The sequence below is a fragment of the Xenorhabdus sp. SGI246 genome, assembly GCF_040838225.1.
Taxonomy (GTDB): domain Bacteria; phylum Pseudomonadota; class Gammaproteobacteria; order Enterobacterales; family Enterobacteriaceae; genus Xenorhabdus; species Xenorhabdus indica.
Genome location: NZ_JBFPEZ010000002.1, coordinates 1 through 57,671 on the forward strand (window position 1 = coordinate 1; position 57,671 = coordinate 57,671).

40 protein-coding genes and 1 tRNA gene (1 of these 41 running past the window's edge) are annotated in these 57,671 nt (G+C 46.2%); 11 read left to right on the forward strand and 30 right to left on the reverse strand.

Going from position 1 to position 57,671, the window contains the following annotated elements; genetic code table 11:
• From ABLA85_RS00155 to tssB, 18 genes are all read right to left on the reverse strand, one after another.
• A partial coding sequence (locus ABLA85_RS00155) for a PAAR domain-containing protein (RefSeq protein ID WP_367960307.1) occupies positions 1–3,820 on the reverse strand: 3,820 nt, incomplete at its 3' end.
• 12 nt (positions 3,821–3,832) lie between these two features.
• Positions 3,833–4,252, reverse strand: coding sequence for a DUF1795 domain-containing protein (locus tag ABLA85_RS00160; RefSeq protein ID WP_367960309.1), 420 nt, complete (start codon positions 4,250–4,252; stop codon positions 3,833–3,835).
• A 117-nt stretch (positions 4,253–4,369) separates the two neighbouring features.
• Positions 4,370–6,283 (reverse strand): type VI secretion system tip protein VgrG, encoded by a 1,914-nt coding sequence (locus ABLA85_RS00165; RefSeq protein WP_367960311.1) that lies wholly within the window; start codon positions 6,281–6,283, stop codon positions 4,370–4,372.
• 31 nt (positions 6,284–6,314) lie between these two features.
• Entirely contained in the window at positions 6,315–7,658 is a 1,344-nt protein-coding gene (locus tag ABLA85_RS00170) for a VasL domain-containing protein (RefSeq protein WP_367960312.1), read from the reverse strand.
• Positions 7,659–7,737: 79 nt separating this feature from the next.
• A complete protein-coding gene (gene tssM / locus ABLA85_RS00175; protein ID WP_367960587.1) occupies positions 7,738–11,283 on the reverse strand; it encodes a type VI secretion system membrane subunit TssM in 3,546 nt (1,181 codons plus the stop codon).
• Positions 11,284–11,351: 68 nt separating this feature from the next.
• Positions 11,352–12,812 carry a type VI secretion system protein TssA gene (tssA, locus tag ABLA85_RS00180; protein WP_367960314.1) on the reverse strand — a complete coding sequence of 487 codons (1,461 nt, stop codon included), beginning with the start codon at positions 12,810–12,812 and terminating at the stop codon, positions 11,352–11,354.
• Positions 12,813–12,817: 5 nt separating this feature from the next.
• Positions 12,818–13,522, reverse strand: a complete 705-nt coding sequence (gene vasI / locus ABLA85_RS00185; protein WP_367960315.1) for a type VI secretion system-associated protein VasI — start codon at positions 13,520–13,522, stop codon at positions 12,818–12,820.
• On the reverse strand, positions 13,519–14,343 hold the full coding sequence (locus ABLA85_RS00190; RefSeq protein ID WP_367960317.1) for a Fis family transcriptional regulator: 825 nt from the start codon (positions 14,341–14,343) through the stop codon (positions 13,519–13,521). The genes vasI and ABLA85_RS00190 overlap by 4 nt, the downstream gene beginning before the upstream one ends.
• Positions 14,343–16,991, reverse strand: a complete 2,649-nt coding sequence (gene tssH, locus ABLA85_RS00195; RefSeq protein ID WP_367960318.1) for a type VI secretion system ATPase TssH — start codon at positions 16,989–16,991, stop codon at positions 14,343–14,345. Before tssH ends, ABLA85_RS00190 begins: the two co-directional genes overlap by 1 nt.
• 9 nt (positions 16,992–17,000) lie before the next feature.
• Positions 17,001–17,780 carry a type IVB secretion system protein IcmH/DotU gene (gene icmH / locus ABLA85_RS00200; protein ID WP_367960320.1) on the reverse strand — a complete coding sequence of 260 codons (780 nt, stop codon included), beginning with the start codon at positions 17,778–17,780 and terminating at the stop codon, positions 17,001–17,003.
• 15 nt (positions 17,781–17,795) lie between these two features.
• Positions 17,796–19,148, reverse strand: coding sequence for a type VI secretion system baseplate subunit TssK (tssK, locus tag ABLA85_RS00205; protein WP_367960322.1), 1,353 nt, complete (start codon positions 19,146–19,148; stop codon positions 17,796–17,798).
• Between the two features lie 2 nt (positions 19,149–19,150).
• The gene (gene tssJ, locus ABLA85_RS00210; protein WP_367960324.1) at positions 19,151–19,708 is read right to left on the reverse strand and encodes a type VI secretion system lipoprotein TssJ; all 558 of its coding nucleotides are present in this window, start codon (positions 19,706–19,708) and stop codon (positions 19,151–19,153) included.
• Positions 19,692–20,987, reverse strand: a complete 1,296-nt coding sequence (gene tagH, locus ABLA85_RS00215) for a type VI secretion system-associated FHA domain protein TagH (RefSeq protein ID WP_367960326.1) — start codon at positions 20,985–20,987, stop codon at positions 19,692–19,694. The genes tssJ and tagH overlap by 17 nt, the downstream gene beginning before the upstream one ends.
• 5 nt (positions 20,988–20,992) lie before the next feature.
• Complete coding sequence (gene tssG, locus ABLA85_RS00220) at positions 20,993–22,045, reverse strand: type VI secretion system baseplate subunit TssG (RefSeq protein WP_038269541.1); 1,053 nt, start codon at positions 22,043–22,045, stop codon at positions 20,993–20,995.
• A complete protein-coding gene (gene tssF, locus ABLA85_RS00225) occupies positions 22,009–23,856 on the reverse strand; it encodes a type VI secretion system baseplate subunit TssF (protein ID WP_367960328.1) in 1,848 nt (615 codons plus the stop codon). Before tssF ends, tssG begins: the two co-directional genes overlap by 37 nt.
• Positions 23,857–24,297 carry a type VI secretion system baseplate subunit TssE gene (gene tssE / locus ABLA85_RS00230; protein WP_047680699.1) on the reverse strand — a complete coding sequence of 147 codons (441 nt, stop codon included), beginning with the start codon at positions 24,295–24,297 and terminating at the stop codon, positions 23,857–23,859.
• Positions 24,298–24,299: 2 nt separating this feature from the next.
• Positions 24,300–25,778: a type VI secretion system contractile sheath large subunit gene (gene tssC / locus ABLA85_RS00235; protein WP_367960330.1), complete on the reverse strand. Its 1,479-nt coding sequence runs from the start codon at positions 25,776–25,778 to the stop codon at positions 24,300–24,302.
• Positions 25,779–25,797: 19 nt separating this feature from the next.
• Complete coding sequence (gene tssB / locus ABLA85_RS00240; RefSeq protein WP_340620146.1) at positions 25,798–26,295, reverse strand: type VI secretion system contractile sheath small subunit; 498 nt, start codon at positions 26,293–26,295, stop codon at positions 25,798–25,800.
• A 920-nt stretch (positions 26,296–27,215) separates the two neighbouring features.
• Here tssB and ABLA85_RS00245 point away from each other — a divergent pair.
• From ABLA85_RS00245 to ABLA85_RS00275, 7 genes are all read left to right on the forward strand, one after another.
• Positions 27,216–27,734 (forward strand): Hcp family type VI secretion system effector, encoded by a 519-nt coding sequence (locus tag ABLA85_RS00245; RefSeq protein ID WP_038269551.1) that lies wholly within the window; start codon positions 27,216–27,218, stop codon positions 27,732–27,734.
• 560 nt (positions 27,735–28,294) lie between these two features.
• Positions 28,295–29,995 carry a ShlB/FhaC/HecB family hemolysin secretion/activation protein gene (locus tag ABLA85_RS00250; RefSeq protein WP_367960333.1) on the forward strand — a complete coding sequence of 567 codons (1,701 nt, stop codon included), beginning with the start codon at positions 28,295–28,297 and terminating at the stop codon, positions 29,993–29,995.
• A gap of 99 nt (positions 29,996–30,094) precedes the next feature.
• Complete coding sequence (locus tag ABLA85_RS00255; protein WP_367960334.1) at positions 30,095–34,522, forward strand: hemagglutinin repeat-containing protein; 4,428 nt, start codon at positions 30,095–30,097, stop codon at positions 34,520–34,522.
• 238 nt (positions 34,523–34,760) lie between these two features.
• Complete coding sequence (yhjD, locus tag ABLA85_RS00260; RefSeq protein WP_367960335.1) at positions 34,761–35,732, forward strand: inner membrane protein YhjD; 972 nt, start codon at positions 34,761–34,763, stop codon at positions 35,730–35,732.
• Positions 35,733–35,784: 52 nt separating this feature from the next.
• A complete protein-coding gene (locus tag ABLA85_RS00265; protein WP_086954680.1) occupies positions 35,785–35,991 on the forward strand; it encodes a 2-hydroxymuconate tautomerase family protein in 207 nt (68 codons plus the stop codon).
• 310 nt (positions 35,992–36,301) lie between these two features.
• Positions 36,302–39,844: an RHS repeat-associated core domain-containing protein gene (locus ABLA85_RS00270; protein ID WP_367960589.1), complete on the forward strand. Its 3,543-nt coding sequence runs from the start codon at positions 36,302–36,304 to the stop codon at positions 39,842–39,844.
• Positions 39,845–39,846: 2 nt separating this feature from the next.
• Positions 39,847–40,236: an Imm50 family immunity protein gene (locus tag ABLA85_RS00275; RefSeq protein WP_367960336.1), complete on the forward strand. Its 390-nt coding sequence runs from the start codon at positions 39,847–39,849 to the stop codon at positions 40,234–40,236.
• Between the two features lie 94 nt (positions 40,237–40,330).
• Here ABLA85_RS00275 and ABLA85_RS00280 read toward each other — a convergent pair whose 3' ends face one another.
• The 11 genes from ABLA85_RS00280 to glyQ all read right to left on the reverse strand — a co-directional run bounded on the left by ABLA85_RS00280 (position 40,331) and on the right by glyQ (position 52,942).
• Entirely contained in the window at positions 40,331–40,537 is a 207-nt protein-coding gene (locus ABLA85_RS00280) for a SymE family type I addiction module toxin (RefSeq protein WP_367960591.1), read from the reverse strand.
• 100 nt (positions 40,538–40,637) lie between these two features.
• Positions 40,638–42,107 carry an insulinase family protein gene (locus ABLA85_RS00285; protein WP_367960338.1) on the reverse strand — a complete coding sequence of 490 codons (1,470 nt, stop codon included), beginning with the start codon at positions 42,105–42,107 and terminating at the stop codon, positions 40,638–40,640.
• 102 nt (positions 42,108–42,209) lie between these two features.
• Positions 42,210–42,917, reverse strand: a complete 708-nt coding sequence (locus ABLA85_RS00290; protein ID WP_367960339.1) for a HAMP domain-containing protein — start codon at positions 42,915–42,917, stop codon at positions 42,210–42,212.
• A 332-nt stretch (positions 42,918–43,249) separates the two neighbouring features.
• Complete coding sequence (dppF, locus tag ABLA85_RS00295; protein ID WP_367960341.1) at positions 43,250–44,308, reverse strand: dipeptide ABC transporter ATP-binding subunit DppF; 1,059 nt, start codon at positions 44,306–44,308, stop codon at positions 43,250–43,252.
• Complete coding sequence (gene dppD, locus ABLA85_RS00300) at positions 44,305–45,285, reverse strand: dipeptide ABC transporter ATP-binding protein (RefSeq protein WP_367960343.1); 981 nt, start codon at positions 45,283–45,285, stop codon at positions 44,305–44,307. Before dppD ends, dppF begins: the two co-directional genes overlap by 4 nt.
• A 9-nt stretch (positions 45,286–45,294) precedes the next feature.
• Positions 45,295–46,212, reverse strand: a complete 918-nt coding sequence (gene dppC, locus ABLA85_RS00305) for a dipeptide ABC transporter permease DppC (protein ID WP_367960345.1) — start codon at positions 46,210–46,212, stop codon at positions 45,295–45,297.
• A 10-nt stretch (positions 46,213–46,222) separates the two neighbouring features.
• A complete protein-coding gene (dppB, locus tag ABLA85_RS00310; RefSeq protein ID WP_367960347.1) occupies positions 46,223–47,242 on the reverse strand; it encodes a dipeptide ABC transporter permease DppB in 1,020 nt (339 codons plus the stop codon).
• A 143-nt stretch (positions 47,243–47,385) separates the two neighbouring features.
• Positions 47,386–48,996, reverse strand: a complete 1,611-nt coding sequence (gene dppA / locus ABLA85_RS00315; RefSeq protein ID WP_367960349.1) for a dipeptide ABC transporter periplasmic-binding protein DppA — start codon at positions 48,994–48,996, stop codon at positions 47,386–47,388.
• Positions 48,997–49,675: 679 nt separating this feature from the next.
• A tRNA-Pro gene (locus tag ABLA85_RS00320) sits at positions 49,676–49,752 on the reverse strand.
• Between the two features lie 202 nt (positions 49,753–49,954).
• Entirely contained in the window at positions 49,955–52,024 is a 2,070-nt protein-coding gene (gene glyS, locus ABLA85_RS00325; RefSeq protein ID WP_367960352.1) for a glycine--tRNA ligase subunit beta, read from the reverse strand.
• A gap of 9 nt (positions 52,025–52,033) precedes the next feature.
• Positions 52,034–52,942, reverse strand: coding sequence for a glycine--tRNA ligase subunit alpha (gene glyQ, locus ABLA85_RS00330; protein WP_038259344.1), 909 nt, complete (start codon positions 52,940–52,942; stop codon positions 52,034–52,036).
• A 206-nt stretch (positions 52,943–53,148) separates the two neighbouring features.
• Here glyQ and ABLA85_RS00335 point away from each other — a divergent pair, with 206 nt between their 5' ends.
• The 3 genes from ABLA85_RS00335 to ABLA85_RS00345 all read left to right on the forward strand — a co-directional run bounded on the left by ABLA85_RS00335 (position 53,149) and on the right by ABLA85_RS00345 (position 56,113).
• Positions 53,149–53,757, forward strand: coding sequence for a DNA-3-methyladenine glycosylase I (locus tag ABLA85_RS00335; RefSeq protein WP_367960593.1), 609 nt, complete (start codon positions 53,149–53,151; stop codon positions 53,755–53,757).
• A gap of 62 nt (positions 53,758–53,819) precedes the next feature.
• Positions 53,820–55,076 (forward strand): valine--pyruvate transaminase, encoded by a 1,257-nt coding sequence (locus ABLA85_RS00340; protein WP_367960355.1) that lies wholly within the window; start codon positions 53,820–53,822, stop codon positions 55,074–55,076.
• A 692-nt stretch (positions 55,077–55,768) separates the two neighbouring features.
• Positions 55,769–56,113 carry a YceK/YidQ family lipoprotein gene (locus ABLA85_RS00345; RefSeq protein WP_367960595.1) on the forward strand — a complete coding sequence of 115 codons (345 nt, stop codon included), beginning with the start codon at positions 55,769–55,771 and terminating at the stop codon, positions 56,111–56,113.
• A 105-nt stretch (positions 56,114–56,218) separates the two neighbouring features.
• Here the strand turns inward: ABLA85_RS00345 and ABLA85_RS00350 are convergent, their stop codons facing one another.
• Complete coding sequence (locus ABLA85_RS00350) at positions 56,219–57,535, reverse strand: DUF3748 domain-containing protein (RefSeq protein WP_367960357.1); 1,317 nt, start codon at positions 57,533–57,535, stop codon at positions 56,219–56,221.
• Between the two features lie 134 nt (positions 57,536–57,669).
• On the opposite strand from ABLA85_RS00350, the gene ABLA85_RS00355 reads away from it, so the two are divergent.
• A protein-coding gene (locus ABLA85_RS00355; RefSeq protein ID WP_340620126.1) for a trimeric intracellular cation channel family protein crosses the window boundary here: on the forward strand, positions 57,670–57,671 show a 2-nt sliver of it. 616 nt of this gene lie beyond the right edge of the window; only 2 of the gene's 618 nt are visible here; the start codon is cut by the window's right edge — 2 of its three bases fall inside, at positions 57,670–57,671; its stop codon lies off the right edge, out of view.

Consider the following 57,671-nt stretch of genomic DNA (forward strand, 5'->3'; position numbering starts at 1 on the left):
GCCACTGGCCGGCGAATTGTAAGCCCGGATTCAGTTCGGCATTTTCACCCGACACGCCCAAACGCAGCCCATACAAACTCTGGGGTGGCTGGCGCCAGACCCGGTGCCCGCTTTCATCAAACAACGCCAGCGGTTCCCCGGTCGGTGCACACACGGCATACTGTGTCTGGATATTTCCGGGGAGCAATTCGCGGCGGTTTTCCGGATTTGGGGTAAAAAACTGCACCTGCTGCGCCAGCAACTGCCAGCCATCAAACACCAGATGGCGGATACTGTACAGTCGGTTGTGCCGGTACTCGCGGATTTCGGCCGGGACATCGCCGTCCCACAGGTAGGTGGTGCGCTCACCCGACTGTTCACACACTTTTTCGGTACGCCGACCGAAGGCGTCATAGCGATAGGCCCACTGCTGGCCGCCCGGTGTCTGTACCCCGATAAGCTGGTTCTGGCTGTTCCAGCGGAACTTGGTGAGCTGCGGGCGGTGCCCTTCCTGCCAGAGCTGCATAGCGGTCATGCGACCCGCATCGTCATACTCAAACAGATGCTGGCCGAGCTGGCGTAACCGGTGGCCTTTCTGGTACAGCCGCTCCCCGTCTATCTCATTGAGGCCATCGAAACGGCGGGATGGGTAACCGGACGCATCATATTGGTAGTGTTCCCGCAAGCGTTCTCCATCACTGACAGAAGTGACCTGTCCATTACCGTTCACTACATAGCGCAGCCACTGTCGCTCATCATTCGCCGCCACTAAATTAAGTACCGCATCGTAATGATATTCTCTGTCCAATCCTGCCAGCGTCGGTTGTGGAATATCTGCAACTTCATGCGATGCAAAAAACTCGGTGTTACGCCCCGCACGCTGTGCAGTCAACTGTCCCATCAGGGAGTGCTCTTGACGCAGGATAAAACCCTTATCAGACTGACGGTGCCATTCATGGCCGTCTTCGTCCCTTTCAAAGTTAAGCGTATGCTCGCCATTGATGCTTAATAACCGAAGTTCGCCAGCCTTGTTAGCTTCTGTTTTCACCTGCCAGAGCTGCCCATCCAAAGTATAAAGTGATCTTTCTACTGTAGAGCTATCTGGATAATCACGTTGGATTTTCCCGTGAATCTGAGTTTCTTTGACAACGCGGTCTTTATCATCGTATTCGAACGTCAGAGGTATGCCTTCTGGTGCAATGACTTCCAGCAAACGACCAAGTATATCGTAGCGATAGGTAGTGATACCTTCCGGTGTATGCATTGCAGTCATGCGCTGGGCAGCATCGTATTCGTAGCGAGTGATATTGCCCAAAGCATCCCGTTTTTCAATACAGTTGCCGTTGCCATCATACGCATAGTGCCATTGCGTTCCCGCATAGTCGGTTTCGGTGATAACCCGTCCGTCCGCATCCAGTGTATAACTGTAGCTTTCTCCTTGCGGGTTAATGACTTCAAGTAGTTGCAGGCTATCGAGATCATAACGGTATTGCCAACGATGACCTTCACCATCTACACGGGCTACAGGCAGGTCAAACGGCCCGTATTCGATATGCCATTTCACCCCACGCGCATCTGTCCAATCGGTCAGGTTACCGTGACGGTCATGGCGAAAACGTTCGAGGCTATTGTTAGGACGATCACTTAAGGACACACGATGATGGCGATCGTATTCCCATAACCATAGTGCACCGCCTCCTGAAGTAAGCCGTTGCAATCGGTCATGGCTGTCATAGCCCAACCGCAAACTGCGATTCTCTTCATCAAACAATTTGGTCAGACGCTGATGTTCATCATATTCCCACGTCCGTTTATTCCCCGTATCGTCTTCAGCAGCAACAACCAACCCAAATTCATTGCGGGTCAGTGTCGTTTTGCTACCATCCGGGGCAATAAAGCATTCAGCGTTACCCTTGTCATCATACTGCTGCCACCAAACTCGACCTAGCGGATCGGTCATGCTGATCAGACGATCTGAATCATCATAGTGATATTGCCACGTAGCGCCTGTTGCATCGGTAAATGCTGTTACCAACCCCGTATCGGCCAGATAATCCAGAGTCAATATTTGCCCTTCCGGCAGAATCTGCCGCCGCAAGTTGCCCCACTCGTCATATTCATAATGGGTAACATGACCACAAGGTGTTTCTACTTGAGTAACTTGCTGTTGGTCATTGTAATACCAACTAGTGGTATGACCTTGCGGTGTAGTAGAGCGGGTGACGCCAGGCTCATAGGTCAGATGTACTGGATAAAAACCACGACTACCCACACTGTTGGTACAACGCCCTTGTGCATCATAGATATAATCCACTGCCGTCTGGTCACCATCAGACCAACGACTGATCAGCCCCTGTTCGTTATATTCATAGAACAAATGAAATTGTTGAGTACTGTCCGAATCCGATAACCAACCATTATCGTGATAGCCATAACGTGCCATCACTTCATTCAGTCCATTGTCACTGCGACGAATTTCTTCTAACAGGCCATTTTTACGGTATAGCAGTACTAGTTCAGGTCCATCACTGTGTGTAATTTTCTCCAATTGATGTGTGTCGTTATAGTGAAAACACACCACATTCCCATTGCGGTCACGATGTTCAGTGAGTAACCATCGTTGTGTACTTTCCGGGGCTTTCTTCTCTGTGAGGGCCAGCAAAGTAAAATATTTACTCACTGGGTTATTACGCTCTTTCAGTACAAATCCAGATTTTCCACGGCTTAGGGTAAAGTCGGGATGTTCCGGGTTGGTGCTATGATTAACACTCTTCGGCAAAGCAAAATGTAGTGATGCCCCTTCGGTAGTCAGGATTTCTATCCTATCCCCGGTAACAATGACACATTCTGAAAAGTTATCGAACCAATTCTCTCCTAGCAATCCTCGCTGTCCCGGTGACCAGCTACGAGTAAATTGCAGCGGCACAGTCTGCCCCAATTCAACATCAGTGCGTTGATCAAACAGAGCTCCTGTTGTCACATCAATTGGGTCACCGGTAAAGAATTTTTTCGTACTGGCCCAATAACGTTTTAATCCCTGGGTTTCCTTAAAAGCAATTTTGGCACAACTCCGCGTCTCACCCCGAATAATCTTCCCGGCTGTCTTCGCTCCTTTGATAGCGCCTTTCAGAACGGCCTGTCTGCCCGTTTTGGTTAGCAGTTTGCCAATCCCCTTTGCTATTCCTCTCGACGGTGGCACCAAAAATTCTACCGCTATCAACAAAGCACGTTGCCAGCCAGAAAACTCCTCTTGTACTTCCAGATAAGTCCCCTGACCAGAGCCAATAAAGACTGTACTTGCACCACTCTTGATAGTGGAACCACACACCAGTTTGTCATTTACGCGAGCCGCCGGCTCTCCATTGATAAAGACTGATTCACTGCCTTGTGCTATCAGCGGCGGTGGGTGTTTGCTGCATTTTGCTAAATCAACCGTAGCCCGTGCTGCCTCTTTGCCCTCAATCAGTACATTCGATGAACCGCCATCTATTACGCCATCCGGCGGCCCAAAACTGTCCACCATATTGGCCACCGCCGAGCTGACATCACTGATAAGACCTCCTAATGCCAGTGTACCCGCTGTACCTAATGCCAGTACCGCAACAGTCGCCAACCCACCTGTTCCTACCACCAATGCCGAAGCAGCAGCAAAGACCGCTGCACCAATCAACGCACCTGCTACAACCCCCATCAATGCTCCCAAAAAACTCGAATGCTTGATAGCGTCTCCTTTGCGGGCTGCTGCTGGTCCTCTTGGTTGTGACGGTGGCATCACTCTCCCTACCGCATGAGTTGCCCCCACACGGGCAATCCGTGTTACTATTTCGTCACCCAGCCCCATTTTGACCTCCTGTCACACGGCCTGAAAACTGTTGACTACCGCCAGTAATGCGTTACGTTGCCCTTCATCAAAGGGTTGTGGGGATGTCAGGTTAAAAGCCAATAACTGGCAACCCCTAATTTGCAACACCACTGTTTGGTGCATTTCACCTTCTGGGCTTTGCCAGTGATAATCCAGCCGCCAGGCTGATTCACCACTGAGTTCAATTTGCAACCGCTGATGTTCCTGATACCCAGGCAGATGAGTCGTAAACTGCGTCAGAGTTTGTTCATAATACGCCACCATATCGGTTCCTTGTGGCACAGGAGTCCGGTTAATCACCAGATTGACCCCACTATCATCGGGCAGAACAAAAACATGCATTGATTCATCACGCCAGCCAGTTGGAATGTTCAGGGTGCCTTCGTTCATCTGGTAAGAGTGTGCGCTCATAGTGTTTCCTTTTTCACCTTTTCTAAAATTGTCAATGCGATTAGCGGCGCAGCCAAAACACAATAATGTTTGACTGGCTTGATTTGGTTCCCGGTATATTCACTGTCAGGCAGGGTATCAGTTCAGAGTGATCACCTTCTGGCCGTTGATAATCACTGTCTCTCCGGTAATGTGAATGTTTCCTTCCTTGTCTATCGAAATACTTCCTTTGGTATTACCGATGTGGATACCCTCTTCGACAGACTGAATCGTGATTGCTCCCTTAACGCTGAGCACGCTCGTTTTTTCCACTGTCACTTGTCGTGTACCAATGCTGCTTACTTCCGTACCAACGATCTCTTTATGACGGTCTTTACGCACGGTAATAACTTGATTGTTGCCGACACTTTCTGTGTGGTCATGCGTCACTCGGGTAGTCCTATCATTGAGTACTGTCGTGCTCATATCCTTCTGTGCATGCAATGAAAGCAGCTCGCTGCCTTTGGAATCTTCAAACAATAACTCGTTATAGCCCTCTCCCTTATGGGTCTTGGAACGGAATGCCATTTGGGTTTTGCTGCCCGGTAACGCGCCCGGAGGGATATTACTGGCGTGATAAGTACGTCCGGTGACTATCGGCTGATCTGGGTCTCCATGCAGGAAATCCACCACCACTTCTTGTCCAATACGCGGTATCGCCAGCATTCCCCAACCTTGCCCCGCCCACGGCTGTGTAACTCGGATCCAGCAAGAGCTCTGATCATCACTCTGTCCATAGCGATCCCACGGGAACTGGAGGCGGATACGACCGTACTGGTCGCAGAAAATTTCTTCCCCTGCCGGGCCAACGACTTTGGCAATCTGTGGGCCGTCGATAACGGGCTTCGGCAACGGAGTCGGGCGCCAGCTTTGGTTATGGCGGATAAAATGGAACTGGCTATGTAGGTTAGTACCTGTATCACTGTTGGCGGTTTCCCTTGCTTGTGGCTGGCTGCCGGAATGGCTCGCACCTACCACCTGCCACGGTTGGTTAAGGTCAGCACGCGGGTGATTGTATAGGGTGAATAAGCGACCCGGTTGGACGGCGATGGCGTTGCCGCTGCCTTGCCCCATTACGGCATCGTTGCGCAGAGCTTCGAGACGATAGCGGGTAAAGGCTTCACCATGAACCTCATCTTTGAAACGTCCCGGATAGTCATAGTGCTCGTAATACCTTTCCTGCAAGGTGTCTTCCTTCATCTCTGCCCGGAATTCGGCTGCCCAGGCAGGATTTTTGAAGGTATAGTCTTTCAGTTGCACCTGCGCCGGTCGCACTTGTGCACTGCATGTCAGGCTGGTGATGGCAGGTTTTCCGATTGTGCTGGCTTCACCCGGTTGATAAGGGATAACAATACCTGGAGGTACGGAACCGGCATCATCAGCAAAGACCAGTGTGTTACGGCCATTGCCGCATTCAAAGAAATAGAAAATACCTTCTTCAGCGGTCAGGCGTTGCAAGAAAGTGAAGTCGCTTTCCTGATACTGGACACAAAACTCCCGTTCAGGGTGCGGGTGACGCAGACTGAATACGACGTCACGGATACCATGCTCTTTCAGGATGGTGGTGATGATGGCGGAGATATCCAGTTGCTGGAAAATGCGCGAGTTCTGTCTGAGGGTTGTACGCCATAGGTCAGGGCGAATAGTCATCTGATAGGTGGTCTGGTGCAACCCGGTGTTACCCTGTTCAAAGTAGGATACGATCCCTGTGATGCTACGTTGTTCAACGCCATCCTGTAAAATGGTCAGTGTGGCTGTGCGATCCAGTACTGTTGGAAAATCGATAGCTGGATCAGCACTCGCCAATCCTACATTCAAATTGAACGGTTGGGAAAAACTTTCATTCAAAGTGAAATCAGTGACAACAAAGGTCTGCGGTGGCAACCCTCCTGCGGTTAGCGTGAATTGCAGGCCACTGGGTGCACTACCTCCCAACATGTCCACAACCTGTTGCCCTTGTTGAGCAAGGGACTGTCCTTTCTGTAACTTAGCTATATTCTTCTCTATTGACATTGCATGTCTCCCTGGTTTATTCGCCACCGACTTATTTAGCAGCACGATTACGTTGTTCAGTCGCATGACGCAGGCGGTCATAACGGCCGAGCAGAGCATTAAAACGGTCATCGATTCCTTTCATCAGTACAGGCGGAACAGCTTCACCTTTTTCCACATGCGTGCTCAACTGGCGCAACAGCTCTTCCAGTGGTACTTCGCTGCCGTGACTGCGCTGGATATCGTAAATGGCAGTCTTAAGATAAGAGAGGGTAAAACTGCCACGAGTGCGCTCTTGCAACAGAATTTTGTCCGCCAGTTGCTGGAGTTGATCACGAGTAGTGTACCAACTGCCTTTCAACGGTACGCTATCGATACGGGCAGTCATTTGTTGTTGCCAGTGACGGGTGGCGTTAACCTGCTCTGCCGATTGGGGCCACTGTTTCTCAGCGGTTGTTGTCACTGTCCGGGCAGCATCCCATGTGGCGAGTGGCGATGTCTCTGCCAAGCGCTCAAGTTGGAATGCGTAGTCTGTTAAGGCTGGCTGGTACAGCCACGCCAACCGTGAGCCGGCGGGTTGCTCTGTAATGGCATTCAGTTGCTGTTGTAACGGCTTATAGAGCAGCAACCAACACCCTATCAGTACCAATATCCCCAACAATGCTCCAAGCCCAAAGCCCTGCCATGCTGTCAGGCCGTGTGGCGGTTGTTCAGGGAACTGTACTTTGACCCTCTGCTGATTATCCGTCGGAATACTTTCAGTATGCGTCGGTAGAGAAGATGGTGATGTTTCCGGCTCTGATTCGGATTTAGATAGGTAGACCAATGGTGGCATTTGTACCGGTTGTTGTACCGGTTTCGCGGCCTGTCGTGGTTTTTCCAGTTTTTTCGCCGCGTTCTGGAAGAACCACAGTAAGTTCTCCACTCTCGGTAGGCGTTTCAGGTCGGATTGCTGTAATCGGTCAACAATAAGCTGGAGTGCCCGCTCAGCACGATAAATCATCCGCAGGTCACTAGCGGCAAAGTCCAGTTGACGCAGTATGCTACCAGTACGGTTGTGAAACCATTCCAGCAAATCAGTGCGTACCTGCGGTTGTGGCGGCCACAAATCATCCCATTCACTGACGATAACTCCCGCCAGCAATTCACAGCCCTCAGTGAATCCCGCCAGTCCATTTAGCTGCATTCTGGCTAAGGTGTAATAAATCGCCGTCTGTAAATCGACGCCATTGGTTTTGAACAACGTCAGTGATAGCGACTCCACCAGCATCCAGTTCACTTCCGGTTGTGATGGATGACTGGTTTTGTTGATTTCGTCGCGGATAACCGCGAATTCCGGCAAGTTCAGTGGACTGCCACCCGCCCGGATAATGAGATTTTCAGGGTGCCCGCTCATGTCTGTTTTTTCTCCTTAAAAAAAACCCTGCCCGAAGGCAGGGGAAGTTTTGCTTTCAAGACTTACCCACACCTTCAACTCAATAGAGGGTATCCGGCAGTTTGAACTGGCTGAACAACCCACCGGCAAACGGATTGTCCGATTCATCCACGTAGATGCGGTAGGTCACATCACCCCCCTCTACGCTAAAGCGCACATCAAAGGAACCCGGTTGAACATTGGTCAGCTTGCCGCTGTTAATCAAGCGTAATTGCGCCCACGGCCCCACATAGCTGATAGAACGCGGTGCCTGGTTGCTTCTGTCCGGCATCAGAGTCAGCTTACTTTCTGTACCCGCACGCATGGTGTTCGGCCATATCAGACGCGCAACATTACTGCGGCCGTGGGTATAATCCACCAACTGACCATCAAGGTTCAGCAGAGCCCGGCGTTTGTTACCGGTCAGATTCACTGGCTCAATGGCAAACTGAGTTCCCAGTCCATTTTGTGGTGAGAAGAAGGTGGTGCGAATGCGGTTCGCATTCTCCAATTGTTTCAATACGTCAGGACGGATCAATTCACGACCATCCGTACCCGTAGTGAGGTTGTTCGCCACAAACGGTTTCAGACTCTGCTTGTAGAAAGCATCCAGTGTGCCGTCTGGACGGAAGAAGCGCTCAAATTCGCTTAATGGTACTTCTTCTTTAGCATCTGGATTGAACGGATAACGGCCAGCCAGATAGGTGTTGTACTGTTTGACGACAGTATCTTGCCATTCCACTTCCAGTGAGCGTACTGCCTCCATCATCACCACACGCCACGCCTGATTAGCCAGCTCCCCAATCCAGCGATCCAATGGCTCAGGCAGATTTTTCGCCATTTGCTGTACTTCAAAAATCGCATCACTGTTGTTCTTATCCAGACGCATCTGAACTGCTTGCAGTGCCGCCTTACCGGGAGTTGGTGAATTCTGGATAGCCAGCAGATAACGATGCAATGCCATCAATTTCTGGTAGACACTTTGCAATGTACTGCCCTTATCACCATGCTCGATCAATACGCCGGTTTCCTGTGCAAATCCACGGCTGATATCTGTCAATAAGCTGTAATCCTTCTTCTCCAACAACGCATTTCTTTCCGTGTTGCTCAATGAGCTGTCGAGCATCGGCGGGTTGGTATTATCGCTCAGGATTTGTAATGCCCGTTTGATAGGCTGTTCACCACTAATCACCTGTTCAATGGCACTGATAGCCTGTGGCAAATCCTCAAAATCACGGACTTCGAGGTTGTTCATCGCTGCCCGCCATGTTGCGGTGTAATCTGCCAGATACAGTTCAGTGATTTCACTTTCGATCCTATCTCGATCTGCCTTACTGTAATTGTCTTTACGCTGTGACGGCTCCGGCTCTTTGTATTGATCTTTATTCTTCGATAAGTTCAGCACCCAGCTATCCATCTCGGTCAGCTCCACCAACTTATCACTCTGCTGAACGAAGTAATCCATGAGGCCATGACGGGTCAGGAACTGAGGTATCACTAATCGTTTTTCGTTACTGGCGACAAACACGCTGTCAAAGCTCGGCCCTATCTGATCACGCAGATTGATAGGCGCTGACAGCGTATCCTGAGCCTTAATACGCAAGTTCTGATAAACCCGTTGTTTGACGGAGAGCGTACTCAGCTCCTGCTGAGCTTGTCGGATTGGTTTTGCAAACGGAGCGAAGCTATCAATGGCCTCCCGATCGCCTGCATCACGTTTCTCTTTCCATTTAGAAAGATCCAACGCGTAATTCAAGTGGGTCAGCAAGGCATCCTGCACATCGCGCTGACCATAGAACGCTTTACTCCAGCGCTCACGCATATACTGTGCCACCAACCCTTTATTACGTTTACTCTCATCTTCCATCATGCGCATGACACGCAGAATTTCGAGTTTTTCCTCACTGCCTGCCGGCGCCTTATTTAGGTCATCCAACAGAACACGCATCAGAGATGGCAGGAAATGCTGCTCCAGCAGATTCAGATACGTGTTTTCCACTTTCTTCCCTACCCTGCTGCCCTGATACAACCCCATATCCGTCAGGAAGGATTTGTTCTCATAGTAGTTGCCGTAAGCCAATGTTGCGTCACGAATCGGGTTCAGCAATGGCAGTTGGAGACTACCGTAGTTGTCATCGCCTTTCGGAGCAGGTACAGAGAGGAATTTTTTCGCCTCTGCCAGTACCTCTTCCCCGGCCCGATAGTTTTTCTGGTAGAAGTAATGCCAGCCACCCCACATTGTCAGTATGACCAGCGCACTAACCGTGGAGAAGGTGTATAACTGGCGACGATTGCGACTCAGCCAGATACGGTTTTCTGCCGCCAGATTCGGTTCTGCCAGCAATACGTCTTCAAACAGGGATTGAGTGAAGTATGGCAAAGTGTCACCCGTCGGCCATGTCGGAAACGCCTGCGTACCGAGGTGATACTGTGCCGAAGCCGATTGAGTAAATATATCGTCCATCTGTCCCACCTGATGGGCGGAAGTCAGGTAAACTCCGCGCAGCATCGGACGATGGTTTTCGTCGTTGTACAGGATGTCTTCCAGCATCTGCACGATATAACTGTGCAGTCCCTGAATCTGACGGGTGAAACTGAACAATGCACTGCGCTGGTTGGCATCAACACTGTTCAGCATCATATCCGGCATTGCACCGTTCAGGTTGTTCATCCACTGTTGCCAGAATTGCTCCAGCTCACTGCGCCATGCTTTTTCATCACGGCTGCTAAGGTGATTGTTGAGACTGAAAGTCACACCAAGGATCTGATCACGCTGTTTACGATCCAGTGACTGGTACATCGCCTCAAAACCGTGCAACAGGTCAATCTTGGTCATTACCAGATAGAGCGGCAACTGACTGTGGAAAGTCAGACGAATTTCTTGCAAACGCTGGTGGATTTCCCGCACGTAACGATCCCGTTGTTCGCGGTTATCTGTCAGCAAACGCAAGGTATCTACGGTCAGAATAATCCCGTTAAGCGGCTGACGCTGGCGGTTTTCCGATAACCAGTTCAGCAGAGCTTCCCACAAGCGACTGTTGATCTGCGGCTTGTCACTGTTCAGCGGAATGGGCTGGTCAATCAGACGGCCTCTGGGGTCAATGATGACGGCTTTTTCCCCCAACCAACAACGCAGCAACAGAGGGATTTCCCCGTCCTGACGCAGATATTCTGGTGCAGCAATTTCAGACAGTTTGTAACCTTCCTTAATCAGGGAGGTTTTACCGCTCTGTTGGCTACCGATCACCATGTACCACGGACGTTCATACAGGTAGTTGTAGGAGTCCAGGTGGCGCTGTAACTGAGATTTCCAGTGATCAAGGTAACGGTCTTGGTATTCAATATCTACACGTACCGGATCAACCACTTTCAGTTCAACGTCAAGGTTCAGTTTTTCAAGCTGACGCAAGCGACGCCATGCTTTCATGCCGATCCAACCCAGCACGGCCATAATGATAATGGCCGTCGCCAACCAACGGGCAGCAAGGCTTTCCAGCGGGAAATCTTCACGTATCTTCCATTCCGGTCCCCACCACCAGACCGCTATCAGAAGCAGGCAGGGAATAAGCGCCAGAATAAGTGCTGTTGTTGCCTTAAGGCGCGGCATGGATTTAAATTTCCCTAGCGCCGGCAAAATCGATTTCAATTGAGAGATTGATGACAAAGAGGGCCATTTCATGGGTTAACGCTCCTGTTTGAAGCAGTATCCTTATCAAGCGAAGGGATTTTTTCAGCCAGTAAAGTTAGCAGGCCGGGTTCCCATTGAGTCAATAACATGTGTTGTCCAGTGTGTAACAAATTCCGGTAATGCTGCTTTGCCAGTGCTGTCATGCCAGCTTCTTCAAGAAGTTGAGCATTGAGCAACTGACCATAGAATTGATCACGGGGTTCCGTGAGTTGTTGCTGGTGCTCTTCCAGCATCTTCAGGGCAGCTTCCAGCCCTTGTTGCTGGAAACACTGCCAGATAGCTTCCTGATCAGCAGACACCGAACCGCCTCCGGTTGATGCAGTCGGTTCAGGTGTCAGCCAATTCAAGGTCTCTGTAGAAATAAACGGACTCATATCGGAAAAACTTAAGGTTTTTAATATGGGTAACCGTTCTAAAAACGCATTCAGTTCGTTACGAATGGCCTGTGCAACATTTTTATAGCCCAGTTGTAACGCTGCCTGAGCCGCAATAGCGTGCCCATCCAGCCAGTAAGGCGCAAGCGTCAGGCTCTGCTCGATCTGAGTCAGCAGTTTGTTATCTGCTGTTGGCAGCCTTGACAAATAATCAGCAGTGCGATCCGCAGAAGTTGGTGCCAACGGTGTTTTGCCCGTGGCATTCGCCATGGGTGCTGTCGTGATGGTATGCCAGACGGCATGACGGCGCAGACAATAGCCGATAGGTGATTCGGGATATCGTTCACAAAGCAGATCTGAAACCGTCATCAGAGTCTGCTTCCACGCTTTTTCGCTGGAGCTATTGACGTCCACTTCCGGCATCGGTGCAATTTCATTTACCTGATGTGAATCTGTCTGATATGAATGTGCTTCAGGCGCCGCTTTGGGTGCCGTTGATGCCGCAGAAACAGGTTGTAATGGTGCTGCGCCTGCTTCTGGTTGACGGTTATAACGGGTACGCAGTTGATCAACTTCTTTTGCCAGATCCGGTTCGCTGGCGTGCCAGCACTGTGCAAGATGAGCTAATACCCCTTGAGCATCATTTCGCTGATTTTTGCTGGATTGCTCTGTAAAGCCTGTCTGAGCAGAATCAAAACGTTTGATCACCTGCTGTGCAAGACGGCGCTTTAACAATGGCTTGCTTGGCCATGCTTTTTCCCAGTAGTTTTTCACGTACTCAGTCAGCAGCTCCATCGCCAAGAGCAATTCAGCAGGATGCCCTGCGTGTTGCAGAGTTCGCAGCAAGTGCACCATCAACCGAAAATCTTTGCTGGTTTCGCTGAAAAGTTGCAGAGCCTGTCGCTGAATTTCTCCAATATCCAGCGAGCCATGCGATAGCGAGCCGAATTTAATCATTTCACCATCAATAAATTCCCATGCGGGCTCATTGTCATCCAGAGCCTTGCCAATTTGTTCGTCGGACAGTGGGGCCAGCAGGGAGCCGAACCAGTCGAATTGTGTTCTGATATCCATGTCGATTACCAACGACAGGCTTCGCGCAATGGTTTCGCGGCCTGCTCCAACTGAGAAATGTTAAAGGTTATCTGGCTACCTTGCTTTGGTGTGATAGTCATCTGATCGCTGCCCATTAAGCGTTTGATTTCATCAATTCCCGGCAAGCCACGGCTGGATTCCCATAAGTAACCACGTTCCCGCAGGAACCATTCTGTTTTAAACTGGGTTTTGTTTGTCATGATAGTGACCTCCCCCGACTCCGCCGGTTTAGGCAGAGCTACCTGCAAACGGGTGATGCGATCAATGCAACTCAACATCAAGACAGGACGCGGTGGCGGAACCCCGATTGCAGGAGTGGTAAGGATTATCCGGGTTGTACCGTTTTCTCCCTGTGTGACGATGAAACCGGTGGAATAATCGGTACGTTGCATTTCCTGCTCCATCGCCTGCCGCCACAAAGGTCCCATGTCTTCCAGCGTCACTGGCAAGGTATTGACCTTAAGGTTATCCAACTCCCTGTCATAACATGCCAGTCGGATAAGAGGAGATGGCTCAAAACGACATTGTTGCAGTGCATCCAATTGTTTTTCCTGTTGTACAACCACTTCTTGCACAATCACTTCCTGTGGCGTGGACTCTGCGATTTCTTTTTCCCCTGCCATCTCCGCAAGTTTGGGGTCGCCTGCCAATGACGCAAGTAATGAACTGATAATTAAAACAATATTCATAATCTACACCCGTATTTTGCCAGTTTGTAAACCAACGTGCGCTGAGCAATGCCCAGACTTTGAGCAATCAGTCTGGTGTCATTGCCGTACTGACGCTGACGTTGAACCAACACGGCACTTTCAAATTCTTCTATGGCCTTTGGCAGATTATCGATGTGACTGTAATCCACGGAGATACTGCCTGCCCTTGAGTTTTTCGATTCACTCAGGGAGGCAAGCAGTTCATCCAATTGTTTTTCTTTTTGGCGCTGGACCTGAAATATCTGACGGATCTGGCGTAACTGCCCACGCAGTTGTTCAAGCTCCTGCAACTTTTTCAGACGGTGCTGCATAACATGGCAATAGATGCCGAACATGTTTTCATTGCTGGTAAAATGGCTGACATTTTCGGCAAAAATGGCAATAACACCGCAAGCCTGTTCGTTGTAGTCAAACAGAGGAATGCCATACAACCCGCAGTTATGCGGCAACTCTGCAATGAATGTGCGAAAGTGAATATCGTCAATACGTACCCCGTGGTTAAGGGAATCCCATAACGTTGGGGTTCCCTTACGCAACACTTGTATCAATGGGTTATTGACATCATCAATATCCACATGCAGCCTGCGTGAGTTGGTTTGCTGATGTTCTGGTAAGTTCAGATCTGGCAGATTGATGTTTGGCAAATTACAGCATTCCAGCCTGTTTTCATTGATGTTAAGCAGGAAAACCAAAAGGGCATCAAAACGCGAGCTTTGGCTCACCAGCAAAAAGTGGTCAACCAGTTGTTCAATGGTGTTATGTTCCAATAACGCTAACGCGCTTTTCAGCCTCTGTTTCATTACTCTGCCTCCTCAACCTCTGCGTGGAACTCATGCTCTGCCACGGTTAACCGAATGGCACTGATTGGGGTGCCTGTTGCCATTTTCTGCAATAGCAATAGTGAAACCGGTGGCAACAGTGCACCATCAATGATGGATTCCAGCATACGGGCACCGTTTTCCGCACGGGTAGCGCGTTGCAGGATCTCTTCTGCCACATCATCGCTGATGGTGACTTCGGCGTTGAAGCGCTGTGACAACAGTTTGTCCAGTCTGTCCAACTTGGCCCGTATGATAGTCTTCAGCGTTTCATGGCCAAGCGGCAGGTAAGGGATCACTTCCATACGAGCTAGCAGGGCAGGTTTGAAGAATGCCGCCAGTTCCGGGTAAAGCTGATCATTGATCTGCTCTGGTTGTTCGGCGTAATCAACAATGGTTTGGTAACCCAGATTGGAGGTTAGGAAGAACACAACGTTTTTACAGTCGATGATACGGCCTTCACCATCTGCCAGTTCACCTTTATCGAATGCCTGATAGAACAGATTCAATACATCCGGGTGAGCTTTTTCCACTTCATCCAACAAGACAACGGAATAAGGTTTCTGACGGATAGCTTCGGTCAACACGCCGCCTTCTCCGTATCCCACATAACCCGGAGGAGAACCGATCAGACGTGAAACCGTGTGTTTCTCCTGAAACTCAGACATATTGATTGTCGTGAGGTACTGACGTCCACCAAACATCAGTTCGGCAAGTTGCAATACTGTTTCGGTTTTACCGACGCCACTTGGCCCTACCAACAGGAATGCTCCCAGAGGACGCCCCGGACGACGCAGATCAGCACGCGCAGTCAACAGGTGTTTATGCAGGTATTGAATAGCAATTTCCTGCCCTTTGATGTTTTGGCCCAAATGGATAGGCAATTCAGTCACGATTGATAATTCGCTCTGTGACAAACGGTTCAACGGAACCCCCGTCCATTCAGCGATAACAGCGGCAATCTGGGTTTTGTCCACATGCGGAGAAACCAGTGTTTGTTGCTGCTGAAGTTCAGCCAATTGTGCGTTGAGTTGAGCCAGTTTTTCGATCAGAGAGGGTTCATCGGCGGGTTCTGTCGCAGGTTCTTCCTGTTCGCTCACATTATTTTCTGCTTCATCACCAGATAACAGTTGGCTGCGCAATTCAATGATCTGCTTCACCAGTTCCTGCTGTTGCTGCCAACTGCTTTCCAGTGTGGTCAGTTGTTCCTGGATCTCTTGTTGCTGGTTTTGCAGCTCTTCCAGTCTTTCTGCATGTTCGTTCAGCCCCATCCGTTGTTCTCTTTCCAGCACATCGATTTCCATCTGCATTTGATGAAGTTCGGTCGTCAGGGAAGAAATCTGACGCGGTGGCGATGTCAGGTTAATGGCTACACGGGCGCAAGCGGTATCCAGAACATCAATCGCTTTATCCGGCAACTGACGACCAGAGAGATAACGGTCACTCAATACGGCTGATGCTCTCAGTGCTTCATCGTCGATCAGAACACCATGTGCCTGCTCGTAGATGGCTCTCAGGCCACGCATAATGATGGTTGCTTCTTCTGCACTAGGCTCAGAGACTTTCACCAACTGGAAACGACGAGACAATGCCGCGTCTTTCTCAAAGTATTTTTTGTACTCGCCCCATGTCGTTGCAGCAATGGTTTTCAGTTCACCACGCGCCAGTGCAGGTTTCAGTAGGTTGGAGATATCCAGCCCGCCCGCCTGATTACCTGCCCCAATCAAGGTATGGGCTTCATCAATAAACAGGATGATCGGTACAGATGACTGATGAATTTCAGTCATGATGCCTTTGAAACGTTTTTCAAATTCACCTTTGACTGCGGCTCCTGCCTGCAACGCACCGAGATCCAGAGTCAGCAATTCGCTGTTACGCAGTTTATCCGGTACACGATCGTTGATAATCCGCAGCGCTAATCCTTCAATCAGGGCACTTTTACCTACACCCGCCTCACCCACAACGATGGGATTGTTTTTACGACGGCGGCAAAGAATGTCGATCATCAGGTCAATTTCATTATCACGGCACAGTACCGGATCGAGTTTGCCCTGACGCGCCTGCTCAGTCATGTTCTGGGTAAAGCGCGCCAACAGGCTGTCACTGTTTGCCGGATGTACACCTTGCCCCTCTTTATCGCTGACACTGAAAGGCTGTTCGGCAGAGCCATTTGTCCATTCAGTAAAGTTCTGGCGCAGCAGTTCACGGTTAATGCCCGCCAGCAGACGCGCAGATTGCGGAGCCAGATAGCGCAGAGGACTAAACAACAGGGCAATCAGCATTACGCCACTGCGCAGTTCGCTATGCTGCATCTCAGTGGAAGCCAGCAGCCAGCTATCCTGTAACCATTCCACCAGCATTGGAGAAAAGTTCGGATAAGTTTGTACAATCGCCTGATGATGTGTGACCACCTGATCGAGTTGCTCTTTCAGCAGATCTTTATCGACGTCTGCTTTGTTAAGGATCAAACGCACATCACTGAGTGGTGTATCGATCATTTGAAACAGTAGCTGAGCAACCGTGATCTCAGGTTGCTGCTGACTGACGCAGGATGCCGCCGCCGCTTCCAGTGCATGACGGGTCATCGGGTTTAAACGGTTTACAAGAGTGGGCAGATCAATCTGAATCATGGCGACTTCCTATCTTAATAAGTTATTTAGCTGCTTTAATATGTCTTGAGTCTGATCACCGAGGCGGATGGCATAAAAACTATAAATCGCAATCAGCAGACCGATGCTTATCACAAACAGGTGTTTAATTTTCAAACGCCTGCTCAGGCGATAGCGTGCATCTTGCTCGTTGATATTGACATACAGCGTAGTCGGCGGTGCTTCTCCACGCAGTGAGTGAAGCTGTTGCTGCAAGCGGCGGAACAAGCGATCAAAGTCATCATTTTTCTGGGTACTGACTTTGTAACGTCCGCGATAACCAAGACAGAGGCAGAGGTAAATGAACTCCAGCAGATGTTGGTAGCGCTGAGCCTCTCCCATCAGGCGTTCGAGCAACACAAAGACTTTCTCACCGCCCCAAGTTTCATTGTGGAAGTGCACCAACAGTGATTGCTTCAACCACCCGTTCTGGCTGTTCCAACCGTGCCCCAATGCGGTTTCATCAATAAAGGTGCACAGTACGTAACGGAATGAAACAATCGCACCGGGTTCATAACCTTTAGTTTGCAGAAGCTGCTCAATAGCGCGAATATCAGTAACAACCTGTTGGTAAAGCTTATCTGGCAGTGCCTGATCACTCATGTCCTGCAAACGCAGTACCATCCCCAGTAAAGGCGTGGCTGCGTCGATCATCGGGTTAAGGCTTTCACCACGTAACGGTAGCTGGTACTGGCGCTGAAACGTTCTCAGCGTTTCAGCCTGTTTTTCAAATTTTTCCAGTGACGGACTGTCAACATTGATATCACTCATGACTAATCCTCATAACTAATCCTTACCGCCCCTGATAGCCCAGAGCTGCATATCTAAGTCAGGGAAATCCCCTGATACGTGGAATGCGATGGAATTGCCCTGCTGGATCTCTTTCCATGCCGGACTCTTCTGATCCAGACGGAAGTAGGTATATCCAGAGTGATATGGCAACTGGCGAGGTGCTGCGGACAACGCAATCAGTGGTACACCCGGCAACTGGACGCTGACCAGATCACGGATACGTTCCATAGAAGTGACTTTGGTTTGCTGTACGAACTGACGACGCAACTGTTCCTGTGGTGTACTGGCACTGATAGCCAGAACAAATTCGGCTTTGCGCAACAAGTCGTTGTCGTGGAGTGTCGCGACACGAATACCCCCTTCGTTCTGTTTCAGGGCAATTGATGTTGCACGAGGTGTCAGAACAACGTTCAGCGCATCGCGGATGGCGTGCATAGCGTCCTGGAAAGTATCTGTCAGATTATTGTGGTCATAGGCCAGAATATTTCCCGGCAGACGGCTTGTGTCCGTGAAGGTTCTCAGTTCACCACAGGTTTGGATCAATTGGGTATACAAATGCAACGGGTGCAGGACGGTTTGTTTAGCATAATGATTGAACAAAGGTTGAACGCGGTTCAACAGTTGAAGCATCATAAATTCGGCCACATCTGCAACGCCTTGCTGACCTGGAGAACCGATGCGTTTCGCCAATGTTCTTGAACGTTCTGTCAATAACCCGTCAATTTCCACCATGAAGCGTTTTAGTTTGTCAGCGACAAAAATGGACAGGCAGGTCGGAATAAATTCGTTATCCAGAACAACTGTGCCATCTTTCTGTTTTTCTTTGATGCGGCACAGCGGAATGGCAGTGTAGGCACTCATATCTTCAGAACCTTGCATCAATACCGGCGTCAATTGAGCAAGATTAAGAATGGAGGAATCACCGCCTTTGGTATGCAGGTCACGAATATCACTCGGCAATTCACGATAACGTACTGCACTTTGAATCTCAGCATCCCGATCAGCCACTTCACGAATGGTATCGCTGGACATCGGTAATGCCAGATAGACATCTTTGCTTTTCAGATCATTGACATTTTCAATATCCAGCGGTTTTGGCAGCAGATCCTGGCTCGGTGCTGAAAATACTGTACCGTCCGGCATAATACCGCTGGCTTCAGTGATACCGATGCGTCCTAGCTTGAGCAAATCATCATTGATACTCACGGAGCTGAAACCATGACCGTATGCTGTCAGCACGGAGACAAGACTATGAGCCAGATAATCATTGTGTTTTTGTTGTTGTTGGAAATGTTGTGGCTTGATGAATAATCCTTCGTGCCAAATCACCCGATTTTTTCCTGGCATGATTACTCTTCCTCCTCTTTTCTAAGTTCGACGTCGTTATTTCTGACATGCACCAAGATGTTGTAATGGCGACCCATGTCTTTTACCCGGATGATCTTTTTCCATTCAGACTGATTGACGCCTGCATAATGAACAATGACACCGATGTAACGGTTCTTTTTTTCCAATGTGATTGTTTCCAGCGGCTTGTATTGCCCCGGTAACAGAGTGTAATCCTGATGATCGATGTAGTTTTTCCCCAGTGCCTTTTCGAGCTTGTCACTTTCAAGTTGGTCATAGTCGGCAGCCAGAAAACGCGAATCTTCACTGAGATAAACCAGATTCATCTCAACAGGTGCTGGTTCACCACTTTCATTGGGGTTGATATCGGGTTCAGCCAACAATGTGATGTTGGCGATTGAGGCTTGTTCACTCGGACTTCCCACGGGAGTGGAAGGGTCCCAAATGACCTGCCCAACTTTTTTAGTGGCGTTCCATGCGCTGCTACAGCCGTTCAGTAACATCACTGACAGTAATAAGATCCCTGTGGCCCATATGCGCTGACTACCGGAACGTTTCATCACTGGTGTCCTCTAAGCCCTGACGCAGTGCGCGGTCATAAGCCTGCTCGTACACCTCGCGGAATAACTTTTCAAACCCCTGCTGGCGGCTGGAAGCTAATTCGCGGTAATAGTTGGTGTACATTTCCCACGCCCAGGACGCATCTTTGTTCCTGACCTCATTACTACGGCGATAGTGTGAGAATCTGCGGAGTAATTGTTCAGGGGAAAAGGCTTCCAGCATGGTATCCAACGCCGCGGAGATCGCTGTCCGGTTGGCCTGATAATGCAGTTGTAGGTTATGCAGGCTTTCCGCTACGGCAGCGGGTGCTGACAGGTGTACCGGACTTTTCTGCTCGGAAAACATCACCTGCATGGTGGTGTCATAATCCATATTCAGACGTAATGGGTTATCCTCAATAGGACGAAGCTGTTTATCACGCAATCCGTGCTGTTCACGCTGGAGAGCCAATAGTCCTTCGATCGCCGCTTTCATGGTCTTACCCATCTCTTGCAGAAAATCGTTGGCCTGTTGGGTGTCATGCAGAGGTAATTGCGTATCCAGTCCGCGCATCAAAGGGGTAATAGCAACATGATCAACATCCATATCTTCGTAATGCCGATCGGAAGCGATATCCGGTAAATCAAGAAACTCCTGATCCATAACACTGCCTCGGTTATCAGAAATAGGGTTAGCAAATGGGGGGGATTGATAATGATCCGGCGGCAAAAGCTGCTCCGTATCATCGGCTTCAACCTGTGGTTGCAACGTAGTCAAACTTTCACTATCAAGTACTCTGAGAGGATCATCGCTGAAACGGTGCATGACGGTTGGCGCAATACTGTCATCTTTGGCAAACACAGATTTTTGTAGCGATACACCTTCCATCATGGCATCCAGCGGATTTCTGTAACTGGAAACCAACGCCTCCGGTGATACCGTCGAAGGATCAACCTGATCCGCTTCAGAAAAACTGATGTGGATCTTGATGGACAAGTTACCCGCCTTAATCTGATCTCCCTGTTGTAAACGGATCAGACCGGATTGCGGTGTTAATGGGGCATTATTTATCTGTACTGGATCAGCAAGCACTTGCAGGCAGAATGAACCATCACGCCATTGAATGGCGAATTGTGACGGCTGGATATTGCCCTGGCTGTCCTGAACAGACCACAAGTGACTTTCACTGCTGCCGACCGTACCGCCCTGTGTCGAAAACTGGTAACTGGCGGCTCGACCACTCTCTAGTTGCTCACTGTTGAGCACCCGCAATGAAAGCGTTGGTTGATATTTTTCCATAGTCGTTATTCCATAACTGAAATTGTGACAGAGGGTTTCTTTTCTGGCTCACCAAGAAAGCTGGTCCACCCCAGATGGTTATTCTGCTTCGCCCCCAACACCATGCCACTGACCTGATTTTCCGCCAGGCCAAGACGCAATTCCCAGGCAAACTGGCTGCGCATGACGAAAGAGATAAACATCACTAACGGGAGATAGTTCTTTCCGTCCGGCAGAAATGACAGGAACCGATCACGGGCCAGGTTGTTGATACTGAGCAGAAACTTTCCGCTGTAATCCCCTATCCATGATCCGATGGTGAAGTTCTGCCCTAATACAGACAGTTCGGTATCACCAATCTTTTGCCCTTTATTCGTGCCACCCAGTCGATTCTGTTGATCAACGGGGATGATGACTTTTCTGAATTGCCAGCCGTGCAGAGTGACATCCTGCAAATCAAAACAGTGGGAAACCAAGCTGCATATCACTTCCGGTGAACGACCGGGGCTTGCCAACAACCCGGCATACGCCAGCATTTTGCTATGGTTGATGTTCAGCATCCGGCGGTTGACATCACTTCCCAATCCCACCAGCGAGAACATGCGCTGAGAGAAGCTATCTTCCCCGCCTTGCTTAAAGCAGATGTAATAGCGGTATTTCCGCCAAATCTGGTGCAAGAGCGTGATTAAGCGGTGGTTGAACAGATTGAGGAAATCCGTCAGTCGGTTTTCACCCTGTGCGTCTTCCCACGCCAGTGAATCCAGGTAATAACCCGGCATCGGAGATTGGCTGCCATGTAGCCCCATGAAAGAGACTTCCAGCTCAAAATACCCTTGCCTGGATTGCTTCAGTGCAATCACATCACGAGTAGGAAATGCCAGGCTGGCATTGGATTTAAAACGGACAGATTCACGATCAGGCCTATCCGTCTCCCCGGTTTTTTCCCACGCTACCGCCAACTGATTGAGCAATTCGACCAGTTGATAAAAGTTGTATCGTGAGATGTCCAATGCCAGTGGTGTGGCAGGATCTTGCTCAGTGATTACATCAACGAGTGTTGACCTATCTGTACCGGCCATTCATAACATTCCTGATTATCTAAATTGATTACCTTCAACATATGAAAAGCGTTGACGCTGGCATACAGTGAGAAAAACCGTGACAGAATCGTACTGAACAGATACAGCTCACCTTCCGAACTGAATGCCTGTTGCCGGATATACAAAGTGGAACGCAAACCACGCACAGGATGCCCGCGGAACAGGCGATCTGTCGGCTCTGTCTCAATCTTTTCAATGGCATCAAGCCGTTTCTGTGATGATCGTTTGGACTGTCGGTTGTGAATACTTGGGAAATCGTAAGTACGCAGAACCTGTTTCAGCGCATCCTTATCCAGCAATGACATGTAGTTCAGCGACATATTTGACAGCAACGACCAGTGCAGACCACCATCCAGCAACGGATAAAGCGGTACTGACGGACGCGTGATATTGCGGAATGTCGCAAATGACGGGCTGCCGATAGAGGGATAATTAATGTCGCCGACACGAAGCTGTAACGGCAATTCACGGTTGGTACACGTCAGGCTGATAGAGACGTTTTCTTTTAGTTTGAGCCTGAGCAAAGCTGATTCATCCCCACGTACAAATGAGATGAAATGTTCCAACCCTCTGCGGAAAGGTGACTCTTTCACTCGCAGACGGTAATAGCGCATTGAGTGTTCATCTTCGTTATCAATCTGATGATTGAAACTTTCAAACGGGGTGTAAACCCGTTCACCGATACGTGCCCGACTGCGTTCACCATTTTCTCCCGTCAGCCAACTTTCAACACCATCTACAGAAAAGATGTCGTAGTTATCTGGAAAGCTATAACTGGCCTTCAGTGGGTATTCCGTCTGACTGCCATTTAGTTCAATCGCTTCACTGTCCATCGGAAACAGATTAATAGCCGGCGTACAGTGCAGGCGGAAAGTATCGTGGCGGATCTTAGCTTCTGGTGGTAACGCCTGAGAAAAATATAAATTCAGTTTGAAATCTTTGGTTTTGAGATCTTCAGGCAGTTCAGGGAATCCCTTAACGTCAAAAAACAGAAAACTTTCCGCAAAACAGAAATATTCCTGCAAAATGCGATATCCCATATAAGCATTTTTAGGATAAGGCAACAGGGCATCTTCACGTTCGAATCCGACTGGTACAAAATCAAAATCCGGCAGAGGAATGACCGTATCACCAATAACCAATTCCGCTTTTCTGAAGTAATAGCAGAGCCAGAAATAGAGTTGAGAAGTGGTATAGTCATCGCCACTCAGATAGAACCGCAATTTACCCAGTTCCAGTTCATGCAAGTTCAGTTCCGTTTTCGAGGCAAAATTCAGGCCAATAATCCCTTGCTCATTACTGTTATTAACGGAAATGTCCTGAATGGAGAGAGGAAAAAGCCAGACATCGCGGCACAATGTAAAAGTGCAGCGGCTATGATCGTCTCTTTTGCCACTCGATTGTCCGTTCAAAGAATGGTCGTTCGAGTAAATATCATCATGAGTTGACAACGGATTACTCATAATCTGTGTGCCACGCTTAACCTGTGTTGCTTTTGTCACAACACTCTCATCAGGGGTATATTCGATGATGGTCATACTGGGCGTCGGACGCAGATAATTAGGCCAGAGCATATTAAGCAAGCCGTGAGTCAGTTCGGGGAACTGATCGTCAATCTTTGCCCGCAGATTGCCTGTCAGAAATGCAAAACCTTCAAGCAAACGTTCAACGTCAGGATCAGAGCCTTGTTCAGACAGAAATGCGGCAAGATGAGGACGCTCAACTGCGGCTTCTTTCCCCAGTTGTCGCAAATAGTTCAGCTCATCTCTGAAATATTTTTCAAATGACATTTATTGAGTTCGCTCCAGGCAATAGCGCCGGTTGTTATCCAACTGGATGCTGAATTCCACAACATCGTTGATATCATCCAGGGAAACCTCAGCACTGATATGAAAGCTCAATAACAACGGATCTGAATCATCATTGATGGCACTGACAGAAACCGCTGATATTCTGGGCTCATAATTTCTGATGCACTCTTCTATCGCCCATTCGATACTTTGCTTGAAATCCACTGACGTTGCAGTTGCATCATTGAGATCAATGACACCCAATTCAATGGCACTCTGGCAAGCACCAGGGCGCGTATTCAGCACTTCGTTCAAATGCTTCTTAATAGAATCAAGCAGTGCACGCATCCTTGACTGACGGGAAGAGCCGAGGCTCTTCCCTTGAATGCGCTCGAACAGACTGGCAGAGCTGCCTCTGTTCCAACTGTACAGCGCAGCCATGATTATTCCTTATCCAAACGTCCGACCAGAGACAGTTCGAAACTTGCACCCATGTATTTGAAGTGTGGGCGAACCTGCATTGCCACCTGATACCAGCCTGGATCGCCTTCAACGTCCAATACCTTGATTTCAGCAGCGCGCAGTGGGCGGCGGCTACGAACGTCAGTCGGTGGGTTTTCCTGATCAGCAATGTATTGTTTCAGCCACATGTTCAGTTCGCGTTCCAGATCCTGGCGCTCTTTCCAGGAGCCGATCTGCTCACGTTGCAAGACTTTGATGTAGTGTGCCAGGCGGTTGATGATGAACATGTATGGCAACTGAGTACCCAACTTGTAGTTGGTTTCCGCAATTTTCCCTTCGCGGGTATTTGGGAAAATTTTTGGTTTCTGAACCGAGTTTGCAGAGAAGAATGCAGCGTTATCACTCCCCTTACGCATAGTCAGAGTAATGAAGCCTTCTTCCGCCAGTTCGAATTCACGACGGTCAGTGATCAGTACTTCAGTTGGGATCTTCGCCTGAACCTGGCCCATTGCTTCATACAGATGGACCGGCAGATCGTTTACTGCACCACCACTTTGTGGACCGATGATGTTCGGACACCAGCGATATTTAGCGAAGCTGTCAGTCAAACAACTTGCCAACAGATAAGCAGTGTTCCCCCACAGATAGTGTTCATGGTCAAGGCTGACATTTTCCTGATAGTTGAAGTTTTTGATTGGATTTTCAACGGTGGAATATGGCAGACGCAGCAGGAAACGTGGCGCAGTTAAGCCCAGGTAGCGGGAATCTTCAGACTCACGCAATGAACGCCATTTGGTGTGTGAAGGGCCTTCAAATACAGATTTCAGATCCTTGATAGCCGGCAGATCAGTAAAGCTGTTAACACCGAAGAATTCTGGTGAAACAGAAGACAGGAATGGCGCATGAGCCATTGCACCGACCGAACTGACATACTGCATCAATTTGATGTCAGGCGTGGTGTTACTGAAAGCATAGTTACCAACAACGGCAGCAACAGGTTCACCACCGAACTGGCCATAACCCGCAGAGTAAACATGTTTGTAGAAACCGGACTGGATGATCTCAGGAGAGAATTCAAAGTCTTCCAACAATTCATCTTTAGTCGCATGAATCACGTTGATTTTGATGTTCTCACGAAAATCAGTGCGATCCACCAGCATTTTCAGGGAACGCCAGGAAGATTCCAGCTCCTGGAACGGCTTAGCGTGCATGATTTCATCCATCTGCTCACTCAGCTTTTTATCAAGCTCAACGATCATTTTATCAACGAGAAGTTTGTTGATCGGTTCTTCGTTAGAGCCTGTGTCCAGAATGCTGCCGATAAAGGCTGCTACACCTTGTTTTGCAATGTAATAGCCATCATTTTCAGGAGTCATCCTCGCTTGAGACATGATTTCATCAAGCAGAGAAGTCGTTGCGCCAGAAGCAAGTGCTGTGCTGTTTTCTTCGTGCTGAGCCATTTAAAATTCCTTTAACGAGTTATTTTTTATTGATGATTTCAAGTTCTTTCAGGAGTTGCTCACGAACGGATTCATCATCCAGCAGTGACTGCAAGCGAGCGCGAAATGCAGGGATATTTCCCAGAGGACCTTTTAATGCAACTAATGCTTCACGCAGTTCCAGCAGTTTATTCAGCTCTGGTACTTTCTTAGCGATATTATCCGGTGAGAAATCACTCAGTGATTTAATTTCCAGATTAACTGGTAGATCGTCTTCACTATTTTCTTCAAGGCGATTAGGGACGTTAAAAGTCAGGTTGATGTTCGCCTCATTCATTACCGCATTAAAATTATTTTTATTCACGGAAACGGTCTGTCGTTCTTCAATTGGCGTATCTTCTTTCTTTCCTTTCAAATCACCAATAACCAGAAGATTCAGAGGTAATTCAACTTCTGCGGTCTGGTCGCCGGTATTAGGAACATATTTAATATTAATTCTTTCTTTCGGAGCTACGCTACCAGGACTATTCTTACTCATATTTCAACCCTTTGGCTAATACAACCATGAACTGTCTAACAACCCATTATTGGAAAGAGAATAATTACAATGTTTAACCGTATAACAAATGCAGCAGTCCTTCCTAAAGAAATAGGCTGCGGAAGACAACTGTATTTGCAGGAACAAATAGATTTTTATATATCAGCATATAGATAAAGATACAGAGATATTCTATCCAATCGTGGAAGTAAACATCGATATAAAAAATCGTCAATAGCGAGTTTGACACTTTATTTTTTTGATGTAAAGCCAAAACACTTATTGATAACACCCTCTATTCTGGCTTTTAGTACTTTTATCGTGCTTTCTAGAAAATTATAAATATTTTCCCCTTACAAAATAGAGAAAACTTTGGCTTTACTCTCTATAAGAGTATACAGACCGATTACCTGTCAATTGTATATAAAGTAATATTTTTCATATGTTATGAATAAAATATAGTCTGCAAGTTTGTGTCCTATCATTATTATCAAGTATATTTTTTATTTATTTGGATTAATTATTCTCCATTAAAAATCTTATCCAACTCATATTTTTGACGTACATCACACTTTATAAATGATCATAAAAATCATATAATTTAAAAATTAAAACACGTTATTTATCAATTAATTATATAAATCAAAAATATGAAGATTAATTTTTGTACAGGAAAACAATCTTGCTTTTTATAAAAACTTAGTCATAAATATCACAACGGCAATGATTATAAAATTTTTATTTGTCATTGAATTTGAACTCGCGTTGCAATTTACAAATAACTTTGCATTAGACAATTTCAGCTTTATTATTCGCCCCGAGTGTTCGGCATCGCTAATTTTATTTCATCAATGAATGGAATAATCACGCAAGGAATGAGCACTTACACTTATATTGGTAAATTTTTATAGGATATTCATATGCCAACTCCATGTTATATTTCCATCAACGGAAAAACTCAGGGTAATATCACTGCTGGCGCATTCACTGCTGAATCTGTAGGCAATATCTTTGTTCAGGGTCATGAAGACGAAATGCTGGTTCAAGAATTTGACCACATTGTTACTGTTCCAACTGATCCACAATCTGGTCAGCCTTCTGGTCAGCGTGCACATAAACCATTCCGCTTCACCGTTGCACTGAATAAAGCAGTTCCTTTGCTTTACAACGCACTGGCTTCAGGCGAAATGTTAACAACTGTAGAACTGAAGTGGTATCGTACTTCTATCGAAGGTAAACAAGAGCATTTCTTTACGACTAAACTGATAGACGCAACTATCGTTGACATCGACTGCAAAATGCCACACTGCCAGGACCCGGCAAAATCTGAATTCACTCAGTTGGTTCGTGTTTCTCTCTCTTACCGTAAGATCGAGTGGGAACACACTACTGCTGGTACTTCTGGTGCTGACGACTGGCGCGCGCCAATTGTTGCTTAATATCTTATTCATCAAGTTTTAGATAATAAGTTTTTAGCAATAAATTTTCAGCCAATGAATATTATTCATTGGCTGAATAATACTCTCCTACATTACCTCCCCCTATTAATTTACTTTAATTCATTTTTTCCTTGTTTATATTTTATTTTTTTGTTTTTTTTAAAAGTGAGATTTTTATATAGTGATTATTTTCTCAATAAATAAGAATATATAAATTAATAATCACATGTACTATTAATAACCAATGTCACATTTTTAAACATGAATTTAAAAAAAACAAAATTCATGTCTTTCCACCATTTATTTGAAATTTCAATTAAATCTGCTTCTCATTTGAGTTAACTCTAAATTACGCGGCAAAACATAACCAAAATGGGTGATAGTAAACGGTTAAGTTAAATATATAACTATAAATAATCATATAAGACAGACTGCTCCCGTTAATTAGAGCCAAATAAAATAATTTCTATGCTTTAATGATTAATTAGTGAACCATTATAACCATATCTGATAGATCTCAGGTTACATTTCAACTTAACCATTGTCATTTGGGTGTTACGATGTTCAAAAATACAGCAATAATCCTCTTATTATCTACCTCCATTCAGGTAATCGCATTGCCTGAAACACCCGACTTTGCACTATCTATGACTGAATCCGCTATGGCTGAATCCACCATGGATGAAGCCAGAAGAACCTTACAGGACAGTTCACGAGAAATAGGCCGGTTAATTGAACAACGCCGACATCAAGAATTCATTGATCGTACTGATACCATTGCGCCACAAACTGTATCACCCGTATTGGTTGAAGCCCCACCCTGTCTGGATATCAATGGTGTTTATCTTCAGGGGATGACTCTGCTCTCTCTGGCAGATTTGGATACACTCAGTGCATTACCCGATCATTGCATTACTAACAATGACATCAACAAACTGACAGCAGAAATCACTAATCTCTATCTTGCCAAAGGCTATATTACGGCGCGGGTACAATTTATTCCTCTCAATCATCGTGGAGAATTGGGGCTCAATGTTGTTGAAGGATTCGTCGAAGCCATTGAGGGCGGTGATCACTGGGTTAACAGCCGGATGTTATTCCCCGGTTTGATCAATCAACCTTTGAATCTTAATCAGTTGGATCAAGGGCTGGATCAGTCGAATCGTCTGCAATCAAACAAAACAACGCTCGATATTCTACCCGGTTCAGTTAATGGCGGTTCTATCATCAGGCTGCATAACCAGCATTCCACTCCGTGGCGGATCACCACAATAACCGATAATTATGGGCAAAAAAGCACCGGTAAATGGATTGGCCGACTGAATACCAGTATAGACAGCCCCCTGGGATTATCAGATTTCATCAGCTTCAGCGGTGTCAGTACTCTCGATAAACCCAATACCCAATATAACCGGGCCACCACCCTGTTCTATTCGCTCCCTTACGGGGCTGTGACTTTCAGCGGCTTTACCAGCTATTCCCGCTATACAAGCCATCTAAAATTGCCGAAACACTCAATCAAACTGCACGGTAGTTCACAACAGTCGGGCATACGAATGGACTGGATATTCCACCGTAATCAATCGCAACTCTCGACGGTCAACAGTCAATTCGTCTACAAGAATTACAACAACTATTTTGGTGTCGGGAAACTTAGGCACAGTAGCCAAACATTAACTGTGTTTTCACTGGGAATAAGCCACTTACAAATTATTCCCAGTGGACTTATTACTTTTGATGCCGGTATTGAGCAAGGAACACCGTGGTTCGGTGCCCAAACCTCCACAGACAACCTGAATAAACAATTTACCAAAGGGAAGCTATCAATAAATTTACAGCAGCACTTCAAACTACTTACCATGCCGTATCGATTTAACAGCCAGTTTTACGCTCAGTACAGTCCAAAAGGCTTACCCAGTGTTGAGTGGATCAATATTACCGACCGTAATACTGTGCGGGGGTTCAGTAATAACGTCCTTTCCGCAGATAATGGCTGGTATCTGAGAAATACCTTATCCCATTCAATACCACTGTCTGAAAGTTCACTTACCCTGCGTATCGGCGCAGATATCGGCCAGATCAAAAGCCACAACCGACAGGAATCATGGAAAAGCAATACGGGATTAAGTGTTGGTATGACTTTGCGCTATCAACATTTCTCTGCCGATGTTGAGATGAGCCGTGGCAAAACATTAGCCCATAAAAATACAGGTAAGGATGAACCCATGCAGCTATTAACCCGTTTTTCTTACACTTTTTAGCTTATTAAATCATCAGTTTTTTTAACCGTAGCCAACTTGGGAGCCTTCTTCCAAGGTAGCTGCACACTCACAAGAAAGAAAGTAAACAGAGGTAATAATATGAAGAGAAAAAAGTTCAGATTATCTCCTGCGGGGAAACTTGCTGCATCAATGGCAATTATTCTGACAACTTGTTCAACCAGTTTTGCCAACGGCATTACGCCCGGTGGTGATGCAGCTCATCGCCCGGATGTCACCATTGCAGAAACAGGCGCTACAGTCGTCAATATCGTCGCCCCTTCCGATTCGGGTCTATCCCATAACCAGTATCAGGATTTTAATGTCAATCAAATGGGGGCAGTATTAAATAACTCATTGGTTAATGGACAATCGGAACTGGCCGGGCAATTATCAGCCAACAATAATTTGAATGGGCAAGCCGCCAGTATCATTCTGAATGAAGTGGTCAGCCGTAACCCTTCATTCTTACTCGGAAAACAAGAGATCTTCGGCATGGCCGCCGATTATGTGCTGGCAAACCCCAATGGCATCACCTGCAACGGCTGTGGCTTTATCAACACGAATCAGGCATCTCTGGTTGTCGGTAACCCATTAGTTGAAAATGGTATCCTGCAAGGATTCAAGAACTTCGATAACCAAAATGCCCTAAATATCAGAAACAATGGCTTGTCCCATAATGATGTTCTGAACCTTATTGCCCCCAGAGTTGATATCAACGGCAAAGTCATCACCCCAAAAACGCTCAATATCACAATGGGAAATAACCAGATTGCAGCAGATGGTCAGGTCCTGACATCACAACAATCAGTTATGGACGCACTTGATAGTTACTACCTCGGTAGTATGCAAGCGGGACGTATTCGTCTGTTGAATACTGCGGAAGGAAGCGGAGTCAATCTGCAAGGTAAGATGACTGCTGATGATGGTATTTACCTGACCTCCCACGGTGACGTGAAATTGGAGGCGGCTAACCTGCAAGGCGGAGATATTATATTGCAGGGCAAAAACCTGCTGTCTCAAGGGCGCCTTAACCGGAATGCATCACATGAAACAGGCGAAGATAACTATGATAGCCGTTTTAGTGGTGTTCATACCTCGCAAAAGCAAATTAACGAATCCATTGCCCGCACTCAACTGACCGGTAAGAACATCACGCTGGTCGCCCACCAGAAGAATCAGGTGATGGCAACCGATATTGAAGGGGATAATATCAAACTGACTGGCGCTAATCTGAAGCTGGATGGTCAACAACTTCACCAGCTTAACCGTAACGTCAACAACAAATGGCGATTATCCTGGCAGTATGATGTCACCAATGAGAATGAAAAGTATCAATATGAAGGAAACTCCCTCAAAGCACGGGAAAATGTTCATCTGACCGCCAACGAAGGCAATGCAGAAGTGCTTGGCAGTAAAATTATCGCCGAAAACCAACTCTCCATATCCGCTAAACAAGATGTAAAACTGGCGGGTTTAGTGGAATCAGAAATGACTGTTGAAACAGGCTATAAAAAAAATCACTCCCTGGCACTGCAAACCGGTAACTGGACAACAGTCAATACTGCTCAACGCAGTGTCAACAGTGAGTTGAACGCCGGGGGAGATCTTGGGATCAACGCAGGAGCTAACGCCGAAATTATCGGCTCTCAGGTACATTCAGGCAAAAACCTGATTGTTTCAGCGGGGCAACAGGTAAAAGTCACTACGCAATCCCTCGTCAATGATCTTCACGTCGAGAAAAATAAACACTATTGGGGTGGCATTGCAGGTGGGAGTAATCAAGACAACCAGGACAAAGTGGAAACACACCATGCCTCTGACATCAAGGCAGATGGGCATTTACTGCTGACTGGAATAAATGGTGTCACGATTACCGGCAGTAAGGTAAAAGCGAAACAAGGAGCGTATGTTGAAGCTAATGATGGGCAGTTAGTCATCGATAATGCCGTTAATCATTCCTACAAAAAGGTTGATGAGAGAAAGGGAACAATCTTTAATATCACCAAAAATTCCAATCAGGAACACACAAACCAGCAAACCAGTTCCGGTAGCCAGTTAATTTCTGATACTGACCTGAAATTACTCAGTAACAAAGATATCAATGTTATTGGCAGTCTGGCGAAAAGCGCAGGCGAGCTTAATCTGAACACATCAGGCAATATCAATGTACTTGCCTTTGATGCACAAAATAAGTATCAGCAGGAAAAAACCAATCTTGACTGGAACTATTACGCTAATGAGACGAAAGATAAACAATACCGCGCTGGTGTAGGTTTTGAGCATACCACCGATAACCAGAACACCCATTCCACTGCACAACATCAAGCCGAGTTGCAGAGTAATCACCTTTCCATTAACTCAGGAAAAAATGTCACCATCACAAGCTCAAAGCTAGTCACAACACAGGGTGACGCCAAAATTACAGGCGATAACATCGCATTGCTGGCAGCAGAAGATCATGCAACAACCGAGAATTCACAAACCAAAGTCCGTGGCGGTGTATTCGCTACTGGTGGCATGGATAGGATCGGGGGTGGAGCCGAGGGGAGTTATTCCAATAATGTTTATTCCCAGAACCGTACTACTGCGGTAGTGTCAAACGCTCAGATCAATGGCAACCTTGAACTGAACGCAATGGGAGAACTGAAACAACAAGGCACTCAGTATCAGGTACAAAGAACTTATCAAGCTAATGCGGGCAGTATTAAAAATGTTGCGACAGCCAATACAGAATCAACTACCACAAGCCAATTACAGGTAGGAGGTGAAATCAGTGGTTCAGCCGATTACAGTGCAACATCCCGTCCGGTAGAAAAAACGGCCAAAGCGGCAACAGACGGGAAATTGGATACCGCGATCTCAAAAACCGGGTTGCCAAATGCGGGTCTTGAGCTTGCCATGAATGGCAAAAGCAATAACACCAATACTTATCAATCAAATGCTGTAGTAACTACTGTTAAAGCCGATGATATCAAAGTAACCACTAATGGAGATGTTTACGATCAAGGAACCCAGTATCAGGCGAATAAAGGCGGCGTGTCACTGACTGCTGGCAGCCATACCAGTGAAGCAGCCTACAATCGTCAGAACAACAATTCTTCTAATACTGTTGGCGATGCTCATCTGCGTATTTACACCAGCACAGGCAGTGACCTTTCTGTCAATGGCAAAGGTAACGGCAGCTATCAGGCAGCATCCACCAGCGATAACAATGCCGTTACCAGCGGTATCAATGCCCAAAATGGTATTCACGTTCAGGTGACCAGAGACGCACGTTATCAGGGAACATCCATGAATGCGGGTAATGGCAGAACAAACGTTAGTTCTGGCGGAAATATTCAGTTCAATCAGGCTACCAATCACAGGGAACAGAACAATTACGGCTATAATGGAGAACTATCCCTAACTGTAGGCACTAATCCAGATGGTAAAAACTTCAGTGGCAGTGCAGGCGCAGGCTATAACACCAACCAACAGAACAGTACCACAGCCCAGACCAGTACTATCACTGGCGGACAAGGTATCAATCTGAATGCGGGCAATAATCTGACACTACAAGGTGTGAATATCTCTGGTAAACAAGTGGATTTGACTGCGCAACGTGGTGGAATTGAACTGGCTGCTGCTCAGGATACAGTTAACAACAACGGCTGGAACTTTGACGTTAAAGGCAAAGGTGGCGTATCCAGTAAAGTTCGTAACAATGAAGGCAGTGATAGTGCGGGAGATAATGGAGAAACAAATAACAGCATCATCGACAGCAAATACAATATTGGTGGTGAAGTTAAATTCGGTGTCGATCACCTGAACAAAGTCACTCACCATAATAGCCAGGTTTCTGGTGGTAATGTTGTCTTAACCAGTGCCCAAGATACATCCCTCAAGGGAACTAATATTACCGCAAATCAAGTGACGGGTAATATCGGTGGCAACCTTAATGTTGAAAGCCTAAAAAATAGAACTGATAGCCTAAATATCGGTCTGGATGCAGGATTAGGGTATAGCAAAACCGTCAAAGGAGATAATTCCCATAAAACAACACTACCGATTGCTGACAGCAACTTACCCAAAAGCTCACCTGAAACAGCAGCAACCAAAGATGAAAAAGCCAATGGGGAAGCCCCAAGTCTGACTGATCGCCTGACCGCGGCCTTCAAAGGATACAGTGGGAAACTCAAGAGTAATTACGATACTCTCGATCAGGAAACCATTGGTGAGCAATCAACCATCAACGGTACTAACGGAGTGAATCTGGACGTCGCGGGTAAAACCCAATTAATCGGCAGCCGGATTGACAGCACACAGGGGCAGGTATCCGTTAATACCCGGCAAATCGAGCATCAATCTGTAACAGGCTACGATAGAAGTAAAAATACAGGAGTTAACCTGCCGGATTCCATCGCAGGTCTTGCTAACGAAGCTCAGAAAAATGTCTTCTCCGGCAAAATGCCTTTCGTGAAAAATGAGAATCACAATACAGAAATACCCGCTACACATAATTGGATCAAAAATCACCCGTTGGATTAATTGACCTCTCTTTAATTCACTCACATCGCACATAATACATAGTACGGTAGCCGGCAGCGTAGCTGCCGTACTTTTCCCATATTCGGCTAACCATTTATCCTTACCCTTCACCCTCTCTGGGAATAAGATTGGAATAAGTCAACCTGATCAAAGCTGCAACTTGGAAGAGGACGGCTATAATGGGCTACATTACAGTCATATCAGGTACAGTCATATCAGGCAAAGCCAAGGGGATGTAATGCCAAATGATTTCGAAAAAAGGGAACATTCCAGCAAAGGAACAACCAACACACCATTACAGAAAGGACTAGATGGCAGCAAAAAAGCACTTTCGGTGACGATACGCATTGGCAACTATATCCGCCATATACCATTTATTGCCCATCTGATCCGGGCAGCTCAACGTTTCAATGATCGAATGGGAAGTCAGTTTGGTGCAGCAATTACCTATTTCTCCTTCCTGTCACTGATCCCAATACTGATGCTCTCTTTTGCTATCGCAGGTTTTGTACTGGCTTCCAATCCTGATTTGCTGGCAAAACTCATCAATAGTATTGCCAATAGCATCAGCGACCCAACGCTGGCAAATACATTGAAAAACAGTGTTGATACTGCCATAAAACAGAGGACAACCGTTGGATTGACAGGCTTGGCGATCGCGCTCTACTCAGGCGTGAACTGGGTCGGCAACCTGCGGGAAGCGATCCGTGCTCAGTCCCGTGATGTCTGGGAACGTACTCACGAAGATAAAGAAAAAATCTACTCTCAATATATTCGGGATGTTTTCTCTCTGTTTGGCCTGCTATTCGCATTAGTGATAACACTTTCCCTGAACTCCATCGCTGGCTCTGCTCAGGCAACCATAGTCCATGCGCTTGGCTTAGAAAGTATCGAATGGCTACGCCCCGTATGGACATCCATTGGCATGACAATTTCCATTTCTGCCAATTATTTGTTATTTCTATGGATACTGTGGATCTTACCTCGTCATCGGCCTGAGCGGAAAGCCCTGCTTCAGGGAACATTAATGGCCGCCATTGGGTTTGAGATCATTAAATCGATTATGACCATGATGTTGCCACGCCTTGCCAGTTCACCTTCTGGCGCAGCCTTTGGCTCAGTAATTGGTCTGATGGCATTTTTCTATTTCTTTGCCCGACTGACCCTATTTTGCGCTGCCTGGATCGCTACGGCAGAGAAAAAAATGTAACAAAACCGCATCATCAGAATCATTTCATAACAAACCTAAAAAGGAGTTATTTATGCCATTTGTAAACATCAAAATCACCCGCGAAGGTGCAACTGCTGAACAGAAGAAACAACTCATTGAAGGTGCAACCCAGTTGCTGGTGGATGTACTTGGTAAGAATCCGGCAACAACATTTGTCATTATTGATGAAGTGGAAACGGATAACTGGGGAATTGGTGGCAATAGTGTGACGGAAGTACGGGCTGCTGCAAAGAAGTAACGCATATTTAAAAAATGAAATAAACGATTAGGGCGAATATATCGCCCTTTTATTTTTTTAATATCAACAAAACCCTAATCAATATGGTTATTATTTTTTATTGAATATAATAAGAACATTAATGGTAAATAAACAAAGTAAGTTATTTAAAATAAAATACTATCGCGAAATAACATGGATATTAATCTACCAAATAGCCTTTTTTCGAATGATAGAAAATAAAACATACAAGATATCATTCTATTAATTACCAAATTAATCTTTATAAGAGCAACAAGCTGGTGCTGCGCCATGGGGATAAGTTTTCGCTATCCCCGGATTATTGCCGATTACCCTGACCCGCACCTATCGCTCCACCGCCAACTTAAACGGCCTGTTTGGCCCTAAATGGGCAGATGACTGGTCACGTCAGCTAGCACTGACTGACGGCAAAATCAATTTCACCGATGCAGACGGAGTCATCTATGATTTCAATACGCCGGATAATCAGGTACTCGCCCGTAATCAGCATATTCCCTATTACCTGCTGACCGGCGAATTAACGGGTGAACTACAACTGACCGACCGCCAGTCCCAACTCAGCTATCATTTCAATCACATCGTTGGAAATATTCGCAAGCTATCCGCGATCACTGATCGCCGTCAGAACGCGATCCGGTTTATTTACGATAAACACTCACAACTGATCGAAGTCACGCGCACGGATGGCTTCCGGCTGATTCTGGGTTATCAAGATCAGCAACTCCAGACAGTGGATTACCTCAAGCAACAAACACACCAACGGCTGGTGACCTGTCACTATGATTCACAGGGTTACCTGCATCAATATGATGCGTTCCAGCATAACCATCTGTGGCATGAATATGACGCACAGGGGCGAATGATACGCTGGCACGATACCGACCAGACTGATCTGCATCTCACTTATGATGAGCAGGGGCGGGTACTGAGCATGATGTCCCCCAGCGGCTACTGGAGTGACCGTTTCCGCTACGACGACCAGGCGCGTATCACCACTTACCGGGATGCTGAAGGCGGTGAAACCCAGCACCATTACGATCACAACGGGCTGGTGATCCGTGAAGTCGATCCGCTGGGGCGCGTCACACGCCGCCAGTGGCGCTACAGTCAAATCGTCTGGGAAGCCGATGCAGCAGGTGGGATCACGACTTTCGATTACAACCCTGATGGTGCTCTGACTGAAATGGTCCTGCCGACCGGAGAAACCTTTGCTTACGGCTATGACGAACACGGACAGCTCATTGAAAGTGTCCTGCCAACCGGTGAGCGCTGGCAATTTCACTATGACGAGCAAGGCAACCTGACAGCGCTGACTAATCCATTGGGGCACAAAGAAGAATACCAATACGGCACGCACGGTGAATTGCGTCAGCGCCTGCTACCGGACGGACGCCAGTGGCACTATGCTTATGACGAGCAACAGCGACTAGCCGCAGTGATGACACCGGACGGTCAGACCACCGGACTGCAACTGGATGAACTGGGCCGCCTGCGCCAACTCACCGATGCCCTGAAACAACAAACCCGCTATCGCTACAGTGACGACCATGCCAGTCTCAACGGCAGCCTGACGGAAATCGAACTGCCGGATGGCACCACGCAACAACTGGCCTATGACAGTGAACGGCGAGTAGTAGCCGTGACTGACGGCGAAGGCCGTACCACCCGCTATACTTACGGCGCGTTTGACCTGCTGACTCAGGTTACCCGGCCCGATGGCACGGTATTACACTTTGGCTATGACCGCCTGACCCGGTTGAACTCAGTGACCGCCTCCACTGGCGAAACCTACCGTTATGCGCGGGATGCCGCCGGGCAGATTATCCGGGAAACTGATTTTACCGGGCGTACTCTTGAATATCAGTACGATAAACGGGGACGCCGCACACTGATGCAATATCCCGACGGTCAGCAGCTTCGCTGGCATTATTCCCCGGCTGGTTTGCTGGTCAAACAGGAAAGCTGGCAACCGGAAGAAAACCAATGGGTACTGAAAGCCACAACGCGTTACGAATACAACAAGCGGTATCAGTTGGTGAAAGCCACTAATGCCGATGTTGTTGTGGAATACGAATATGACAAAATCACTGGCCTGCCGACCTGTGAGCGTATCAATGGGCGGGAAATCACGCGCGAATGGGATAATCTGACCGGACGTCCTGTCAGCGAAAGTGTCGATGGCAATACCCTGCACTTCGGTTATAACCTGTCGGGGAGTCTGAATCACTTTCAGCTTAACCAGCATGCGCCACTGACATTCCAGCATGATGCGCTTGGGCGGGAAACGGTACGCGAAAGTGCTAACGGCTTTATCCTTGCCAGCCGCTATACTGCAACTGGCCTGCTGGCGCATCAGTCGGCGGGGCAGGCAACTAAATTTTTCCGGGAAACGCTGGCACAAAACGATCCGCACTTCCCACCCCAGGCAACCGCCGTCAACCGGAGCTGGCAATATGACCGAGCTCATAACGTCCGTGTGATTGACGACAGCCGCTGGGGGCAAACCCGCTATCGTTACAACACTAATGACCATATACTGCATACCCTGTTTGATGGCAACCGTCCGTATGAAGAACAGTTCCGTTATGATGCCAACGGTAACCTGAGCCAGCATATTCCGGTGGATATCCAGGGCGCAATGATACAAATTACTCAGCGCCAGCAATCCGGGCGGGTGGTGCAATGTGGCAATGTCCGCTATCGCTATGATGATAATGGCCGGCTGGTGGAAAAAACCGAACAGCGTGACGGCTTCCGGCCACAAATCTGGCGCTACCGCTGGGATACCCAAAACCAGCTTACCCACTGCGAAACGCCGGACGGCTCGCGCTGGCACTATCGCTACGATGCATTCGGACGGCGTATTCGTAAGCTGAAAGTACATGATGGCAAACTGGCCACCGCCAATTTACAGCGCTGGCTGGATGGCAAACCGGATTTAACAGTGAAACCCGATGCCATTTTGGGCTATGATTATTTGTGGAGCGGCGACCAGCTTATTGAGGAAACCCCGCTTTATGCCGATGGCACACCGGTGGAAAATCAGCGCATCCGCTGGTTATACGAGCCGGGCGCACTGACACCTTCGGCACGCGCTGAGCGGGGCAAACTGCACTATATCGTCTGTGACCATCAGGGTACGCCGCGTGAGATGCTCAATAAGGAAGGCGGGCTGGTCTGGGCACAGCGGCTCACCACCTGGGGCAAAGCAGAACGCTCGCAGGTCATCGCCTCCAATGATGCGGATTATCATGTTAACTGCAACCTGCGTTTTATGGGGCAGTACGAGGATGAGGAAAGCGGATTATATTACAATCGGTTTAGGTATTACTCGCCGGAAACCGGGCAGTATATATCGCCGGACCCCATAGGGCTGGCGGGCGGGCTGAATCCTTATGGGTATGTGCATAATCCTCTATCTTGGGTTGATCCATTCGGGTTAACTCCGTGCCCAACCGTTAAGAACAAGAAAACGACGAATGAAGGTACAAGTCGGCGTGATGCGTTCCGGCAGGCTAAGCGAGATGCAGGCATTCCTAATAGCCAGAAGCCGTTTGAAATATCAAGGGTTGATTTGGGAGATGGGTACGGTGGTGTTGTTCGTAATCCAAACGGTACTCCAGTTACAACTCGGCAATATCACTTCAAGGATCAGAAAGGTAATACAGTAATAATTCAAGAACACAGTCGAGGGCATGCGAAAGCCACGCCTTTACATGGAGCAGAACCCCATTTTAACGTTAGACCAATTGATAAAATATCTGGAAAAATATTAGATACGGGTAGTGTCGAAGGCACTCATGGACATTATAATTTTCCTTTAGGGAAGTGATTATGTGGTTTAAAAATGCGATAAGAAATGAGCAAATAAAATATATGTTTAATAATGAATTTGATATAAGTGAAGTCGAATTCATTAGTTATACTTTTCATCGTCACTCATCTTTACAACTTTGTTTTATATGTAAAAAGATCCCTTCCGTATATCCTGAAAAATGGAATGAAAAAGGGTTTAATGCGATGAGTTTAGTTTTAAGCATGTCAAATATAAATTCATTTGAAAGTAAAGGAAATAAAGTGAATTTTATTTGTTCACCACAAATTAGTAGCACCGATAGTTCTACATCTATCGAAATAATCAACGAAGATTTTTATTTATTGTGTAATGCAGATTTTTTGACAATAGACGGTATTACTCCTTATATAGATGAAAGGTGGGATTAATATTTAACTCATTGTTAATCAGAACAAAAAAGCCGGAAAGATCCCCATGATCTTCCGGCTTTCTTCTTTTTTAAGAGCCGCTCATTGCCTGCCCTTAGTTGCTGTTGTACTCTCCAATCAGTTCCCGCATCCTCAATTTAATGTCACTGAGCTGGTCTTGCTGGCGCTGGTACTGTTGCTTAATGGTGCGGGTGTCATCGCTGTCGGGGATCAGCACCAGACAGCCATCCATGATTTTAACCGTGAGCGTGCCGCCAATATCAAAGCCTGCTGCCTTAAGCCACTGGCCTTTCAGATGGATGGCAGGCGGGGCGCAGGCCTTATCATTTTACGGTACGTATCCCACGGTAAAATAACGTTCGGTTTTGGCGGCTTTGATGGTTAGTTGAAATGACTAATCTTCAGTTTTTTTGGACCTCAACTACCTCAGTCTTCGGCTCTTCCGGCAGCGGTCCTGGTCTCATAATCTGATTAAAACTGTTCCTGAGCTGATTCACATCAACAGTCGCTTCACCTTTAGGTTGCACCAGAATAAATGCCGTTTCCTGAGATAACATCTCTTTCAGTTTTTTGTTCAAAACCTGTGGCGTAAGGGAAGACAAAAACATCTGCCGCAATCTGCGATATTGCTCAGGGGCAATATCTATCACATTATTTTGTTGGGAGAGCAGACGCTGGTTAATCAATATATCCGTGTCTGTACGCGCATATGCTGCAAAGAGGTGCTGAAGCTGAAGGCGTTTCTGATTATACAGTTCATCGAATTGTTTTTGTGGCAATCCATTTTCACGTAATGACGCCAGCGCAGAGGCCAGGTAAAGTGTGGATTCCGTCAATTTATCCGATGACGTGTCCAGATTCAGATAGCAATTCGCCCGCTGGTAAACAACCCGACAATCCAGATCTAATTTTGCGTCATTTTGCTTTTCTTTCAGCCACAATTGTAAGTAACGGTAAAAAGCTTCACGAGCAAGTTCGTTTGACCAATGCTGAAGTAATGCCTGAGAGTTATTAATCGGTTGCCAGTTCAGGTCCCAAACTAAAGAAAGCCGATCTTGTTTAGCTTTATCACTTTTTACTCCCAATACTTCTGCTTTTACTGGCAACAGTATGGGAACAACAACAGGTGTCTGACGTTTGCCTTCTAATGATGAAAATATCTGATTAAGCCGTTCTGGCAATACCCGACTATCAACGTTGCCGGCAACGTATAATGTCATTGCATCCGGCGTATACCACTGCCGATAGAATTCTTCGACTTTTTTCACATCTACAGATGTTGATACATGCACTCCGGGATCATGACCAAGCAGAGTCGAACCTTGCAGGCGCATACGCCATACCGGATCCTGGACATCTGCTGGCAGAGTCGATACCAGATGCTCAGACGTTTTCATAGCCTGAACCAAAGTCTGTGGCGTAAATACTGCACCTCCCGCAATATCGGATAACCAGATCAGCGCATCCTGTAATAATTCAGGACGGTTATTGGGTAAACTCAGGCTATAGAGGGTGAAATCATATGAAACTATGGCAGGGGGAAGGAGGTTTTTGCTATCAACTGCGTTGTACCACAGATTTTCCAATTTTTGCGAAGATAAATCTTTACTAGAGGATAAGACGATCTTGGGAATGAGGTAGGTGTAACCTTGCTGCTGATTTTTCTCTGCCAGAGAGCCCGTTTTCACCATTAAACGCAACTGTATTTTGTCGTTGGGACGTTGCGGAGTTTGCAGGATTTGCCAACTGAACCCATTTTCCAGTTTACCTTGTTGCCAAGCTGGATCAGGCTGTAAGGTTTCCGCCTGAGCAAAGTAAGTCGTAGCCAGAATGGTGCCACCAATAAGATATCCGATTTTCTTGCCTTGCATTCTTACTTACCCCTACCTATTTAGTTTTATCCTTGTTTGAACCAATAAAAGGCTTCTGGATATTATCACCGAAAATTAGACCCTTATTCACCTTATAAGGTTTCATTTTGATGGAGGTTTTTGCTTATTAACTTGACGATTATAACCTTTCACCAACAACCCCAATTCGTCATCTTGGTGATTTTTGGGACAAGGCATAGGGACAGGAACATGCTCTTCATTCAGTTCTCGTGCGATATCACGCAACGGATGTATGACGATACGATTTACACACCAACTTATCGACACGGTAAGAATAAGTGCAAGCAATAAATAAGTGGTTAACATTAATGCCAGTGTGTTCAAAGCAAATCGGTACACACGGTTGGAGTCAACCTGCAAGATAAGATGCCCCTGCGATGCTATGTCTTTTGATGAAATACCATAAACATGTAAAGGAATATTTAACTCAACCGGGATACCAAAAACCCGCTTTGCCAGTTCAGGTATAGGCCGGTGAGTCGCGAAGTCCAAACTCATAATCCGGGAGTTATTCTGCGATATCAGTTCAGCTCGCCCTAAGATGCCCGACGTTTTTAACCCAATCAGTAAAGTTTTCGCTTTATTGAGATCAGAACTCAGTAAAGCATCTGTCAAAGGAGCCTGGATCTGAGCTGCTGCATTATTGAGCTGGTTAATATAATCATCTTTTCGTTGCTGCAACAAATGCGATAGTTGGATAGTAATGAAAATAGCAAGAGTGACCAAAGTGACTCCTGTCACTGCCGCCATTTGTTTAATGGTTAACGAACGTTTGACTCGCAATTTCATTTTATCCAAACCAATACTTGACCAAAGACTGGCTACCACACCTTAATAATGCGACTGAGTATACTTGATTTTTCTTGCTATCGTCTTGTTTTGATAAATGCAAGTGAGATAAATGACTGCAATATAGTATTTACTTTTTGTGACGTTCATCCCTTTCACCTTCAAGTGACTGCTTTATTAACTATATTCATTCCCCCCGGTCACATAGGTTTTATGACTGTAACCTTATCCTATAACCTTCAGCTTCCGGGGAGTGATTCATTTAACGTTGTACAGCCACTTGAAGTCCATTCGATATGTATCAGATAACGTTATACTACGATCTGACACAATTATGCAGGTGGATTTGCATTTTGCTCAACAGCAAAGCAGGCAACAAGTCGCTCGCCATATTGCTTTAGTTTAGGGTGGAATTGAGTGCATGGGCCAAATGCATGACGGCAACGGGCTGCAAAAGCACACCCCGGAGGCGGGTTCATCGGGCTTGGCAATTCCCCTGTCAGTTTGATACGTTCACGCCGCAGTGCCGGATTCAACCGCGGCGTTGCAGACAACAATGCCTGCGTATAAGGATGACGTGGGTTATTGAAAATCGCTTCCTTCGCACCTTTTTCAACGCAACGTCCCAAATACATAACCATAACTTCATCGGCAATATGTTCAACCACTGAGAGGTCATGGGAAATAAATACATATGACAGCCCCAATTCCTGCTGCAAATCCATCATCAGATTCAAAACCTGCGCCCGCACGGAAACGTCCAGAGCAGAAACTGGCTCATCCGCAATCACCACGTCAGGATTTAGCATCAACCCACGAGCAATCGCAATACGCTGACGCTGGCCGCCAGAAAACATATGAGGATAACGCTGGTAATGTTCAGGCTTTAATCCCACCTTTTCCATCATCTCCAGCACTTTTTCCTTGCGTTCATTCAGTGTCAGTGATGTATTGATAAGCAAAGGCTCTTCCAGAATCTGACCCACTTTTTTACGTGGATTCAAGGATGCGTAAGGATTCTGAAATACGATCTGGATTTTTTGGCGTCGGAGTTTTTCTGCTTTATTATCTGGTGATTCCTTATCTGGTAATAGTAAGTCTTGCCCCAAATAATAAAGTTCGCCTTCTGTGGGTTTTTCTATCATGGTCAGCAAGCGCCCTAGGGTGGATTTCCCGCAACCTGATTCTCCGACAACTGCCAGTGTCTTACCTTTCTCCAGTTCAAATGAGACACCATCCAGTGCCTTCACTACCCTCTCTGGTGAAAATATGCCGGTTTTAACCGGATAATACTTTTTCAGTTCAGTGGCTTTTAGCAAAGGGAGCGTGTCTTTTTTCTGCCCGTTTTGTTGTTGATTTTGTTGTTGAATAACTGCTTCTTGAGCATTCATATTGTCGGCCTCCCCTCATCATCCAGTGGCATATGACATTTAACCTGACGTTCTCCAACAACTTTCAATTCCGGCTCCACTTGGCAGCAATGCTCATTGACATAAGGGCAGCGAGGATTGAGCAGACATCCTGTCGGACGGTCATATTTACCCGGAACAACGCCCGGCAACGAAGCCAGACGGGATTTATCTAGCGCAAATTCCGGTAATGCCCGCAACAATGCCTGTGTATAAGGATGACGTGGTGCTCTAAATATTTCATTCGACTTACCAATTTCCACTATCTGCCCTGCATACATCACAATAATATGCTGAGCAGCTTCCGCAACCAGAGCCAAATCATGAGTGATCAAGACCAGTGCCATGTTTTCCTGCTGCTGTAACTCCAGTAACAATTCGACGATTTGTGCCTGAATAGTCACATCCAATGCCGTTGTCGGTTCATCGGCAATCAGCAGCTTCGGACGACAAGCAATCGCCATCGCGATCATCACACGCTGGCTCATTCCACCTGATAATTGATGCGGATAAACTTCTAAACGAGAGGCTGGATCAGGAATTCCTACCTGAGTCAGCAGATCAATTGCTCGTTGATAACGGGTTTTCCGGTTTCCTCCCTGATGGACTTTCAGCGCTTCCATGATCTGATATCCCACAGTGTAACAAGGGTTAAGGCTGGTCATTGGGTCCTGAAAAATCATCGAAATTTCTGCACCAACCAGTTGGCGGCGCTCTTTTTCGGAAATTTTTGTCAGATCACAGCCATCAAACTCCAACTTCTTTGCCATGACTTTGCCCGGATAATCTATCAACCCCATAATCGCCAGTGAGCTGACAGATTTGCCCGAACCAGACTCTCCAACAATACCGACAACCTGGCCCTGTTCAACGCTGTAGCTGATACGGTCAACAGCGTGGAATGGTGTATCTTCATCACCAAAGTGCACCGATAATTGGTCTATATTTAACAATGCCATTTCATACCCCTACTGCTTGAGCTTAGGATCGAGCGCATCACGCAACCCATCCCCCATCAGGTTAAATGCCAGTACTGTCAAAAGGATAGCCAACCCAGGGAAAGTCACGACCCACCACGCACTCTGGGCAAACTGCAAGACATCTGACAACATAGTTCCCCACTCTGGTGTTGGTGGCTGTGCTCCCATTCCCAGAAAACCGAGGGCAGCCATGTCGAGAATCGCATTCGAAAACCCTAATGAGGCCTGCACAATCAGGGGAGCAAGGCAGTTTGGTAAGATATTGATGAACATCTGACGCATTGCCCCCGCACCAGCAACCTGAGAAGCGGTCACATAGTCACGATTCACTTCAACTAATACTGCCGCTCTTGTCAGTCGAATATAATGAGGCAATGCAACAAACGTCAGCGCCAGTGACGCATTGACAATAGATGGGCCGAAGATAGCCACCAATACCAATGCTAATAACAGGCTTGGCAAGGCCAGCATAATATCGACTATTCGCATAATGGCAGTATCAACAATTCCACCAAAATAGCCTGACAGCAATCCCAGAATAATCCCCATCACCAGCGACATTACAACAACCAGACAACCAACCAGTAAGGAGAGACGAGCTCCGTACATCAAGCGAGAAAGGATATCGCGCCCAACATCGTCAGTACCGAGAATAAATTGCCAACTTCCCCCTTCCTGCCATATCGGCGGGATTAACAGGGAATCACGGAACTGTTCCGCCGGGCCATGTGGTGCCAGTACCCCTGCAAGCAACGCGATCAACAGCATCAAAACAATATAGACAAGACCAATGACGGCACCTTTGTTACGTTTAAAGTAATGCCAGAACTCCTGCATCGGTGTCATCAGTTTCGGTGCGCTTGATGTTATTTGTTCAATGGCTTGTGGCTCTGTTAATTGAGTCATCATGCGCTCCTTATCTCTTGTGCCGAATACGCGGATTGACAATGCCATACAGCAGATCAACCACAAAATTGACCAGAATGATCATTGTCGCCACCAGCAATACGCCACCTTGCACCACTGGATAATCACGACGCTGGAGAGCGTCGATCAACCAACGCCCCAGTCCCGGCCATGAAAAGATGGTTTCAGTCAGAATCGCACCCGCCAACATAATGCCCACTTGCAGGCCAATCACTGTGATCACAGGCAGCAACGCATTGCGCAACGCATGGACAATAATGACACGCATACGACTCAGGCCTTTTGCCCGTGCAGTACGGATATAGTCTTCACCCAATATTTCCAGCATGGAAGAACGAGTCATACGCACAATCACGGCTAATGGGATCGTACCCAATACAACAGCAGGCAGGATCATGTGCATCACAGCGTCAATGAAGTCACCATCTTCCCCCCAAATCAGGGTATCAATCAGCATAAAGCCAGTCAGAGGATAGCTATCATCAAGAAACACACTGTCGCTTATTCGGCCGGAAACCGGAGTCAGGTTCCAGTGAACGGAAACCAGCATGATGAGCATGATGCCCCACCAGAAAATAGGCATTGAATAACCCGTCAGTGACAGGCCTACGGCGGTATGATCAAAGACAGAACCACGTTTGACCGCAGCCAGTACGCCGACAGGAATACCGACAGAGATGGCAAATAACATGGCGCAGATGCCTAATTCCAATGTTGCTTTAAATCGGGGGACAAATTCATCCCACACCGGAATGCGGCTTTTCAGGGAGATCCCTAAATCACCATGCAGTATGCCATTGACATAATGAAGATATTGCTCCCAAAGAGGTTTATCTAACCCCATTGCTGCCATCAGTTCAGCATGGCGCTCGGCAGAGACACCTCTTTCTCCCGCCATAATCAGTACCGGATCACCGGGGATCATATGCACAAAGGCGAAAGTCAGCAGGGTAATACCAATAAACGTCGGGATCACCAGCCCCAGACGCCGGAGGATAAATTGCAGCATATCCTGAATTCTCTTTTTAGTTATCAGTTACAGCTCTCAGGCTGTTTGTGTCATACACAGACCTGCTTGCCCACCAGAGAAACGCAACCATCCCCCCGGAAATATTCGGGGGGATGGACAATCACAACAAATCAAGAACAGGATTATTCGAGATCTACATTGTAAAAGAGGTGCCTGCCGAGCGGATCGACCTCATAACCCTTCACTTCTTTACGAATAGGTTCGTAAACCGTAGAGTGGGCAATAATCAATGCAGGGACTTGCTCATGCATTACTACCTGAGCCTGCTTATAAAGTTCTGTGCGTTTGACAATATCAGCCGTTGTACGTGCTGGCTGAATAATGTCCTCAAACTGTTGGTCGCACCATTTTGAATAATTGGAACCTCGTTCTTTGGCTGCACAACTAAACAGAGTTCCAAAGAAGTTATCAGGATCACCGTTATCCCCCGTCCATCCCATCATGACGTTTTGAGGTTCACCATCTTTGGCTCGTTTCAGGTATTCGCCCCACTCATAACTGACAATCTTGGCTTTTACACCAATTTTGGCCCAGTCAGCCTGAATCATTTCCGCCATACGGCGGGCATTCGGATTATAAGGACGCTGTACCGGCATTGCCCAAAGATCGGTTTCAAACCCATTTGGGAAGCCTGCTTCTTTCAGCAGTTCTTTAGCCTTCGCCGGATCATAGGAGTAATCTTTGATGTCATCGTTATAGCCCCACATCGTAGGAGGGATCAGGTTTTTCGCTTTCTGACCGGCTCCTTGATACACAGCCGCAATGATGGCATCTTTGTTCACCGCCATCGTCAACGCCTGACGAACTTTGAGGTTGTCCATTGGCTTCTTGGTAACGTTATAAGAGAGATAACCCACATTCAGCCCTGCCTGTTCTTTCAGTACGATATCCTTATTCTGCTTCATACTCGCAATATCAGCCGGGTTCGGGTATGGCATGACCTGGCATTCATTTTTCTGCAATTTTGCATAACGTACAGAAGCATCAGGGGTGATGGAAAAGACCAGACGATCAATTTTCGCCGGCCCTTGCCAATAATCTTTGAACGCTTTATAGAGAATGCGGGAATCTTTCTGGTATTGCACTAACTGGAATGGTCCTGTACCCACCGGATTCAGATCCACTTTTTCCGGCGTACCAGCCTTCATCATGGCATCAGCATATTCTTTGGAGAGAATTGAGGCAAAATCCATAGCTAAATTAGCCAAAAAAGGAGCTTCAGGACGGGACAGCACAAAGCGGACAGTATAGTCATCTACTTTCTCTATTTTGCTGATGATATTCCCCATATCCATGCCGATAAAGTATTCGTAGCTGCCACCGGATACTTTATGGTACGGATGACTTTTATCCTTTTGGCGCATAAAAGTAAAGATAACGTCATCGGCGTTGAAATCACGCGTAGATTTGAAAACTTTACTGCTCTGCCATTTTACGCCCTTGCGCAAATAGAATGTGTAGGTTTTGCCATCGTCACTGATTTCCCACCGTTCAGACAGACTTGGAATAATCTCTGTTGTACCTGATTTGAAGTCCACCAGACGGTTATAAATTTGTCTGGCGGTTGCATCAAAAGTTGTACCAGAAGTGAATAACTGCGGGTTAAAGCCTTCAGGTGAACCTTCAGAGCAATAAACCAGTGTTTTTGCCTGTACACTGGCTGCTACAGCCAATGAAACAAGACCAATACCCAATTTCAATAAACTGGGCTTTTTCTTTTTGGAGATAGTCATTACTTAAACTCCGTTTGTGATGTTTATTGTGCCTTAGCCAAGTCCAGAGTTTCCTGCCTGAATATCACTGCCCCGGCTTGTGTTATTTTTGTCGCTTATCAATTAATCAATTGTTATTCCTTACGTCAATATAATCACCATGCCATATGCAACAACAGAAAAACATAAAAGAAAAAAAACGTTAACAATCCTGGTTAAAAAATATGACATTAGGCACAAATATAGATAAAAAAACTGGAAATATCCCTTATTAAAAGAATTAATTTCTATAAATTATAATTTTAAATTTGTGACCGGATACTTAAATAATGAACAGAAAAAATTATAAGAAGGGTGACGTGGAACAAGGTGCCGAATCGAATCAAGAGAAATAAATGTTTTAAATTTATTCAATTCAGATGAAATTAATAACATCATCAATTAAATTAGCAAGTTAATATGAAAATTCTATTTATGAAAATGATGGAACTTCATGGTGCGATTTTGCTCACATTGAGCATAGTTCATACTGGGTGGCTAAGTAAATTAGTGGCTAAGTAAAGGTAAAAAGGCATGACTATTCAAGTAAATATGCACGAGGCAAAAACACATTTAAGCCTGTTTAAAAGTAAGAATGCGGTTTATTTTTCATTTGTCACATATGAAAAAACCCCGCTCAAAGAGCGGGGTTTCAGAATGCTGGTCGGCGAGAGAGGATTCGAACCTCCGACCCACTGGTCCCAAACCAGTTGCGCTACCAAGCTGCGCTACTCGCCGAAAACGAAGCGCATCTTACTGCTGGCATCACGGATCGTCAATATTTTTTTAAAGATAAGTGGTTATTTGATGATATTCCGTCCAAAGTTTACACATTGTAATATCTTCAGAGCAAAAAGCCCCGCTATGATCCGCGAGGCTCTGTCTTAATGGTAATTAGCTTTAAAGGTACTTACACTAACTCAATAAAACTTATCAGCAATTACTGGAGCAGTGAAATATCCGCTACCCGCAAGAACAACTCGCGCAGTTCACTCAATAGCGTCAGGCGATTTGCTCTTACTTGCAGATCTTCATCCATCACCATTACATTGTCGAAGAATGCATCCACAGCTTCACGTAAAGAAGCCAGTTCAACCAGCGCATCCTGATAGTTGCCTTCTGCAAACAGAGGTGCCAGCTTCTCTTTCAATACAACAAGATGAGTCGCCAGTTGGATCTCTTCCGCTGCTTTCAACACTGAAGCCTGAACAGTATCATTCAACTTCTCTTCTGATTTCGCCAGAATGTTGGAAACACGCTTATTCGCTGCCGCCAGAGAAACTGCTTCATCTAATGTACGGAAATGCGTTACCGCTTTCATACGGGCATCAAAGTCTGCCGGTTGAGTCGGACGACGTGCCAGTACAGCCTGGATAGTATCAACGCTGTAGCCCTGCTCCTGATACCAAGTGCGGAAACGACCGAGCATAAACTCAACCACATCATCTACAACGTTTTCATTGGTCAGTTTGTCACCATACAGACGCACAGCTTCCTCAGACAAAGTCTGGAGGTCGAGAGGCAGTTTTTTCTCAACAATAATACGCAGCACACCCAATGCGGCACGACGCAGTGCAAATGGGTCTTTATCCCCTTTAGGATGTTGACCGATGCCGAAAATCCCTGCCAGCGTATCCATTTTATCGGCGATCGCTATGGCACAGGAAACTCCGGTAGATGGTAGATCATCACCAGAAAAACGCGGCTGATACTGTTCATTCAGTGCCAGAGCCACATCTTCAGCTTCTCCATCATGACGGGCATAGTGCATTCCCATCACACCCTGCGTATCAGTGAACTCAAAAACCATGTTAGTCATTAAGTCACACTTAGACAGTAAACCTGCGCGGGTTGCATGAGTAACATCTGCCCCGATCTTTTCAGCAATCCAGCCAGCCAGAGCCTGAATACGGTCTGTTTTATCGCGCAGTGTACCCAGTTGTTTCTGGAACAGAACGGTCTCCAGACGTGGCAGGTTATCTTCCAGACGCTGTTTACGGTCAGTATTGAAGAAGAATTCAGCATCTGCCAGACGTGGACGCACTACTTTTTCGTTACCTGTGATGATCTGCTGAGGATCAGAAGATTCAATATTGGTAACAAAAATAAAGTTTGCCATCAATTTGCCGGATTTATCGTAAACCGGAAAATATTTCTGGTCGCCTTTCATGGTATAAACCAGCGCTTCGGCAGGTACTTCAAGAAATTTTTCTTCAAATTTTGCTGTCAGAACAACAGGCCATTCCACTAATGAAGTGACTTCTTCCAGCAAACTGTCAGTCAAATCTGCCACACCACCAAGCTGTGTCGCTGCTTGTTCTGCATCACGCTTGATCAGGGCCTTACGCGCTTCATAATCCGCAATGACCCGACCACGCTCCTGCAAAATTGCCGGATACTGCTCTGCGTTATCAATGGTAAACTCCGCCTCTCCCATAAAACGGTGACCACGAATAATACGATCAGATTTGATACCCAGAATTTCGCCCTCAATCACTTCACAACCCAGAAGCATAGTGATGGTATGTACTGGACGGACAAATTGGGTTTCTTTATCCCCCCAGCGCATTAGTTTAGGGATCGGTAATTTACTTAACGCGCTACTTACCATATCCGCCAGCAATTCTTTCGCTTCATGGCCTTTAACCTGAGCACGATAAAGTAACCATTCACCTTTATCGGTTACCATACGCTCAGCCTGATCAACGGTAATACCGCAACCGCGTGCCCAACCTTCCGCTGCTTTGGTTGGTTTTCCTTCCGTATCAAACGCCTGAGCAATAGCAGGGCCACGTTTTTCTATTTCACGATCAGCCTGTGCCGCCGCCAGATTTGCCACTTTCAACGCCAGACGACGAGGAGCAGCAAACCAGCTAACTTCACCATGACCCAGATTGGCATTTTGCAGTTCTACTTCAAAATTGGTCGCAAAGGATTCAGCCAATGAACGCAGTGCCTTTGGTGGCAACTCTTCGGTGCCGATTTCCACAAGGAAAGTCTGTTGAGTCATGATGGCCTCTTATTTTCTGTTACACATAGGGAAGCCAAGCGCCTCACGGGAGGCATAATAAGCTTCAGCAACTGCTTTGGTCAGGGTTCGGATGCGCAGAATATAACGCTGACGCTCAGTCACGGAAATCGCTTTACGGGCATCCAACAAGTTGAAGGTGTGGCCCGCTTTTAGAATGCGCTCATAAGCAGGAAGTGGCAGTGGAGTTTCCAACGCCAGTAATTCCTGCGCTTCTTTTTCGTATTGCTCAAAGCAGGTAAACAGGAAATCGACATCAGCATGTTCAAAGTTGTAAGTAGACTGCTCAACCTCGTTCTGGTGGTAAATGTCGCCATACGTGGTTTTACCCAACGGACCATCACTCCACACCAGATCGTACACACTGTCTACACCCTGAATGTACATAGCCAGACGTTCCAAACCATAAGTAATCTCGCCAGTGACTGGTTTACATTCAAGACCACCGACCTGTTGGAAGTAAGTGAACTGAGTTACTTCCATGCCGTTCAGCCAAACTTCCCAACCCAGTCCCCAAGCACCTAATGTCGGGTTTTCCCAGTTATCTTCAACAAAGCGGATATCATGAACGGTAGGATCAAGCCCCAACTCTTTCAGGGAACCCAGGTAAAGCTCCTGGATATTATCTGGAGATGGCTTGATGATAACCTGAAACTGGTAGTAGTGCTGGAGCCGATTTGGGTTTTCACCATAACGCCCATCAGTTGGACGACGGGATGGTTGCACATAAGCTGCGGCAATAGGCTCCGGCCCCAAAGCACGCAAGCAGGTTATAGGGTGAGAAGTTCCTGCGCCGACTTCCATATCCAATGGTTGGACAATGGTACAGCCTTGACGCGCCCAGTAATCCTGTAATGTCAGGATGATCCCCTGAAAGGTTTTGGTATCAAACTTTTGCATGTTGAATTCGCACGCGATACATATGAATTTAAACGAAAGCATTCAGTATACCTTCTGACTGTAAGATATACAGCATTGATCACGCCCAATTTTGTCACAGTATAAAAAAATCTTACCCTTGCCACTTTATTTGTATATTTATACAGCTAAAATTAGCATAATTATTCACCATTATCTGTGGAGACGTGCAATTCATGAATAAGGAAATAACTCGCTGTGGTTGGGTTACGTCTGATCCTGATTATCTGGCTTATCACGACAATGAATGGGGTAAACCGCTAAAAGACAGCCGACAGCTTTTCGAATTGATTTGCCTTGAAGGGCAACAAGCGGGTTTATCCTGGCTCACCATTCTGAAAAAACGGGAGGGGTATCGAAAATGTTTCCATCAATTTGATCCTGTCAAAATTGCTGAAATGGATGAAGATGATGTCGAAAAATTGATGCAAGATCCTGCTATTGTCCGCAACCGCGCTAAAATCAATGCCATTATTCATAATGCTCGTGCTTACCTGAAAATGGCCGAACAGAAAGAAGATTTCTGTGAGTTTATCTGGCAATTTGTTGATAACGATCCGCAAATTAACCACTGGAAAACACGGGCAGAAGTGCCTGTCAAAACCGAGCATTCTGATGCACTCTCAAAGGCACTGAAAAAACGCGGATTTAAATTTATCGGCAGTACTACCTGTTATGCCTTTATGCAGGCTGCGGGTTTAGTCGATGATCACATCGCAAACTGTCTATGTCGGAAAATTAAAAATGTCGAAAAATTGAAAACCGAAAAACTGAAATCAATACATAAAAACAGGTGACAATATAATAAGGTGCGGGGTATGGTGTCCTCTTATCCTACAAAAAAGACATAGCTGCTGTTATGAAATTCTCTCAATTCGGAAACAAGTTCACGCAAGATTCAGGAATTACTCTCCTGATGAATGATCTCAACAAAGGTTTGAGAACACCCGGCGCGATTATGCTAGGTGGTGGTAATCCTGCTCATATTCCTGAAATGGATGACTATTTCCAACAACTATTGACAGATCTAGCGTTAAACGGTCAATTGACCGAAACACTGTGCAACTATGATGGGCCACAAGGAAAAAACACCTTAATCGCAGCGTTGGCTCAAGAATTACAAGAAAAACTTGGTTGGGAAATCCACCCACAAAATATTGCCCTGACTAATGGCAGCCAAAGCGCCTTCTTCTACCTGTTCAATTTATTAGCGGGACGTGCTGAAGATGGTTCAATGAAACGGGTTCTGTTTCCTCTTGCACCGGAATATATTGGCTATTCGGATTCTGGCCTGGATGAAGGTTTATTTGTTGCCAATAAACCCAATATTGAATTACTACCCAATGGCCAATTTAAATATCGGGTTGATTTTGATCATCTGAATATTTCTGAAGATATCAACTTGATCTGTGTTTCCCGTCCAACTAATCCAACAGGTAATGTCATCACCGATGAAGAATTACTGCGCCTGGATGCGTTGGCACAGCAACACCAAATCCCTCTGCTGATCGATAATGCCTACGGTGTACCATTCCCTGGTATTGTATTCAGCAATGCAACGCCTCTTTGGAATCCGAATATTATCTTATGCATGAGCCTATCGAAACTGGGGCTACCGGGTACTCGCTGTGGAATCATCATTGCTAATGAGAAAATTATTCATGCTGTCAGTAACATGAATGGCGTTATTAGTCTGGCACCAGGCGGGGTTGGTTCTGCTATTACGCTGGAAATGATCCGCCGTAATGATCTGTTCCGTTTATCCCAGAATGTTATTCAGCCATTTTATAAGAAACGGGTAGATCGCGTCATTGAGATCATCCGCCGTTACATGTCAGAAGAGCACTGCCTTATTCATAAACCAGAAGGAGCAATATTCCTCTGGTTATGGTTTAAAAATCTGCCTATTACGACAGAAGTCCTTTATCAGCGATTAAAAAAACGAAAAGTGTTGATGGTGCCGGGCCACTACTTTTTCCCTGGCTTGGAGCACAACTGGCCTCACGCCCATCAATGTATGCGTATGAACTATGTACCTGATTTAGAGAAAATCGAAGAAGGTGTCCGAATTTTATCCGAAGAAATTGAAATCGCTCATAAAGAAACAGATCGCTAATCAAAATAATAAAAAAGCTCCCTCATTTAAGGTGAGGGAGTAAAATGATAACGAGGACTTTTTACCTGAGAACAGGACAGTAGTTATTAGAATCCCAAAAGAATTCTTCACACATAGTAGGAAAGGAAAACAATCCTTGTTTATACACTTTCCCTGAACTCGGCATATTTAACCAGAAAATAAAAAATCTAATGGCCTGAATAGATAAGATTTTTTAACTTTAAATTGCCTCTACTAGGTGAAATTAAGGTAATTGCCACGTATTATGTGATCTAAAACACATTTAATGAATCAAACACATATACCTAATTATTTAACATTGTCTTCAATCCCTTACATCTCACAGAAAGTAGTCATCTACACCTAATGCCCAGACCTTATTTCCTCAAACTCAGTGACTAATCTAAGCAATGAAAAATATTCATTTGAGTAATTGCTTATAATGTTGATAGATTTACAAGTAATAATTTATATATGTTCTTACTTTTTATTAAAAATATAAAAAAATTTAAAAATCTTCTGACGAAAAAAATTATTGCATTTAACAATAAGCGCTATAGCAAACTGAATATAACCTGACTATAGTAAATAATCATATAGAGTTATCTTTATGATTAGGAAAAGTAACGTTAAAGTAGATATAAGAACTTGGATACGGCAAATTAACTCATTGGGTTCATGGAATAGAAATGATGAAAAACAGTAAACTGCTTCTATTATCCGCTACTATACTTGGATGGTCTCTGCTTACAGGCTGTTCCAGTATCATGACACATAGTGGCCCCAATCAAGGATATTATTCTGGGGCACAGGCTAATATTAACATGTTAAAAGATGATAAAACGGGATGGTTTCTGAAACCTTTGCTCGCAGTAGATCTACCATTATCAGCCCTGTTAGATACTCTTTTGCTCCCTTATGATTATGCTTTCTCAAATCATGATCAAACAAGAAAATCACCTAAGCTTCGTGTTGAAAAACTGGAAAAAAGTTCAACTCATACACAACAGATATCAGATGAACCCATAAGCCCATAAATAACATAAGCCCATAAATAAATAGTGCGGACTGATGCTTCATTGTTCTATCAATCCGAACTCTACCAGTCCCCACTGTGCTGAAAATTGTTTTCATATGTTTTTTCAGGCATCGTTATTGCGCAAAGATGGTGCAACGATGCCTGTCTCAACAATAAAGATCTGACGATAGCCATTAATGTCGCGCATAAAAGCAACATATTGATCATCAGGTGAGATCACTATTGCATCAGCACATGGGGCAAGGTCAGTACGTGCTGTTAGCCGCTGAACTTCACCATTTTGGCTATCACAGAGCATGACACTGTTATCACAGACAAAAGCAATAAATCGGCCCCGGCTATCCCAGTTAAATGCAGATTGTATGTCATGTGCATTATGCGTGACCTGTATTGGTTCTCCCTCTTTTGGGGATACATACCATAACTGGATAGTTCCCTTATCATCTTTCATCAGAAAACAAATTTTGTTGCCATCTGGAGATGTTCTTAACCAATGCCGGGGAGTATTGACCACACCCGGCCAACGATTCTGGTGAGTAAACGTTAAACGTTGTTGTTTCACTCCCGCAGGTGGTGCAGGTAAGGTCGTTTCCGTTCCGGTTAATGGCTGATCACCTTCAACTGCATAATCTTCATCATGCTCAGGTAGGTCAACAAGGTAAATTTCAGGGATCTTTTCACCATTTTCAGTGCATGTATCACCAATAAAAGCCAGAGCCCAACGCTGCCATTGTCCATTCTTTTTAAGATAACCCTGCTGCCCAATCCACTCTTCTTCATATGCACGATTGATCTCATCACTACCAGGACGTGGATGTGCTGTAGTGCGGCTCACTACCACCGAAAAATAGCTACCATCATATTCTCTTGGGTGTTTTTTGGCTGATATCACCGTTCTTAATGGAATAGCGACCGCTACATTACGTAAGTCAAGTGCAGGATCCAACTCATGCATAACATGGTCGTTATAGGTAAAGCTTAAGCGACTGCCATCAGGGCTAAAAACATGCACGTGTGTACCACCACGCAAGGCTCCGGCTGTATAAGGTGGGGTAATGTCCAACGCATCAATATTAACAGTAACATTTGGCTGAATATCGGAAACAATCACACCACGGCGATGATGAAAATCGTATTGCCAGTGAGCATCGGGATTTTCCGGGCCATGGATAAACGCATAACGAACAGGTTCCTGCGGATTAACTGTTACAACACCGACATGCGCACCGTCTTTTGCCTGATAAATAATCTCTGTCTGTCCATTATTTATATGAATTTTTTCTATCGTTAAGCCAGTAAAGTCGGCCCCGTTAGGACGTACATCATAAACTAACCACTGGCTATCAGGGGTCCAGATATTTATATTAGTTATCTGATGGCTACGGTTGTCGAATGTAATCTGGCGTTCCTTAAAAACCATTTTCCTACCTTAATATTTGAGGTTTCGGATAATAAAAACTAATGCTATTAAAATTTAACTAAAAAATTTCAATCGAGCCGTTATTATTTCAGCATTATTCTTTATTTTACGTTATATTCCATTTAATTAAATTTAT

What these genes read in the sequence shown, in the direction of transcription:
- ABLA85_RS00265 (WP_086954680.1), top strand. Translation starts at nt 35,785, where the DNA reads ATGCCATTTGTAAACATCAAAATCACCCGCGAAGGTGCAACTGCTGAA.
- tssA (WP_367960314.1), bottom strand. Translation starts at nt 12,812, where the DNA reads ATGGATATCAGAACACAATTCGACTGGTTCGGCTCCCTGCTGGCCCCA.
- glyS (WP_367960352.1), bottom strand. Translation starts at nt 52,024, where the DNA reads ATGACTCAACAGACTTTCCTTGTGGAAATCGGCACCGAAGAGTTGCCA.
- ABLA85_RS00245 (WP_038269551.1), top strand. Translation starts at nt 27,216, where the DNA reads ATGCCAACTCCATGTTATATTTCCATCAACGGAAAAACTCAGGGTAAT.
- ABLA85_RS00160 (WP_367960309.1), bottom strand. Translation starts at nt 4,252, where the DNA reads ATGAGCGCACACTCTTACCAGATGAACGAAGGCACCCTGAACATTCCA.
- tssG (WP_038269541.1), bottom strand. Translation starts at nt 22,045, where the DNA reads ATGGCCGGTACAGATAGGTCAACACTCGTTGATGTAATCACTGAGCAA.
- ABLA85_RS00275 (WP_367960336.1), top strand. Translation starts at nt 39,847, where the DNA reads ATGTGGTTTAAAAATGCGATAAGAAATGAGCAAATAAAATATATGTTT.
- ABLA85_RS00170 (WP_367960312.1), bottom strand. Translation starts at nt 7,658, where the DNA reads ATGAGCGGGCACCCTGAAAATCTCATTATCCGGGCGGGTGGCAGTCCA.
- tssB (WP_340620146.1), bottom strand. Translation starts at nt 26,295, where the DNA reads ATGAGTAAGAATAGTCCTGGTAGCGTAGCTCCGAAAGAAAGAATTAAT.
- tssE (WP_047680699.1), bottom strand. Translation starts at nt 24,297, where the DNA reads ATGGCTGCGCTGTACAGTTGGAACAGAGGCAGCTCTGCCAGTCTGTTC.
- tssF (WP_367960328.1), bottom strand. Translation starts at nt 23,856, where the DNA reads ATGTCATTTGAAAAATATTTCAGAGATGAGCTGAACTATTTGCGACAA.
- dppF (WP_367960341.1), bottom strand. Translation starts at nt 44,308, where the DNA reads ATGAATGCTCAAGAAGCAGTTATTCAACAACAAAATCAACAACAAAAC.
- ABLA85_RS00340 (WP_367960355.1), top strand. Translation starts at nt 53,820, where the DNA reads ATGAAATTCTCTCAATTCGGAAACAAGTTCACGCAAGATTCAGGAATT.
- tssM (WP_367960587.1), bottom strand. Translation starts at nt 11,283, where the DNA reads ATGCCGCGCCTTAAGGCAACAACAGCACTTATTCTGGCGCTTATTCCC.
- vasI (WP_367960315.1), bottom strand. Translation starts at nt 13,522, where the DNA reads ATGAATATTGTTTTAATTATCAGTTCATTACTTGCGTCATTGGCAGGC.
- dppB (WP_367960347.1), bottom strand. Translation starts at nt 47,242, where the DNA reads ATGCTGCAATTTATCCTCCGGCGTCTGGGGCTGGTGATCCCGACGTTT.
- dppC (WP_367960345.1), bottom strand. Translation starts at nt 46,212, where the DNA reads ATGACTCAATTAACAGAGCCACAAGCCATTGAACAAATAACATCAAGC.
- ABLA85_RS00285 (WP_367960338.1), bottom strand. Translation starts at nt 42,107, where the DNA reads ATGCAAGGCAAGAAAATCGGATATCTTATTGGTGGCACCATTCTGGCT.
- ABLA85_RS00255 (WP_367960334.1), top strand. Translation starts at nt 30,095, where the DNA reads ATGAAGAGAAAAAAGTTCAGATTATCTCCTGCGGGGAAACTTGCTGCA.
- icmH (WP_367960320.1), bottom strand. Translation starts at nt 17,780, where the DNA reads ATGAGTGATATCAATGTTGACAGTCCGTCACTGGAAAAATTTGAAAAA.
- dppD (WP_367960343.1), bottom strand. Translation starts at nt 45,285, where the DNA reads ATGGCATTGTTAAATATAGACCAATTATCGGTGCACTTTGGTGATGAA.
- tssJ (WP_367960324.1), bottom strand. Translation starts at nt 19,708, where the DNA reads ATGAAACGTTCCGGTAGTCAGCGCATATGGGCCACAGGGATCTTATTA.
- tssK (WP_367960322.1), bottom strand. Translation starts at nt 19,148, where the DNA reads ATGCCAGGAAAAAATCGGGTGATTTGGCACGAAGGATTATTCATCAAG.
- ABLA85_RS00250 (WP_367960333.1), top strand. Translation starts at nt 28,295, where the DNA reads ATGTTCAAAAATACAGCAATAATCCTCTTATTATCTACCTCCATTCAG.
- tssC (WP_367960330.1), bottom strand. Translation starts at nt 25,778, where the DNA reads ATGGCTCAGCACGAAGAAAACAGCACAGCACTTGCTTCTGGCGCAACG.
- ABLA85_RS00165 (WP_367960311.1), bottom strand. Translation starts at nt 6,283, where the DNA reads ATGTCAATAGAGAAGAATATAGCTAAGTTACAGAAAGGACAGTCCCTT.
- dppA (WP_367960349.1), bottom strand. Translation starts at nt 48,996, where the DNA reads ATGACTATCTCCAAAAAGAAAAAGCCCAGTTTATTGAAATTGGGTATT.
- ABLA85_RS00345 (WP_367960595.1), top strand. Translation starts at nt 55,769, where the DNA reads ATGAAAAACAGTAAACTGCTTCTATTATCCGCTACTATACTTGGATGG.
- tssH (WP_367960318.1), bottom strand. Translation starts at nt 16,991, where the DNA reads ATGATTCAGATTGATCTGCCCACTCTTGTAAACCGTTTAAACCCGATG.
- tagH (WP_367960326.1), bottom strand. Translation starts at nt 20,987, where the DNA reads ATGGAAAAATATCAACCAACGCTTTCATTGCGGGTGCTCAACAGTGAG.
- ABLA85_RS00190 (WP_367960317.1), bottom strand. Translation starts at nt 14,343, where the DNA reads ATGAAACAGAGGCTGAAAAGCGCGTTAGCGTTATTGGAACATAACACC.
- yhjD (WP_367960335.1), top strand. Translation starts at nt 34,761, where the DNA reads ATGCCAAATGATTTCGAAAAAAGGGAACATTCCAGCAAAGGAACAACC.
- ABLA85_RS00290 (WP_367960339.1), bottom strand. Translation starts at nt 42,917, where the DNA reads ATGAAATTGCGAGTCAAACGTTCGTTAACCATTAAACAAATGGCGGCA.
- ABLA85_RS00350 (WP_367960357.1), bottom strand. Translation starts at nt 57,535, where the DNA reads ATGGTTTTTAAGGAACGCCAGATTACATTCGACAACCGTAGCCATCAG.
- glyQ (WP_038259344.1), bottom strand. Translation starts at nt 52,942, where the DNA reads ATGCAAAAGTTTGATACCAAAACCTTTCAGGGGATCATCCTGACATTA.